Origin of the sequence: Bradyrhizobium sp. (assembly GCF_016219575.1) — a bacterium.
Taxonomy (GTDB): Bacteria; Pseudomonadota; Alphaproteobacteria; order Rhizobiales; family Xanthobacteraceae; genus Bradyrhizobium.
Genome location: NZ_JACRMG010000035.1, coordinates 1 through 57,671 on the forward strand (window position 1 = coordinate 1; position 57,671 = coordinate 57,671).

The following is a 57,671-nucleotide window of genomic DNA, read 5'->3' on the forward strand; positions in this document are numbered from 1 at the left end:
GGGCGCCGGTGCCGAGCAGGTTGCCCGCGGTGGCGCCGTTGATGGTGACGCTCACGCTGGACTTGGCGGAGTAGCCGACGGTGGCCTGCAGCGCCTGGGTGGCGACCGACTTGGCGCTGTCGACCAGCTTCTGCAGCGAGGAGATGCCGGTGTTGGCGGCCTGCAGGACCTGCACGCCGTTGCCGATGCCATCCAGCAGGTTGTTGATGTCGCTGGCGCGGTTATCGAGCGAGGCGGCGGTGAAATAGTTGGTGGGATTGTCGAGAGCCGTGTTGACCTTCTTGCCGGTGGCAAGGCGGTTCTGGGTGGTTGCGAGCAGGTCGGCGGTGGACTGCAGCGAGAGGAGGTTCTGACGAACTGACGCCGAGAGGACGATACCGGACATAACTGATACCCTTCTGGATGAACGTGACGCTACGCCGCTACTTTCCTCGGCGACCCTGCCACACTGTGCTCTCGGCGCTACGACTTGGTTAAAGTGCTCCTCCGTACAAATACCGAGACAGGCGAAAGTTTTGCCACGCCGCGAGGATCACACCCAACGGCGCGCGATCGGGCGATCTCGTCGATAAGGAAATATTTACTGTAATTGCCAGGCGATGCCGGCGTGGCGCGAACGGTTTTCCGCCAGGCACTCATTGATCACCGTCATCAACGCCACCGGCGTGAACGGCTTGCGCAGGCATCGCATCGCGCCGAGTTCGAGCGCCATCCGCAGAAAGTCCGGCGCAGGCGAGTCGGCATTGGCGAAGGCGTAGCCGGACATCGCGATCAGCGGAACGTACGGCGCGCGTTCGTGGAAGATCCTGATCGACTCGAAGCCCCGCATATGCGGCATGAAGATGTCGACGATCATGATGTCGAAGCTCGCACCTTCGAGTGCGCGCAGACCGCTCTCACCACCCTCGGCAATCGTGACAAGGAAGTCGTGTCGGGCGAGACAAACCTCGAGAGCCATGCAGACCAACGGATCGTCATCGACCACCAGGATGCGGGGCATGACGACCTCCTTCGTCGCCTTCGATCACATTCGACGTCGCAGCGATCGCCCTGCAGCCACACCGCGAATCAATGTGCAATCACATTCCGGTCGCAAAGCCGCCTGCCTGTCTGCCATTCGGCGTGCATAGCGACACATATGCGACGAGAGGACCGCCCTTCGCCCTCGCATCGATCTGGCGAGAAGTCCGAAGGCGTCGCTCGGTGGGTGAAATATATACCGCACAGGTTCGAGCGATGTTTGCGTGAACGCAACCGCACTGTTCGGGTGAATCGCTCGCCACCCGGCTTCGCATCGCAACCCGACGTCGTCTGCTCGTTCAGACGATGCGCTGTTTTGTCAGTTTATCCCATACGCCGGATATCGTACATAGCCGAGCGGAGGGAGTTCAGCCGCCACGCTCCCTTCAGGGAGGCACAAGTGACTCCGGCTCCTCGTCCACCCAACGGATTTCTGGCGTCGCTGTCCGAAGACGATTTCGAACTTGTCAGGCCGTATCTGAAGACCGCCGACCTCACCCATGAGCTGGTGCTGGTCGAGGTCGATGAAGTACTGAAGCGAGCCTATCTCCCCCACCGGGGCGTGATATCGCTGGTCGTCAGGCTTGCCAGGGGCGAGCACGTGCACATCGCCATGGTCGGCCGCGACTCCATCTTTGGATCGTTCTCTGCATTCGGCGATCCGACGGCGCTGAACGGCGCGGTCGTGCTCGTACCAGGCTTTGCGTCCACCATCGAGATCGACCGGCTTCGCGCCGCAGCGGATCAGAGTGCAACCTTGCGAGCGGAACTGGCGCGGCACGCGCTTGCCGTCTACGCGCAGGTGCTGCAGACCGCCGGATGCAATGCGGCGCATACGGTGGAGTCGCGGCTAGCGCGCTGCCTGCTGCAGATGCGCGACCTGTCCGGCAGCAACAAGCTGATCCTGACCCAGGAAGCGATGGCGCAGATGATCGGCGCGCGCCGCAACAGCGTTTCCCTGGTGGCCTCGACGCTGCAGCAAGCCAACTACATCCATTACAGCCGCGGACATATCGAAATCACCAGCCTCGAAGGCCTCCGCAAGATCTCATGCGAGTGCTACGCGCAGGTCAAGACGCAGTACGAGCGGCTGATCCGGCCGCGCGTCCTCGCCTGAGGGCGAACGCCGGCAATCGGTCACAGGTATAACTACGGAACCGCCTGAACCGGGACAATCCGCGCGGCGCCGCCCATTAACGCGACGTTCAACGGCCGCTGCTAGTCGTTTACGGGCAGGAGCGGGGCGTCGGTTCAGAAGAGCTTCCTCGAAAGCCTCGAACGGCGCCGGTCAGGATCGCCGGATCGCGAACGGGTTTGGAGAACAGGATTATGAGTTTTGACTTGTCGATGCCGATCCTGGTGGTCGACGATTATTCGACGATGATCCGCATCATCCGCAACCTGCTCAAGCAGATCGGCTTCGAGAATGTCGACGATGCCAGCGACGGATCGAGTGCACTGGTCAAGATGCACGGCAAGAAATACGGTCTCGTGATCTCGGACTGGAACATGGAGCCGATGACCGGCTACGACCTGCTGCGCGAAGTCCGAGCCAATCCGGAGCTTTCGCAAACTCCCTTCATCATGATCACGGCCGAATCCAAGACGGAGAACGTGATCGCGGCAAAGAAGGCGGGGGTCAGCAATTACATCGTCAAGCCGTTCAACGCCGCCACGCTGAAGACCAAGATGGAAGCGGTGTTCGGCGCGTGAGCCGCGGCGACCGTACTTCTACGGTCAGGAATTTTCATACACGACTAACGATAAGGTTCGATAGTGACGCGAGCACAGGAGAGCTCGAATGTTCACATTCGAAACGGCCGACCAGAAGGAAGTTCGGCGTTTCCGCATCGCGCAGTTCAACGGCCGCACTGCCACGTTCAGATCGAGCGGATCGACGGTGACCGGCATGGTGCGCTCGATCGTCGAGAACAAGGCAATCAATCCGTCGGTATGGGTCGTCACCTTGATTCCGAGCCCGCCCAAGGCCAACGCGATGCGCCCTGCGCCTCGCTTCCGTGCCTTCGCCGACTGAAGTACCTCCGCGCCCTGCCGAATTTCTCCGCCCCGCTGCGACCCAGCGCAGGCGCTCGGACGTCTCCTTGCCATCTGTCGCAATGAGGGATGCCGCCTCGCACACGCGAGGCGCCGTCAGGTCGGCTGCAGCGTCAGTGCCTTGCGGACGAGATCCGCGGTGTTCTTCGCCCCCAGCTTGCGCATCGCTTCGGCGCGGTGGCTTTCGAAGGTGCGCGGGCTGATGTTCATGCGCAGCGCACCCTGCTTGTTGGAGCATCCTTCGCTGATGAGAGCGAGAACCTCGCGCTCGCGGCGGGTTAACGGCTTCTGCTCCGGATTCGACGCCAGCATCACGTCGGATGCACGATCACGCGCACGGCCCGCCGGGCCTTCAGCCTCGGCAATGCGATCCGCCGGCTCGGCGGGAGCGGCTTGCCCCTCGGAGAGCTGCTTCACCAGGGCGTAGACACGCTCGGTCTGCTGCAAGGCATTGTCGACGACCTGCTGCAGGTAGATGCGATTGCCGGCCGCCTGCGAGAACTGATGGCTCTGGCGCTTCAGCTCGTTCATGTAGAGCATCAGCGCCGTCAGCGGCCCGTTGAGTTCCCGCGCAATGGCGACTGCGGCTTCTTCCGTCGCCCGGGCGCGCGCTGCCGAGAGCGGAACCACTTCCGGGCTTTCACCGGGAGACGCGCTTGTTTCGGCCCACTTGGCTGGGCGCGAATCGCTGGCCCGATGGTCTTGATGCGGCATGGAACCGAATCTATCGGTTCATGCCTCAATTATGGTTAATTTTTCCGGCCGTAGGATTACGGGGAATTTCCGCATGTGCGAAGAAAACCACCCCCCTGCCGGTCGTTTTCCCACGCAAGCGCACGATTTTCGCCTCCGTAGGGTTGTTTCCGGAGCAGAGCACTACCCGCGGCCCGGCTCGGAATAGGTAGTTTCACGGGTGCCGGAATTTACGTTTGCGGCAAGATTTCGCGGCGGCGCCACCCTCTGAATCCTGCATCTTTCTCGCTTGGCAGGCGGCCTGTGACGTCCTAGGCCAGCAGCGCCTTTCTTGCCTGCACCCTGGCGATCGAGCGCGCGATCGCCCCGGAATCCAGCCCCTCCCGCACGCCCTGCTCGACCGCCCGGGCAATACCGGCCATCTCCATTTCCTGATCGAACAGATTGTTGCCGATGCAGACCATGTCGATCCCGGCCCGCAGCGACTGAAGGCTGGCTGCGCGGGTGCCGAGCGCCTTCTGCAGCCCCTGCATCTGCATGTCATCGGTGATCAGCAGGGCTTCCGGCAGACGGGCGCGCAGCTGGCCGATCGCGGCAGGCGACAGCGTCGCCGGATTGTCGGGATCCCATTGCCTGACGATGGCATGGCTGACCAGCACGGCGTTGCCGAACATTTTCGGCGCCAGCGAATGGAACAGCGCCTCCTGCTCCGGACGCAGCGAGTCCGAAATATCCATGAACTCCTGATGCGAGTCGACATCGGCCCCGCCGATGCCGGGATAGTGCTTGATGCACAGCCCGACGCGCGCCTCGCGTGCAACCTCGCTCATCAGGAGCGCATTGGCTTCGACCTCGGCCAAATCGGCCGAATAGGATCGCTTGATGCGGCCGATATTGGGATTGTCGGGATTGCAATCGACGTCGACGACCGGCGCGAAGTTGAAGCGGATGCCGAGCGCGCGCAGCTCGTGGAGGCTGGCCGCCAGAATCCTTCGCTTGTCCTGCGGCGGAAGCCGATTGAAATCCCTTGCGCTCGGCAAGGGCACAAAGCCTCGCGTGTCCTTCAGCCGCCGCACCAGCCCGCCTTCCTGATCGACGAAAACCAGCGGCGAGGACGGCAGCCGGGCAATCTCGGCACAGAGCGCGCGGACCTGCTCGGGCGTATCGATGTTGTTGTCGTATTGCCGGGTGCGGACCGAATAGTCGAACAGGATGACGCCGCCGAGCCCGAAGCGGGCGGCGAACTCTCCCAGCCAGTCCGGGACGGCCTTGCCGAAAAAGCCGAGGATGAAGAGCTCGCCGATCTGCACCGAAGCTCCTCAGACTGGAGGCTCTGGGTCAATTCCGTGCCGCGCGAAGGATGGCGGAGAGGGAGTCCGTCAAGATATCAGAGAAACGCCTATTTTATCTGTATCGATAGCACACATGCTTTGGCTACATACACTTATACATACACCCTACGCGCCCGGATATTGCGTGCGGACGGATGTTTCATGCCCGTCAACTGCAGACGGCAAGTACGCGAAGCCGGCGCGGAGTCGTGGCATGCGTCGCCGCGACGTCCCTGAGTTTGGACCGATCCGGAGAATATCCGGCCGTGCGAGTGCTTGCACGGGCGTCGGCTTATACGTAAAAGCGGCGGCCATCGCGCCCGCGGCTTTCCACAGCCTTGCGGTCAGCGGAGCAAGCGTTGTCGCAGCCGTTGCCAAGCACATGGATGGTGCAGGCACAGCAGTCCCGGGTTAGGAGCACTGAGCGCCCCCAATCCGCCCTTGTCTGCTTGGAGAGCCCACACCGGGGCGGCGTCAGGCCGTCAAGGCCGAAGCCGCGAGGCGGGGGCGCGACAGCGCCAGCCTTTACGGCCTGAGGCCGGTCCGGTTCACTGGTATCAGCAGCAAACGGACATGCCGCCGGGCGATCTGGAAGGCAGGCAACCAGCGACCTCACCGGACCTCATCGAATTCGCGTTTCGGACGCCACGAGACTGGATCTGCGATCCAACGGTTGATGTCCGATTCGTGCCATCCGGTTCCGTTGACGCTAATCTTGATCTGTGTCGGGAACGTGCCCTCGGCAATCTTGCGGTAGATGGTGGATCGGGACAGCCCGGTCCGGGAAAGGACAGTTTTCAGGCGGATGATACGGTCAGGTTCGCGCATGGCCCCGCGGCCTCCTGCTGGCTGTTTCTGACGACTGCTGGGACCAGACAGGGCAGGCATTCAAAGACACGCAAGAGGATTTCACACGTCACCGCACCGTGGCGTAGAACCGGCAGAAAATAGGATGGATTAAATTCCGAGGCCTCTGCCTCTGCCGATGTCGAGGCCGTGAGTGAACGCCAATTCCTGTCCGAGCCGGCGACCTGATTCGAACGCGATGCCGAGTTCGCGCTTGCGATTGGCGAGCAGGGATTCAAGCTGCGGATCGCGTTGCAGGCTTTTTGCCATGTCACCCATCGCCGAGCGCGTCGCCTTGTAGCCCGACATGTCGCCGGCCTGATACTGACGTTGGCTGGTGTGGCCGAGTTTCTGCCAGCGCTCCACAAACCGGTCGGCGCGGCGACCCGGATCGGTGCGCAGCTCGGTTTCGAGCTGGAGCGCTCGGATGGCTCGGTTGACCTGGCCGCCAGCCGCCTCGCGGACAAGCTCCGGATCCTTCTTGTAGGCGGCTTCGGCGTCGTGCGAGCCGTGGGGACGCACCTCCTCGAAGACCTTGCGGGCCTCCTGCAATTCCTTCACCTGCGCCGGGCTGGCCTTGCCGCCCCGTTCCTGCACATCGAAGATCGCATCCACGGCTCCGGCATGGCGGACCAGCGCCTTGGTGCGGGCCTTACGCAGCGCCGCTTCCGGGTCTTCCGTCGCCTTCCTTTCCGGCGTAACGGGTTCGCGCCGCGCGGCCTCCGCATCGCCCTGTTCCGGCCTCTGCCCGCTATCCGCCGGCCGGCGCAGGCCGTCGAACATCTCGCGGACCTTCTCCGGCACGATTTTGCGCACGATCTCGGCAACGCGGGCACCGAAGGTGATCCCGCGCCGCTCGGCATAGTTTTGGGCCGGATCGGCGCGCTCGTAGTCCGAGGCCATATCCTTGGCCCGGTCGCGCGACAGGGTACGGACCAGCCGGTCCCGACTGGCAAAATCGTCGCGGCCATAATGCAGGTCCATGCCATCGCGGTGCCGCGACAGGGCAACATAGCTGCCATGGGCGTCCAGACCCGGCGTCGCCAGCACATGGGTGCGGTCCACCGTCATGCCCTGCGCCTTGTGGATGGTCGCGGCATAACCATGGTCGATCCGATTGTAGTCCTTGACGTCGAACATGACGTTGCGCCCGTCGTCGGTGCGCACGGACATGGACTGTGTGCTGACTTTCTCGACGGTCCCGAGCGTGCCGTTCTTCACGCCAAGGCTGCGTTCATTTCGCAGGAACATGACCCGGTCCCCGCTCGCAAAGCTGCGCTCGCCCCGTTCGACCGTCAGGCGCACGTCATCGCCGAGATCACCGGTAGCCCGCATCCGTTCGCGTGCCGCCTCGTTGAGCGCACGCACCTCGTCATTGGTGTGGGTGAGGATGATCCGGCTGCGCTCCGGCGCTGCCTGCCGCTCACGGTCCCAGCGGTCAATCAGATCGTCGCGCGCCCCTTCGCGTGATACGGCCTCATGCACCATGCCGTTGGCGTCATAGGCATGGATGGCCGCGCCGGTCCTGCCGGTCGCCAGGTCGCGCGCGGCGTCACGCTGCCAGCCCTCCCGCTGACGGCGCACCTCGCCAATCTCGGCCCCACCATGACGGCCGTGGATCGACCGGAATGCCGCGCCCGCCTCGATGGATTGCAGCTGTTGCGGATCTCCGACCAGCACGACTTTCGCGCCGGCCTCCGCCGCATGGGATAGGACGTGCTCCAACTGGCGCGTGCCGACCATGCCCGCCTCGTCGATGACAAGGACATGGCGCGACGTGAGCAGGTCGCGGCCCTGGCCCCAGCCATGTTCAAGGCTGGCGATGGTGCGGGACGCGATGCCCGATCCCGCTTCCAGATTCTCGGCCGCAATGCCGGACAGCGCCGCGCCCCCGACCTCATAACCGGCCGCTTCCCAGGCCTCCCGAGCCACGCCCAGCATCGCGCTCTTTCCTGTTCCGGCGTGGCCGACCACGACGCCTAGATCGCGCCCATCCGTGACATGCGCCAGCGCGTCCACCTGCTCGCCGGACAGGGCAAGGCCGCGCTGTTCGGCATGGACCACGGCTGCCTGGCGGTGCCTGTCATTCACCTGATGGCGTTCCCGTCCGGCCATCAATTCCGCCGCACGGTGCAGGCGCTGTTCGGCCTCGATCATCTGCCGGGTGGTGTAGCGGTCCTCGCCGCGTCCGTCCGTACCGAGTTCGACCAGATCGGGCGCGCTGCCCATCGCGCCCATCACCTCGTTGAACTGGTCGATCCCTTCACTGTGCCGGTGCGCGAACTTCGCCAGGTCGCGCCGCGTGAAGGTCGATTGCTGATGCGTGATCGCGTCCAGCGCCAGACTGGGATTCGCGATGATTCGCGCGCCATTGCCGCGCGCGATCTCGCGGTGCATCTCCGCGCGGTCAGCGGCTTCGATCCCTTCGCCGTCGATACGCTGCGCAGGCGCACCGATCTGGCTTTGCGGCTCCAGCGCAATGCCCTGCGCTTCCAGACTGCGATGGTCGATGCGCGCGTCGATGTCGAGTTCGGCCAGCCGCTCGTTGGCAAGCTCGGCCCAACGTTCGCGCCAGCGCTCGACGATCTCAGTCCGGTTCCAGTCCCGAACTTTTGGGCCAAAGCCGTTCTCGTCCACTGACCGCATGGTCAGCATGACATGGGCATGGGGTTTGGCGAGGCCGTCTTCGCCGATATCCCGGTGCACGTTGAGATCGGCGATCATTCCCTGATCCACAAACTCCGACTTCACGAAGTCCCGGGCGAGTTCGATGCCCTGTGCCTCGGTCATCTCACGCGGAAGAGAGAATTCGATCTCGCGGGCAAGCTGCGCATCCTTCCTGACCTCGAAGGCTTCGACATCGTTCCACAGCAGCTCGCGGTCGCGCCATTGCTCCGGCGCGTGCTCCGGCAGCATGACTTCGGAATGGACGACGCCGCGCTTGGCGGAAAAATCCTGATCACGGCCGAGCCGCTCGTCGCGCAGCCGCGAGCCCGAACGGTAGGCGGCCGAAGCTACCGCGCTGCTCCCGGACTTGCGGCCAATGACCTTGACGTGAAGATGATAGATCGCCATCGCGACCGGATCATTGACACGGCGGAGCGCACGTCGGAACGACGTATAAGCGCGCCCTCCCTCGAAAAAATCTCGGGAGGGATTACCGCATCCCAGGCCGTCCTGACGAACTTACAGCATTGTGCCGAGTGCCCGGCTATCATTTTTCCATCAACACTGACGGAGACAACGATGCGTAAGCCACGGGACTTTGATGCCGAATTGAAGGCACTTGGGGATAAGGCGCGTGACCTCAAGAACCGCAAAGTGCAGCAGCTTGGCGAGCTCGTTATCGCCACTGGAGCCGACACAGTCAACGCCGACGAATTGGCGGGCGCGCTGATCGTGCTGGCCGAGACAAAAGAGGCCGGAAAGAGGGAGGCATGGGCCAGGCGCGGGACCGCGTTTTTTCAAAGCCGGGCGCGGCGAACTGCACCAACAACTGTCCGCAACACGGACGGCGCTCCTGCGCAACCGAGCGGCGCGCAACCGGCATCAAGCCGCAAGGGCGCGACATGACATGCGCGCCTGGCAGGTCGAGCGCCGCAAGCGCACGCGGCATCTCATCGAACTCGGCGGCCTCGTCCGTCAAATCCGGAGTCGTCGACCTGACCGGCGACGACCGTGCCACGATCTTCGGCGCGCTGCTTTGGATGGCCGACAGGCTTAAAAGCGATCAGGGCGAACATGCGCGAGCGCTTTGGGCCGCAAAGGGGAAGCTAGCGTTCGACATGGACTCGGCAACGCTAATACGTGCAGATAAATGATGCGCGACGATGGCACGTTGGCTGAGCGCGTTGGATGTGCTTCATCTCGTTTGCAAGCGCGAGAACTTTCTGTGCACTAGCTGCGATTACTCAGTGGGGATTGTGCCGTGCGGCTCCGCGCTTCCTGTTTCCGAAGGAGTTCTAAAGCGGGCCGCACAGGCTAAGCGGTCTGCCCCCGCTAACAAGTCATGAATGGGCGGTGCTTATGACCATTGTTTTACCTTCGCAATGGTCTCAAGCATCCCCACAGCGCCCCCGCCAAATGGATTGAGAGCTTCGGCTTTCGCCTTTGCCCACTCGACCCAATCCCTCAACGTTCGGTCTGAAACCGTGACATCACCCTCGGTCGCCAGCCGAGCCTCGACCTCTCCGAGAAACGCCAGCAATCTTTTCCGCTCATCCCAATTGACGGCGTACTCGCGAAACTTGTTCCAGCGCTTCTCGTCGATTTCCCGCAATCGATGGGCTTCGTAACGGCGCGCTTCCTCTTCACGGTAACGCTTCTGCTGCTCTTCGCGTTCGCGCTTCATTTTTTCAAGGGTCGGCCCTGCCGCCATTATCGCGCCGACGATAGTTGGCATGAGTTGACCGATTTTGATCTTTTGCGATTCGACCCACTCAGGCCGCCGACCTTGCAAGTAGGTCGTGATGCTGACTCGCAGAAAGCCTGAAGAATCCAGTCCCGACTTGCAATACTCGGTGAACGCGGTCCATTTGCGCTGTTCCTCCCATTGCTTGAGAGACTGCACCATCTTTTCAGCGATTGAGCACTCGACTTGGTGCCCGTCGATCAAGAACGTTACCTTGCCTGAAGCTGACGATTTCTCGATTGTGCCACCAGCCTTCTCAACTGCACAAAATATCGCGCTGGTGGCTCTGAAACGATACAGATCGCGCTCTGTCAGGTCAGGGATCAAGGGTGACGCCCAACCGATATCCCGACGGCGATTCCTGTTCTCCAGCTCGCGTTCTTTCTGCCGTTTCTTGTGACCGGCGATCCAGGCCTGTACGCGTGGGTGAAGGTTATCGTTGCTCTCAGGTACCGCGACATCACGAATGCGGTCGGCCACCGTCGCGGCGGCTTGTTCCGCTGCAGGGGAAGGCGCGGGCTTCGGCGGCGTAGGGCAGATATCTGTCGCGCTTGGGATCCCGTCCCGCCGAGGTGGAAGCTTAAGGGTGACGACTGGCTTTCCGGCTTCCTTCTTGGCCCAGTGGCCGCGCCGAGGATAGGGCACGTCCAGCCTGTCGCAGACCTTGGCCAGACCGTTCCCGGTAATTCCGAATTCCTCGGCAAGCCGGATCATCGGCTTATCCCAGACCATCTGGTACAGCTCTTCGCGCGTGACGCGCCGCCCACGCAAAGGTATCGGCATTTCCACCGTTGTTCGCTCCTAGCCAGGTGTTAGTCGGGAAAACGCTGGCCCAGCTTGCTCCTGGCGAGACAGGGACTGCAAGCCCGGGAGCTCTGTGAAAGAGCAAGTTTCCGGGCTTTTTTAACTGCGAACCTGGGAAAACCAGTCGACCGATCGGCAGGGCGAACGAGGGGAAGCACTTGCTGGTAGCGACCGATATCTTGGAACGCAAGCCTTCGAGGGGCCTCTGATGGCAACGGGGCTTCTCAGGCCGAACGACGCGGGTCAAGGTGCCATCGTTCTCCTTGAGCCGATCCGAGATTGCCAGCCGGCCGTCGCTACTCAGTAATATCCGATCGTGCTGGAACGTTCCGGGCCATGACATGGGAGTCAGATTCGGCGCGAATTAGACCTCAAACCTTGGTGCTTGGCCTTCGATTGAAATGGCGCGCCGGCAGGATGAAACTGGGACTCAATATACGATTGCTATTTCAGTCTAATTCGGTCACCGAGTAACGGATGGTTGTCCACAAGCGGTACAACAAAGCACGTCATGACGGTTCCATGGGGCGCACGACTTATGTTCATGCGCCGGCAATGGGGGTACAACTTGCACGTTCCGTGAGTCTCCGCCGTATTTTCCCACCGCGATTGCAACAGCAGCCCGAGTCGAATGCAGAAGCAAGCCATTCTCGACCTGTATCTGGACGAAATTGCCAAGGTCAACGCAACTAAGGCGGGCACCAAAGAGACGTCCTACTACCCGGCAGTCTCGACTGCCCTGAATGCCATTGGCAGAAAATTGAAACCAGCGGTGTTTTGCCTGCATCACCCGTCCGGCAAGGAAGGCATTCCTGATTTCGGGCTGTTTGAGCAGGCAAAATTCAAAAAGGTGGAGCACCCGACTTGGCCAGAGGGCGTCCTGCCCGAGCGTGGGGTGGTCGAGGTAAAAGGGGCAAGCCATTCGATCAAGGCCCTGCTTGCAAGCAAGCAGGTGACGGAAAAGTATTTACCGGCGTACGGATTGCTCCTCGCTACGAATTTATGGCAGTGGCGACTTGTGACGCAGCAAGGCGTTCTCGAAACATTTGATATTGGAGATGACGAGAAGGCGTTTTGGAAGCTGGCTTACGGCCCCCGGCCGGAATCTCTTCGCACTCGTTTTAGCGATTTTCTTGATCGATGCCTGCTTACCGCGGCGCCGCTCAAGAAGCCAAGCGATCTGGCCTTTTTTCTAGCATCTTACGCACGCGATGCATTGGCGCGCCTCTCGGATCGCGCCGATCTCCCGGCGCTCGCCGCGCTTCGAAAGGGTATTGAAGAAGCCATTGGCATCCAATTTGACGAGGGCGACGGTGAACATCTGTTCCGCTCTACGCTTGTCCAAACCTTATTTTACGGTCTGTTCTCTGCGTGGATTGTCGAGGTCGGTCAAAAGAAGTTGCCTCCTTTCAATTGGCAATCAGCTCAATGGTCGATGACTGTCCCGGTCGCTCGATTCCTGTTTCAGCAGGTTGCGACACCCGAGCGGTTAGAGCCGCTGGAAATCGTACCACTTCTCGACGCCGCCGCGCGCGCTCTCGACCGCGTGGATCGGGACGCTTTTTTTGCGGAATTCAATGATGCGGAGGCAATTCAGTTTTTCTATGAACCGTTCCTGGAATTCTTTGATCCGGAATTAAGGAAAGAGCTTGGCGTTTGGTATACGCCTCCCGAGATCGTGTCATACATGGTCGAGCGGGTCGACCGGGCGCTACGGACCGAACTGGGACTGGAAGATGGTCTGGCGGACCCCAGCGTGTGGGTGCTCGATCCCTGCTGCGGTACCGGCAGTTTCGTTGTCGCCGTCCTTGAGCGCATTCGCAAAACGCTGGAGGGCAAGGGAATCGGAGTTCTCGTCGGGGACGAGGTGAAGAAAGCTGCAACAACTCGGATTGTTGGCTTCGAAATAATGACTGCTCCTCTCGTGATTGCTCACTGGCAGGTTGGCGAGGCAGTACGACGGTCTGGCACCGCATTTGTGAAGAACGAGCGCGCCGCGATCTATCTAACCAACGCGCTGACAGGCTGGGTAGCCAAGGAAGACGAACCTCCGATTCCGGGTTTCGAGCCCCTGTTCGAAGAGCGAGGAGCGGCGGGATCGGTCAAGAAGACATCGCCGGTTCTCGTGGTACTTGGCAATCCTCCCTATAACGCCTACGCGGGTACGAGTCCCGAAAGCGAAGGCGGATTGGTTGAGCTTTACAAGACCGGCTTGCGCGAGAAGTGGGGTGTAAAGAAGTTTAATCTCGATGAGCTCTACGTGCGGTTTTTTCGTATCGCCGAGCGTCGAATTGCGGACGTGAGCGGGAAAGGCGTCATCGCCTACATCAGCAACTTTTCGTGGCTGGAACGACCTTCTTTCGTCGTGATGCGCGAGCGTCTTCTCCGAGAGTTCGATGCTATTTGGATCGATAATCTCAATGGGGACAGCAGGGAAACTGGCAAGCAAACCCCGGACGGGCTACCCGACCCATCAGTGTTCTCGACTACAATGAATCGAGAGGGCATAAGGGTCGGCACCGCCGTCTCGATGCTCGTCAGAAGACCTGGCGAGCACGGCACGTTGGCCAAAGTATCGTTCAGGGAATTCTGGGGCGCCGAGAAGAGACAAGAACTCAAGGCGACACTAGCCGCGCATTCGCTGAACGAAGGTTATGTTCCTCTGAAGCCTTCTCCGGAAAATCGCTTTCAGTTGCGGCCCGGCGCCGCTATCGCTGACTATGCATCCTGGGCGGCAATACCTGAACTAGCCTCGGTGGCACCGCTTCCCGGACTGTTAGAGAAACGCGGCGGTGCTTTGTTCGATTTTGATCGCAGTGCCCTGGAGCACCGCATGCAGGTCTATCTCGATCCGGATCAGAGCATGGACGCGGTGCGTTCCGTCGCGCCTGGTCTTGCGGCAAAGATGGACCTCAAAGATCCTGATACGATGCGGAAGCGCGTTTTGCATCTAAAGGGGGAGCGCTTCGAGCATTCGAGACTGGTGCAATTTGGTATTCGCCCGTTCGATTACGGGTGGGCGTATATCGTCGCCACGCCTGGGATTTGGAACAGGAACCGTCCCGAGCTCCAGCATGTCTTGCCGGACGCGCACGGGTTCTTCTGCACGCGCGTTCAAAACGTCTCTAAGCCCGAGGGCTTTCCGGCGTACTGGGTCGAGACCATGTACCACGACCGCTTCATTGATGAACACGGCTATGGCGTTCCAGCCGTTGAAAATCTTTCCGGCTTACCCCGACCAAACCTATCCGCTGCCGCGGTAACTTGGTTGAAAGCTCTCGGGCTAACTGCCGACATTGAAACTGCCCAAGCTGTCTGGCATCACGTCCTTGCAATAACCTATAGCCCGGCCTGGTGCTCGGAGAATGCGGGCGGTATTCGGCAAGGATGGGTACGTGTGCCGCTGCCTTCCAAGCCAAAGATATTGCTGGCTTCAGCGGCGCTCGGACGGCAATTGAGTGACCTGTTAAATCCCTCAAAACCGCTCGTTGGCATCACATCTGGTGCCATACGCGCTTGCTTTGCGGTCATCGCAACTCCAAGCGTTGTAGAAGGCGCGAAGGCGGATTGGCGGGTGACTGCCGGATGGGGAAATCGCAGCGAAAAAGGAGTGGTCATGCCGGCGCGCGGCCGTCTGGATGCGCGCCCCTACACGGAGAGTGAGAGAAAAGCTCAAGAGCACGGGAAGACGCTCGGCGAGAAAACCTATGATGTCTGGATCAACTCGCAAACATATTGGAAGAATGTGCCGGACTCAGTTTGGGATTTCCACATAGGCGGCTATCAAACACTGAAGAAATGGCTATCGTATCGCGAAGAGGCGGTGCTTGGCCGAGCTATCACTCCGGAAGAAGTGAAACACTTCACTGAGACTGCTCGTAGGCTCGCTGCAATCCGCATGCTTGGAACGGAATTCGATGCAAACTTCCGAGCTTGCGCCGCCTGTCATACACCGCTGAATGCGGACAATAATCTCGTCGCTGCGGCGACAAACGAATCGGTCGGCTAGTCGAAGAGCCCCGGCTGGTCCGGATCAACATCAGGCGTCCGGCGATCGTCCGCTTCGGGCGCTGGTTCGCCCTTCAGGGAAGCGAGCGCCCGGAAGTATCCTTCGGCAAAGGCTTCGAGCATTTCCATCTTGCGCGCTTCGCCGATGCGGGGAATGTCCCTCGCGTCGACGACGGTCAATGTGCGCGGCAATTTTGGGCTCGGACAGCTAAAATCAAGAATCTCGAAGCGGGCGGCTTCGAGATCCGGATCGTCCATCAGAACTTCATCTACGATGGTGACAAAGAGCGACAGCCGTTCGTTCGCAAGCGGATTCCGGCGCCAGAAGCTGAACCACGGAAAATAGAGTTGTCCACCCACACCGTAAATCATCGGCGGCTCGAAAGGCACCATGAGGCCGCGCCCGACGGAGTAATAGCGCTTGTCGATGGTTTGATAGAAATCCGGGGAGATGCATTCAAAATGATCGCAGATTAGAGGGAGGACGCCCAGAAGATTTTCGCGCACGCTTGCGCGCTTGATGCGCTTGATCCCTTCGACGATTTGATCGTAAGGCACTTTGAGCACGAGAAGGTCGCGCACCGCGCTATAGAGTGGATTATAATTGAAGCGGGGTGGGTTCAGCGCGAGGCGAACCAGGATGCGCGCGATCAATGCCGGATCGTCCCGCCAGTTGCGGGCAAGATGCTGAACCGTCGGGACGCGCAAATCTGACATCGGTTAATCCATTATTGAATTGAGAACGGAAGCGCTGCTTTCGAGTAAAATTCCACGATCTTCCTGTCATCGATCTTCATGCCGGGATTGACCGCGCCTCCGTGATTCCAGACGACATGCCAAGGGCCTCCCTGCGCATGGCTTAATTCGACAAGATCACTGGCTCGCAGTCGGCTGTAGAACTCGGCGATCCTGTGGAGGAGCGAATCGGTTTCCGCGTCGAAATCATACGCGACAACTCGATGTTTTCCATCAACCGGGTCGAGCTGGGTCGCGCGGCCCACAATGGGTGAGCGGTCGTAATCTTTGAATTCTCGGTAAAGATACGGAAGGACGGGGCCGAATTCCCACGCCTCGAATTTATGGCGGAGCAGCGGACGTTTAAGCTCGATCAGAGACCAGACGTGACAGAAGTACACGATCTTCTGTAGCGCGAGATTCGTTACCCTGCGTCCCCGGCTATCACAAAAGTCGAGGACGAAGTTCGCGATTGCTCTGCCATCGTATCCTGGACTCATCGGAATTCCGTTCTTCATCTGTTCTAAGCGATTTGCTCCCCGGCCGCAATCTTGATTGTTCTGTAGGTTATTTTGGCCTTACTAGGGCTATTTTCATATACAAACCCATCCGATTTCTTGACTGCGGAACTAAGAGTGAGTATTATATATGGAAAGTTGGCCCTAGGAGGGCTAAAATCAGATGGAAACCAATCTTCGCACACTTGGCCCCGCGGAATCCAAAGTAGTCCTCTCCCTCCGGGAGCAGGGCCGTTCGATAGTGCGCGCCTCTGACGTATTGGACCTCCTCGGCTCTGAAAACTCGGCACGGAAAGTCATCCGGAATCTTCTCCGCAAGGGATGGCTCGCGCGCGTGGTCGGCGGCCGCTACATGTTGCTGCCTCCCGAACACGGCCCTGAGAATCTCGGCGAGAACAACATTCTCGCGCTCGCGGCGGCGGCGGTCGAGCCCTCTTACGTCGGCTGGTGGTCTGCCGCTGCGTTTCACGGGTTCACCACGCAAAAGCCCATGTCGGTTTTTATCGCCGTTCTAAGGCAAACTCCCTCAAGAACCATCGAAGGCAGCGACGTGCGCTTTGTCAAATTGACTCAACGCAAGTTCTTCGGCCATCGGCCGTACAGCGTTTATGACCGCTCTGTGCCGATCTCGACACCTGAGAAGACGCTTATCGACTGTCTTGACAGGCCAGGCCTCTCGGGCGGGCCATCCGAACTCGCAAGGATTGCCTACAACGCGCTTGATGCGGTCGATCCGCAGGAATTGCTCGCCACTGCCACTGCCATGAAATCAAAGGCCGTGATGCAGCGCCTTGGATTTCTTGCAGATCTGGTCGGCCGGCCGTTGCCCGATGATGTTCGGCATGCGCTCAGGGATGCGATCCCAAAAAGCTACCGGTCGCATTTCGGACGCGAGGAACGCCGTGACGGTGATGTCGGCTATGTCGCCGCGTGGGGCCTTCATGTTAACGCGCGCCGCGACGACCTCCTGACGGAGATACCCCGCATCAAGGCGCGGGAGGAGGTTCACTGATGCTGACATTGAACGAACTGCGCAAGGTCGCCGCCCGCTCGGGAGCACGGGACATCGGGAACGTCGAAATCGACGTGATTCTCACGCTCTTGTTGCAACTGTTCAACGATGCCGGGATTTGCGAGCACGTTGCCTTCAAGGGCGGCACCATGCTTCGCAAAATGGTCTTCGGTCCGCGCGGTCGCCTTTCGACCGATCTCGACTTCACCTGCCGTACAGACATAGACGTAGACGATCTCATGATGATGATTCTGGACGCGCTCGGCAAACCCTATGAGGGGCTGACGTTCCAGCTAAAAGACAAGGATTGGTATCTCACCGACGACGGTTGCGCGGCCAATCCGATTTGCTCCCATGCCGAAAACGCAAAAGGTGTCAACATCAAGCTACAGATCAGCACGCGCGAGCGGCCGATCTTGCCTGTTGTCGCCGTACCGCAGATCGATCAGGAATATTTCAAGCTGCTGGGATTTACACCGTCGGCAATCCCTTCGCTCGCGTTCGAGGAAGCAGTAGCCGAAAAAATTCGCGCCGCGAGCCAGCGTTCTAAAATTCGCGACCTGCACGATCTATCGGAAATCGGAGGGCGGAGGCTCAACCGGGACCTTATACGTCCGCTCGCTGTCTTGAAGATGTGGAACAGCGGCGGCCCGGGATTGGACTATGGACGGTTCAGCCAGCGAGTTAAAGGTGGCGGCGACTATGATGTCGGCGATCTGGCCAATCTCCTCCGCAGGGATCAGAAACCAGATCTTGAGGGGATGATACGGCGCGTGCTGGAAGGTTTTCGTTTTCTTGCCGATCTTACGGCAGCCGAGAAAGCTCTCGCCGCCGATGCATCGCGCAAAAAGACCAAGGAAGCGGAAGCGCTGATCGCCGCGCTGAATGTGGTGCCAGCCTAGCTTTGCAAGCAAGCGTCTGGCCCGCACATGCGAGCGAAGGTCGGCGATACTTCTCTAAGGATTGGAAAATCAGGCCCGCGGGGCTGTCGCTTAAGCCTTCGCGTGAGGGGTCGCAACTCGGCCCTCGATTTATTGCCGCGGCCGCTTCGTCAAGAACGCGCTCACCGCGCATGAAACGCTGACGATAAGCTCCGCCTCGTCGTCGTTTACACTTCTACCTTCCCGCACATGACGGGCGCGGTCGGACGCGAATCCCCATAGCTTCTCCGTCGCAGCGTCGAGAGGCTTCGGCAAATGCAGTTTCGGGATAAGCGCTCCCAGCGTGGCATTCGGCTCGCCGCTAACCTCGCGCGCCGTGCATTCGAGTGCCGCGATTGCGTGCTGGATCGCGCCGGTCCGGTCGGGTTCGGGCCGCCGCGAGATGTCGCGCAGCGCCTCATGTATTTCATTCGCCGCCGTTGTCAGGCCCGCGTCTTCCAATGCCTGCGCGGCATCTCTCGTCGTCGCAGCGAACGTCTCGCCGCCGCGAAAGACGATCCCGTCCGGGTCCTTCAGCTCCCAGCCGATGCCTTTTTCGCGGAAAAACCTGTTTAGCTCATCCGCGAAAAGCTGCTGGTTTTCGTAGTCATTCTCCAGCGAGCGCCAAAGATCCTCAGCTATGTCGTAGACCTTGCACCAATCGCAATCGGCGAGCAGCCCCTCAATCTCCTCACGGATGTTTGAATCCGACCAGTTGTTGCGGTCCGGTGCTATGAAAAGAACGCGGCACGTTATGACCCGAATGGTCTTGAGACTCATACCCGCGGCCCGGGCGATCTCGACGACCCCATAGCGCAGGTCGGCGGGAGCATCCTCGCGCACGGTGATCTCTGCTTCCTGGCTGCCGTAGCCGTAACGGCTCGAAAAATGCCTGCTCATTCACGCATCTTACCATTCTTCCGTTCATACCGCGATCTACGACTTTGCCGAACGAATTTTGAAATTACTCATTTCCTCCGAGGACTTTCCTGGGCCTTCTCCCGCTCGTCCTTTTGATGTGGTCCTCGCGCCTCTCGTCAGCTTCATGGCCGCAAGTGCCTTGCACTCGTCCGCTCCGTTGCAGCCGCAAGCGGTGTAGCGCGACGCGGAAGGCGCGGGTCGTCCCTCCACAAGGCCGCGGCGGTCACGGTCCAATGGAAGAAAAGATGAGAGTGCTTTCACCATCCGAACCGCTGCGCCTGTCCCGCGCCGAACTGATGGTGATCCTGCGCCGGATCGCGAGCGAGCTGACGGCCCCGCCGGAATGCTCGGTCGAGCTTCGCAACGCGCATGTGAACCTGCGCAATATCCGCGCTGCACTGGCGCGGCCGGATTGCATCGTGGACCTGACCGGCGACGACCGCGCTACCATCCAGGGCGCGCTACTCTGGATGGCCGATAAGCTCAAAAGCGATCAGCGCGAACAGGCCCGGGCGCTCTGGGCCGCGAAAGGGAAGCGTTCGAGAGATAGACCTTTACGGTGATGATCTGGAGGTTTTGATGATATTTACATGCTGCAGCGCGCTGTAGCCATCCGTTTGAGTGGCAGTCCGTTCTATCCGGCGGAAGGCGCGTTCAAAATCGGTGTTTCCCGGCCGCTGCAAGCTTCGTTTATGCCTATGGAAATTCGGTGATCAACTTTCAGGGCCTTCCAACAGTGGCAAATCGAGGCTAGGAATTTCAGGAAGTGCTTTTCCTGCGATACCCTGAAGATCGCCGTACATGCCGAATGTCGACTCGAGCACTCCCTGAATCTGAGCCTCACGTTTGGCCCAGCTGCGGTTCATAAACTTTCGCTCCTTCTCGAGGTCCTCCTTCAGTTCCCCAAACTTCTCTACAATCCCCTCCACGCGCAGGCGGAAGCGCGGACCAGTCAGATAGGTGTAGATCCGCTCCATTTTTCCCTGCTGTCCCACTTGGGAGTTGCGAGTCGTCGCCAACTCAATAAGCGCATGACGTAGTGCAATGGAGACAGGAATGGCGCACCGAGGGTGCGCAACCCAGACGCCGTCGATGAGATCAAAACTATCAACGTCCTTTGGCAGGGCTTGCGAGATGATCAGGGCCATATCGGCTTTGGCGGTGCGCTGGTCCTCGCGCAGCTTGCTGAGCCAGCCATCCACCCAATTCTTCGTCTGCTTTAGCTCCCATAGAATAACGCCAGCGGGTGCACCCATCTGGCCGTTGACTTTTTGGACAATATCCCCACCGAACTCGCCTTTGCAAACAGGCTCGATCAAATCGAGTGGAAAGCGGCTCTTTAGCAGGCTCTCGAGCTCCAGTTCGAAGGCTTCTCCCTGTGTCTGTTGCGAACCTTGTTCAGCCTTTCGCCTGAGCTCCTCAATTGTCCGCGCCATAGAAACGATTTGGGCATCCTTCTGTGAGACTTGAGACTTCAATGAGTCTTCGGCTTCCTGCCGAGCTTTCAAGACGATATCTGCTTGGGTTGCTTGGACGCGTTTCTCGATGGTGAGCTCCATCTCACGCTTTTCATCATCCAGCTCCCGCTGTTTGCGCAGAAGCTCAGCCTGCGCCTTCTGTGCCTCAGCCAACTTCATATCGTTTTGTCTAAGAATTTCCTGTAGTTCAGCGAGACGCACCCGAGATGTCTGTAGATCGGCCGCGACAGCCTCTTGTGCCTTTTTTGCTTCAGCGGCCGAGATCCGACTACGTTCGGCCTGTAGGCGCTGCGAAACTTGTTCCTCGATTGTCTCCTTCGCTCGCGTTAGCTCTTCCTGTTGACGACGGAGCTCGTCGGCTTTCCTTTTGAACTCGCCTTCTTTGGCGGCCAACTGTTCACGAAAATCTCTACGGGCCGCCTCGAGCAGAGGGGCTGCGAGCGATTCAGTGAGTGGTATCTCGTAGTTGCACTTAGGACAGACAATCTGCGGTTCAGCCACCTCAGCCCTCTTTAGCTGCACGGATTATTTGCGTTGCTGCTTCAAATCGCTCGCGCGTCGACGCAGCGAGCCTTCCCAACCCGAAGTGCTCCTGCATCCCACGAATGATTTCCTCTTCTTCCTCCAAGCCCCTAGCCCCCAAGATTTCGGCAAGGCCGACGAGTTCGGGCAGTGGGATGTCACCATGGTCACGGCCGCCGGCGCCCCGATAAGCCGTCTTGGAGACGACTTCAGCGTCGGCGGGCCAGATGAGGTGACGGTCGCCGTCCCGGCTGCTCGGGAAGCGCCCCCTTCCCAGCGCTGCCCAAATAGTCCGCTGCACGACTTCACCGGAGCGTTGAAACCCGTGAGCTCTAGCGATGCGCTCGACAAGCACGTCGAAGTAAATCGGGGCTTCCTGCGAGATGACGTGATCGACCATGCGACGCAGATTGCCTCGGTAGGAGGGCTCGTAGAAGCTTTCGCGATCGGGGCGGGCCACATCTTCGGGATTGGCCCTCACATAGGTGGCCGGCGCCACTTCGCGGCCCGGATCGCTCGTTTCGGGCCCCCGGGCGTATCTCCGGAATTCGACCTGGTCGGAGTCGTTGGCCGGCTGTGGCAGCGCTTGCGGCTGATCGTCCGCAGCAGTTGGCGGCTCCGCTGGCAGCGACGGCTCGGCGGCGCCCTCATTCACATCGTCGTTCGTGGGCAAAGCGATCTCAGTGTCGGGTGCTACGGGTGCTGCAGGCGCCGCCGCCGCGCGAGATGCTCGGTCAGCTTCGAGATCGGCACTCAGGCGGGAATGAAGCTTTTCCATCGCAGTGGCGGCATCCATCCACCACTCGGTGCTCCAGATTCGCCTGATCCGCCAGCCAAGGTCCGTCAGTACCATTTCACGCAGCCGGTCCCGATCGCGTGCCGTCGCGGAGCGATGGTACGCGGCACCGTCGCATTCGACACCTGCGAGATATCGCCCTGGAAAGTCCGGATGCACCACTCCAAGATCGATACGGAAGAATGAAACCCCTATCTGAGGGTGGACCATCCAGCCCTTATCCTGAAGAGCACGCATCACCGCATCTTCGAAAGGTGACTCGGTTCCGCGTCCGGTCGGTGAAAATGCCTCCGCAATGGCACGGGCACCATTTTCAGCGAATTCCAGGAAGTGCTTGAAATCGACAACGCCCTTCGCGTTGGTACGCCCTAGGTCGATCTGCTCTGGCCGCAGTGATGCGAATACAAGCAGTTCACGCCGTGCGCGGGTCACGGCGACATTCAGCCGGCGATGTCCGCCTTCGCCGTTCAGCGACGAGATCTGGGCCGTAATGCGGCCCGTCTTGTCGGGTCCGACCGCCACCGAAAAGATGATGATGTCGCGCTCGTCGCCTTGGATATTCTCAATGTTTTTGACGAGAATCGGCTCCCCGGTCTGGTTCCGATCGAAGTGCGGTTCGAGGGATGGATCGCTACGGCGTTCTTGGTCGAGCATATTCTCGATTAGTCGCTGCTGTTCCGAATTGAAAGTGACGACCCCAATCGAGTGCGAGGAGGTTTTTGCGCGCCTGATGATCTCTGCTACGACGGCGGCGGCCTCCTTGCGATTGACCTTGGCGCCGCCACGCTCGTAAACGCCATCTGCGACGTGGATATAGCGCACGGCTGCGTCGCGGGTCACCGGCGACGGAAAAGTCATCAGCTCGCCGCGGTAGTATTTTGCGTTAGAGAACGCGATAAGGCTCTCGTGACGGCTACGATAGTGCCAGCTCAATCGCATGCTCGGTAGATTGGAAGCGAGGCACTCGTCAAGGATGCTCTGCTGGCTCTGGATGGTTGCCCCGTCGTCGTCCTCGTCGTCGACACCACGCTGGCCGACATTGGTCGGCGGCAGCTGTTCGGGGTCGCCCACAATGATGACCTGACTGCCGCGGGCGATGGCGCCAATCGCATCCCAAACTGGGATCTGCGACGCCTCGTCGAAGATCACGACGTCGAAGGGCTTGGCGTCCGCCGGTAGATACTGCGCGATCGACAGCGGGCTCATCATCACACAGGGCGCGAGCTTAGTCATAACGTTTGGAATACGCCCAAACAACTGCCGAAGCGGTATCTGCTTCGCCTTCTTGTTGATTTCGCGCGCGAGCGTCCCCCATTCCGGATCCGCACCGAAGTTCGTCTGTGTCGGAAGCGCAGTGCCGATGCGCGCCTTGACAATTTGGCGAGCAAGTTCGCCGACCTTTTTATCGGCCGCCACGAACCCCTCGATCGTCGCCTCATGCTTTTCGGCAAGGAAGCCGCTCAAGGTATCGTCCTCGTTGACGATCGTTTCAGCGATCCATCGCGCATATGCGAACTCGAATGCAGCCGCTAATTCGTGTCCTGCAATCCGCCCCTGCTCGGCGGCCTCGACCAACGGAGAGAGGCCTGTTTTTCGAGCGCCCTGCGCAACCGCGCGCCAGGTCGCCCATTGCGGGGCTTTGATGATGTTTGCTTTCCAACGGGCGGTCTGCTCGAGCAGCCTGTCGATCCAGCCCGTCTCGACGCTGATAATACTCTCCGGTTCATCGAGGCCAATACAGGCTCCTAGTTGGCGAGCCGCCTCGCGCATCGCGGGGAAGGCCCTGGTCATCGCCTCAAATGCACGCCTCACCTGTCCGCCGTGCTTGAATCTTGCTACGTCACGGTTCAGTTGGTCCGCGATGTAGGCGAGCAGGCGTTCGGGTTCGACATTTTCAAGCCGAAGAGCGTCAACAGCATCGCGCATGCTATCGGCCCACGAAATCAACCCTTCAAACCGAGCCACATCGGTCGCGGTCCCTCGCCAGATGCGCTCGATACCCGCGAATCGCGGTTTAATCATTGCAATTTCATGCAGCAATATCGCAAGTTCTTGCAGCACGACGAGATCTCGGCCGATATCATCCGGCACATCTGCGCCGCAGTAAGGTTCGAGAGCGAGTCGAACCTTTTTCTTTCGGCCTCCACGCATGACCACGTTGGAGGCACAAGCCTCAAACCAGTTGCGCTGCAGTTCCTCCAAGTCGAGATGGGTAGCCTTGAGGTCGTACTCGACCGAAAGCTCCGCTTTTTTTGCGTTGAATCTACGCACCGCATCGGCCAAGTCCGAAAGCGCGCGAACGTGTTCCGGAGCGTCATCGGTCAAAAGCAACACACCATCGGCCGCCTCGGCGTGCAGCATCGTGGAGACCAGCTTCACCAACTGAGGCAACATTCCGTCGTCGGTGGCGACCTGCTCGAGCCCAACCGATTTAGCGAGGCCTTCGGCTGCCGTCTTTACTTCGATCAAAGCCGCCTGCAGGCGATCGACATGCTGCTGCAGCGCCTGGACCCAAGCGGGATTCCATCTGGTTTGCTCGATGCCTTGAAGCGGATGCGTAGCCGGGTTGCCGATCGCTTCGAGAGCGGTTCGAATATCGGCGCAGGTCTCCCGCATCCGGGCAAGTTCTGCAGGCGAATGCACTGTTCCGACCGGCCAGCTCAGTTCGACGTCAAGGAGGCGGCCTCGATCAGCGACTACCCTGCCGAAAGCCTCATAGGCGGTCATGCCGTTTGCTCGTCGCCGATGCAGCGCGGAAACTAACCTATTTAGCTGGTCGCGCTTTGCCTTCAGGTCCCCGGCGGCGGTCGACCAATGCTCCTCGGTCACCTCGTCCCGTTCGCGCCATGCAGTCGCTAGCTGCTCTAGGACGCTCGATTTCTGCGCCTTGGTGGAATGAACCTCGAGGCAATAGCTACCTAGCCCGATGGAATTCATGCGCTGCCGGACAACCTCTAAGGCCGCGGTCTTCTGGGAGACGAACAGGACGGTCTTCTCGTGAGCCAAGCAATTGGTGATCATGTTCGCGATCGTCTGGCTCTTGCCGGTTCCCGGTGGCCCAAACAGCACGAAGTCGCCGCCGCGCTGGGCGGCAACGACAGCAGCGATCTGCGAAGAGTCGGCCGACAAAGGCGCAAACAGGTCGGCTGGATCGATGACCTGGTCGATAGTGTTGGCGGCTATAAAGGCGCCTCCCGAGCCGCCGGCATAAGTGTGCGTCGGCGTGTCAATCAGATGCCGAACCACCGGATTCCGCTTAAGGATGTCGGTGCGATCGATGAGATCCTTCCACATCAGGTATTTTGTGAAGGAGAGGGTCGCCAACACAACTTGTTCGGTCACCTCCCAGCCCTTGATATTCTTTACGTGCCGGCGGACCGACCGCCAGATTTCCGCGACGTCTATGCCCGCGCCGTCTTCTGGCAGCTCACCTTCGAACTCCGGCAGCGCCAGATCGAAATCCTGCTTGAGCATCTGCAGCAGCGTCGGATTGAAGCGCGTTTCGTCTTCATGGAGTGTGAGCCTGAAGCCGGAGCGGACGCTCTTGCGCTCGAGCTGAACCGGCACGAGTACCAGCGGCGCTCGATACGGTCCGGCACCGTCAGAGGGGGTCCATTTCAGGAAACCCAAACAAAGGTAGAGGACATTGGCCCCGCCTTCCTCGAACGCAAGTTTCGAAGCCCGGTAGAGGTCGGTTAGGCGGCCGTCGAGTTCACTCTCGAGAACCGTAGTATGAAGATCGCCGCGACCCAATGCATCTAGAAGGAAGTCTCTTCGGGCGTCGTCGTCACGTCGTTCCGCCAAGAGTGTCGTATCGCGGCCATCGCTTCCATCAAGAATAGCCGTTCTACCGAGCAGCTTGAATTTATTTCCACCGGCCAGTTGGTCCTCGAGCCTTGATGCGTCAGGACACTCGATGGCGATAGTGGACTTCGTGTCCTTGAAATTGAGCAGCTTGTTCCGCAGGGAGAGGTCCAGGAGGTTTCGCTTCCAAGTTTCAAGCCGATCGAGCGGTTTTCCTGGCGTGGCCTCGCGGTGCTTGTCCAGTTCCTCCTCAAACGGTGGTATTTCGCCGACCTCCTGGGCGACTGGCGCGGCCGTAGCGGGCCTGACCGTCGGTTCGTTGGAACCCGAGAGATCGAGCGAGCGAATCTTCGCGCTCCTCGCCCGCCGCACGTCGATCGCAAGCTCGAACGACGCGGTTGCCGCTTCGGCGACCAGCTTCTTACCGGCCTCCACGGCTTGCTTGAACCGCCCGGGGTTGGAGCCCGTTAGTAATGTCGTTTCAACTAAGACCATCTCGTCGAGCTGAACTCGCTTTCGCAGCAGCTGCGGATCGTCGATCACGAGGGTCGAGAAGTCCTCATCCAATAGCCAGACACCCACGAACGCATGCCCCTCCGTCAATACTAAGACGGGGTTCAGGCCGGCCTGTTCGAGGCAAGAGGCGTAGAGCAGCGTCAGATCGAGGCAGGTACCGACCTTCCGGGACAGGATGTCGCTCGGACCGCGGACTTGCTGCCCCGAACGCTCAAAGCTCATGGGCGGAAGCACATAAGCGATGGCGTGAGAAACAAGTGCGGCCCAGATAGCGTCCGCGATTTCCCAGGCGCGCGCCTTGGTACCCTTTCGGTAACCGTCCATTGCGTCGCTGCGGCCGGCTGCGGCAAGCTTTCCAGATGCCTCCCGAAGAATAACATCGACGCTCGGATCGGTCGGCCGGACGAAAGCAGCAAGGAGTTCGGGTGCCGAATTGATGCCGCCCCAGTGAGACGGCGGAAGGAGATTGATGTCCAAGGCATGCTCGGCAACGGTCTCCCCTGCGGCCTGAACGCGAATCCGCAGCTCGCCCCGACGGGAGGCGTTAATCCCGGCCAAAAACGTAGGGTCTAGTTTAAAATCGAAGCTGCGAATGTGATGTGTCGCGCCATCCGAGATGCGTTCGACACGCCACACACCCGGGTTGAGAAACGCCGGCTCGGCTGAAAGGTGGACAGAAACGTCCGCCAGGTCGCGGCCCAAGCTATTTTCCAACGCTAATTCGCGGACTATCGGAATAGCGTTCTGATAGAAGGCAATATTGACTTGGTCTGCAGCGACGCAAGTAATCTTCACCGTACCGCTGGCCGATCCGTCGCCTTCGTTGCTCTCTGGCATATTCTTTCACCTACCCGACCGGCACGCCTACCGCGAATTCGCATGTTCTCCGAGGGGCGACAAACGGCAAAGCGGCCCATCCGTGGCTTGCTAAGTATTTCCCCAAAGACCCCTTCGCTCGCTTTAGGCGACTATTAGCGAATTTGCTCGCGCATTTCGAGCGTATTTAGCTTCTTTCTCTTGGATCGGGGAAGCATATTAGCTTGCAGCGCAACATGCCGCATATAAGCGCCGTCCCTTCGATTCCCTCGTGCCGCGCATCTGCTAGCATTGCGCGATTTCAATTTCGATCGCCTCACTACCAATGAATCGACTGGATCAGATCACCCCACTCTAGGGCCAGCGAGTTCGTACGAAGGTCGCTCTCTCGATTGCAAGGTATTTCGCACAGCTAGCATGATGCTGTGCATAAGGTCTCTCACTCGGCAGAACCGACGAGTGGCAACTGTTCGCAATCTCCGGTGCCCGGATCGGGCGCGACGGAGAGGTCGAATGCGAGCGCTTTTGCAGCGGCGACCGGCAGCTGTATGCGCTCCGCTGCCTTTTCCGTGAAGGATTCGTCGGTTCGATAGTCGGCGCCCATCAATACCTGAAACCAACGCTCCCGATCCATGACCACGCGAAACTGCTTTTCGTCCTGCGTGCCGCCCACGTAAGGAAGGAAAACCTCAATAGGTTTTTTGACGGTTTCGGCTATGGCGCCGATCCGATCGACGCGGCCCGTGCGCTGCTCAAGGGTACTCGGATTCCAGCTTAAATCATGATGGATCACATGCCGGCAGCTCAGATGGAGATCGACCCCCTCTGCCAGCACGCTTGAGGCGACTAGAACTTCCGGGAAGAACGGGGTATTAAAGGCGAGCATCAGCCGTTGGCGCGTCTCCTGCTTCACAAGTCCGTTCGCGAGCCGGATGTTGGGCATTACGCTGATCCCCTTCATCTGGCTCAAATCATCGTCATTCTCCCGCAGGGTTTCCCCACGAATCCCTGGCTGCATCCGGCTGAGGGCTTCGAGGTAGTCCTTGCGCTCAGCGGGCGTGCACCGCCGGGCAATGAATTTCAAGAAGGAATCGATCTTCTCCCCGAGGGAGATTCCCGACAAGTCGCGGGTGCCGAACGCCTCCTGCAAAGCAGCTTCGCCCGATCGTGCGCGAACATTAAAATAGCGGGCGACGAAAAGCGGCGTTCGGACGAAACGTCGAACGACGTCGTGTATCCGATCTCGCTCATCGCTGTTCAATTCAACGTAAGGCGCAAGGCGCCGGTTTAATTCGTCGTCCAAGGGCTGACGCATGCCTCCATCCGTGTCGAAGCGTGCCCCAAAACCGGCCACGACTTTTCGAACGGCTTCGTGCTCAAGCCCAAATCTTTGCGTAGCGTCGCTCCAAAGCTGTCGCTCCAGCGCCGCCGAGAGGTGTCTTACGATGGCTCGCCCGGTCTCACGGTAATGGCAGAAAACCACGACCTTCTCACGGTGTCGCCAAAGGTCGAGAACCCGTGCTATCAGTGGAGCAATCTTCGGGTGCTGGGCATAAGCAGCCTCATCGGGAAGCGCCGTTGTCAGCTTCTCAATGTAACGGTCGATGAGCTGGCCGGACAGGGTCGCCTTAAGTTCCTGCTCCTCATCTTCGTGAGACGATCCGTTGCGCCGCGTCTCAAGGAAAGCTTCGTAACTCGACGCCAAACCTTCTGCAAATGTAGCTCGTCCAGCTTTTATGCCCTCGTGCACAACGACGGCTTGCGCACGGGCCGCGAGCAAAAACGGAAGCAAAGCCTCGTCGCCTACAGGCAGACCGCCATCGCCTTCGAGCGACAAGGAAAGCGCGCGGCCCGAATGTCGCGAGCGCCGCGGCACCTGGGCGCCGGGAAGCATCGGATCGCGCAGATGCCTGACAACCCATTTACGCAGCGGCGCCTCGGCTTCTTTCATTGCGGCTTGGGCCTGCTGAAACGATCGCATGACCATTTGGATGCGTTCCGGGAGAAACTGGGGATCCGCGGCGGCGCCTTGCCACCAATCGTCGATCGACACCTCCTGGCCGTTGGCGCCGACGAGATCGCCTTGACGGAGGGAAGCCCATCGCTTGTCGAGTTCGGCCGCGCGGTGTTGTGCGCGGTCCAGTGTCTTGCCGAGCGCCTCCAGCTCCGTTTCAAACTGCTCCTTTGTGCAGCGGGGCAGCGTTTTCCAGGCGACGCCGCGGAATCGGCCGATCACACTCAGCAATTCATGATGCCCGAGCTGGAATGGCGTCGCCGTCAAGAACATCATCCGCTCGAACGATCCCTCCAGGGCTCCCGTGATGGTGCCGGCGTCCTCCCGTGCTTCATCCGTCACAAAGAGGGACGCCAGGCGGGTCGCCGGATTTTTCAGGTGATGGGCTTCGTCAAGGATCAGAAGGGGAGAGCGAAATCTCGCTTTCGCCTGGGTCGATGGCCACATCGTCCGTAGCGCATCGTTGATCGCACGGCGTGCGCGCTCCAGCCGCTCGTTAATGAAAGCTGATTCCCGGGCCGGCAATTCGCGCAAGCAATCGCGTAATTCGGCGACATCGATATCGCTCGATTCGAGCACTTTCTGGATTGCCTCGGGAATGGGCGCCTCAGAGAGTTGAAGCTCGGGGCGGGCCCGGTAATGCTCATTGATGACGTGGCGCCATTCCCGGTTGGAGATGCGCAGCAGCTTGGCGAAGAGCTCCGGGTCATTGTAGGAGGACTTGGTTCGCAGCAGGTCCGCGGCGAACCGTGGCAACGCATTCCGCTTTTCGCCGAGATGTATGCCGCTGATCGCACGCTTGATCAGTGCGAGGCGTACCCACTGATCGATGTTCTGCACATGGAAGGCTCCATGCTTGAGAAAAATGATCTGCGGACGGTTGCTGGCTTCGCTATCGATAAGCCGGAAAAATTCGAGCGCCGACGCGACAGGTTCGGCGCGGAGCGTCTTGTCATCGGAGCGCTTGATCGCGCGATCGACGAATACCTTAAAATCGCGGGGCCATTTCTCGTGGAGCGATGAAGGCACCATGATGACGACGGGCCGTTTCCCGCGGTCGGCGAGGGCCGCCTTCATGGCGACGCCGAGCGCGACAAATGTTTTTCCCATGCCGACTTCATCGGCCAGCACGATGCCCGGCTGATTGCCGAGCCGGCGCAGAATTTCCGCGATCGTGCGCTGTTGCCGAAACGCATCTTCGGTGCTGACGCGATCGTTTCTGAGATCGAGACGCTCGCCCAGATCACCCGTGTCAACAGGCCAAGTCACGATAGCAGCTCCTCAAAAGAGGCCGCGACATAGGCGGCAAGGCTGGGCGGAGCGGCTGCTTGGTGGGCAAGCTCCTGCAAGGATCGGGTGATCTCACTGACTTCGAGGCCAATGGCATGTTTGTTGAGCGTGCCCAAAGGCCTCCACGCGACGCTGCGCAGGGTGGCGGCGACCTCGGCGATCATGAACGCTGCCCCTTCCGGGTCTTCGGCCGCGAGCCGCTTAGCCAGGGCAAAAGGCCCGATCGGCCCGCGCAGGCGCCAGCGAAGGGCGTCGAGGGAGCTCACCGGCTGCTGCATGCGCTCACGCATACCCTCCAGCGCCTGGGCAACGCGCCGCATGCGGCGCAGGAGAAATTGGCTTGTGTCGACTCTTTTGTGCGGATCAACCTCGATAGCTTTTCCTGGCTGTTTCTGGCTTTCCCGGCGCTGAAGGATACGAAGGACCACCTCGTGCAGCGGGCGCGCGGAAGTAAGAATCTCGATGAGTTCCGCAAGTGAAAGGCTTCCGAGCTCGTCGGGTGGCGGCAGGGCCGACGGATCAGCAACATTCACGACCCACGGCGCGCTCCATTCGCGCTGCGCATCGTCATGCCAGCGAACGTCGAGTGAGCTGGGAGGCCGCTTCGTGTCCCAAGGAAGAACGACGGTAGGCGGGCTTCCGCTGTCTGCCCAGCCCTGATTGTTCATAAGCCATCCGTGTTCCTTGGATAGGATCTCAAAGACCGGCGGGGCGCCAGCGCCGATCTCAAGTTCAAGACGCGCGCCATGCTTGTCGAGGCAGAACAGCGCCAGCCCGAAAGCGGCAGGCAAGGGTGGAGCGTCCAAATTATCGGCCGAGTCAGGTGATCCGCCGAGAAACTGGACGCCCTCGATGTCGTCGAGTTCGTTCTCCTGCGGCCATGACTGCGCGCAGAGCTTTCCAAAACGCGACCCGCGATCACGGATGATGTAGGCGAGGTTCAGTTCGATATTGTGCCGGGGGTGAAGGCCAAGCCCCGCGGCCGTGAAATTGCTCGACCCAAGCATATAGAGCGCGCGGTCGTCGCGCTGCAGCCAGATGGATTTCGCGTGAAGCGGCCGATCCTCCTGTTTGCCTTCGATCTCGATGCGCTGTTCGACGATCGAAAACGCATGCTGAAGCGATGGATGCGGAGATTGCTTGAGCACTGCCGGCGCATCGATCTGTACCGTCCCGTCCGGCAGGGTGCGGCCAGGCCCGGCAAAGCTTAGCCAGCGTTCACCGCGCGTCGTGAGAAGTGCGGCAAAAGTTTCTGCCGTGGCGCCGGCACGAGTCTCCTCGTCAAAAAACGGGCTCAATATCCATGCGTGGTCCGGCCGTGTCCCAACCCATCTGGCGTCGAGTTGTTGGATAACCGTATCACCGCCGGGAACGAGAGGAATCAGCACGCATTCGGCATCGTCGCGATCCGCAGGCGGCAAAGAGCGAGCCCGCCGCTCGACCGATGACAGAAAGTCCGTCAAAGCGGCTTGTGGCCCGCTGTCGGTGCGATCGATGCCAGGTGCGTACCCTCGCACGCGATGGAGGAAGGCGATGCATTCGCGCAGCAGTTCGGGCGCAGCATTGCCCTTGGGATCGAATTCGAGCACGGCCATGACTTCTTGATTTCGGCGGTAGGCTGGTTCCGTCAGATTGGCCGACCCAATCAGAACCCGGATAAAGTTCTCCCACACCAAAAGAGTGAGCTTGGCGTGCAAAATGCCGCCGCCCGGCAACCGAACCGGCAACATATGCCAACGCAGGCTGCGATCGGCGTCGGTATGCGTGCTATCGACCAGGACACAGGCAAAGCTTTGCGCGAGCTTTTCTTCACGTTCGATAAGATAGGCTTTGGCGGTTTCGTTGGGATGACTCTGAATCGACAAGAAGCGCGCCAGGCATTGTTCCTCGAAAAACTCGGCGTCGAACGTAAAGCTTGTCGCCACGCAGCCGAGCGGGCGGCCAAAAGCCTCGTCGCTGGACCAAAGATCGAGCAGGCGCGCTCGTGTTTGGTCGGACGCCGACGAACGCCGGCCGCTCATTGAAGGACTCCCAGGTCGGAGAGGAATCCGGAAAAGGTCGGAATGCGATATTCGTGAACATAGCCGCCCTTACCGGTCGGCGGTTCAGATAGCGTATAGCCGGCACGCAGGGCCACCAGCCCGCGCGAGCCACGCTCGAACCAGGTGCGTTTCCCATGTGGGGGCTTCTCGCGCTGAACCTGGTCGTGATGATGGAGAATGGCCTCAAAGAACTCGGTGGTGGTTCGAACCTCTTCGAACCGATCGATGGCTTGGGCAATGCCTTTCTCTTTGCTTTCCCATTCGAGCAGCGTTGGGTGAGAGCGAATACGCGCGAGGCTTGGTGCCAGGATTTCGAGCGCTGACCTGGCAGTCTTTGTCGCAGAGAAAATCTTAGCGTCTACAGGCAAGCCACCGTTGCTCGATGCGCAATAGCGCAAACCATCGAACGCGTCGGTGATCACGCGCCCAAAAGTTTCATACGCATCGATCGCGGTGAGGAGCTCTTGAAGCCCGGCGGGAGCCCTGCGGCTGAGCTTGCGGAGAAACGCCGCCTCGTGGCTACGTCCGCTCACGCCACCTTGGGCAACCAGAGCGTCTTTGAGGTGCGCGATCATATCAATGTCGCCGGCACGCGACAAAATGCGCTCGGTCAGGACGGCTTTCTCGCGGCGCCCCGGTGCTTTTGGATCGAGGCGGCTCGCGAGCTCACGCCAGAACTCGCCGGACTGGTATGTGGTGTGTCCCTTGTCCATACCTTGAGCAACCGCACGCCGAAGCCGCTCGCGAAAGGCGTGCCCGGCTCCGCCTGACCCGTCGAGGAAGCCGTCGAGCCCTTGATCCTTTGCCCATTCGGAAACCAGTTCGTAGCCACCGTCGTCGAGCGCGCCATCGTCGGCAATAATTCCAATTCTGCGGGCAAGTCGTCGAAACACGCCGGTGAAGCCAAACGCATTCGGAGTCTTGAGATAGGCCGTCGCACAGACCGGCCGCTGGTTGCGCAGGGCGCGCCGAACTTTCTGAATGCCGGGAACGCCGGACGTCCCGGAGGGTGAATTCTCCGTGCGCACAAACGCCTCGACGACAAACCATTCCCACACGAGCCATGGGGGCGTTATGCCGTCAGCGGCTACCGCATCCTCGTCCCAATCCTCCAAAAGGCGCGCGCCGATTGCTATAGCCGTGACAAATCGCGGATGGCCCATCCGCACTGTGACCGCCGGCAGCAGGCGGTCGGCGAGGCGCTCGTAGCCGGGTAACAATCCCAGGGGATCGGTACTGCCTTCGCTTTCCTCGGAAGGATCAAACTCGGAACTGAACGGTGCTCTCAACATGGCTTTCTACTCAAATAGGGATGGGTTTAAGGCTGGCTCTGCGCGATTGACTCGGCATGAGCAAACAGGTTCAGGCGGCGAAGGTCGTTGATCTTCGTCCACGCGCCTTCGAGCAGCTGGGCGCCATGAACTACAAGGGCCAGACACTGCGCGCGGCTCACGGCGACGTTGAAGCGGTTTGGATTGAAGAGGAATTCGGTGCCGCGCGGCGCCTCGGTGCCTTTGGATGTCGTCATCGAGACGATCACGACCGCGGCTTCCTGCCCCTGAAACTTGTCCACCGTGCCGACATGAGAGCCCGGCGGCAAAACTTGCTTGAGAAGATTCACTTGCAGGTTATAGGGAGCGACGACAAGAATATCGTCAAGGGTGAGGGGCGACGCGCTGCCATCCCGAATGATTTCTTGCACCAACAGCGCCTGGACGAGTTCGGCAATCGCCTCGGCCTCGGCGCGGCTTGACTGCGTGCAGCCATCATGTGCAACCGGCACAAAGGACAATCCCGCCGGCCGAAGGGCGCCAGGTGCACCGGGCCGAAGACGCAGGTATCGGGCCTCCGTCGATGGGTGCGAGCCGAGGCGACCATCATAGATCGCGTCGGAAATAAACCGGCAGAGGGCAGGATGCAGCCGGCGGCTCTCGTTCAGAAGAATGCCGCGGTCCTCGGGCACCGTGGCCCGGTCTTCCAGAAGGTACTCAAGACTTGAGAGGCCGGTCTCGCCCGGATGCACGCCCTGGACCGGTTGGGGAAGCTGCATTTGATCGCCGACCAGCACGATGTTGGCCGCGGCGGCCCCCATCGCGACGAGATTGCCAAGCGATACCTGTCCAGCCTCGTCGACAAACAGGTAGTCATACTCGTTGCGCTGATCGTCGCGACAGAAATGAAAAACGGTCCCGCCGACCAGGCGGTGCTGCGGCAGCACATCCTCCGATTTAACGACCGTCACGATGTTGGTGCTGTCGTATTCCGTCTCGGGTTTGCCGTCATTGCCCTTCTTGGCGCCCTTGAAGCGGAACTGCGCTTCGGCGGCGCGCGCATCAACCTCTGCAAGCAGCTTGTTGATCGCCTTGTGCGAGTTCGAGGAAACGCCGACACGCTTGCCGGCCTTGAGCAGCGCGACGATCGCCAGCGCGGCCGTATAGGTCTTGCCCGTTCCGGGCGGTCCTTGGATGAACAGATAGCTATGGTCGAGGTCGGCGATGGCGCGGATTACGGCGTCGGTCAACGGCTCGTCCGGCTGGCGTATCGGCGATCCGGCCGTCCGACCTTTCAAGCGCGGGATGCTGCGCATCAGAAGATTGAGGAGCGCCTGATCTTCGCCGCTCGCCCCGCTCACGAAGCGATCGGCGAACGCCAGCACGGCGTCTGGGACGCCTTGCAAGTTGATCGGCGCTGGAACCAGGCTGAAACGGTCCGGCATGGCGGGCGCCTTCGCGCCGCGCCGAAGCACAACACGGCCATCCTCCGCCGAGATCTCGACGATGGTGCCGGCATTGCCGATCGTCTCGGCAATGCGTGGCGTGTCGCCAACCTTGAGCTTGGTGTCCTGCGGCGGAAAGACGAATGTCGTGTCGAATGACCGCTTGACCGGCACCGGCGCTTTCGAGGTGTCGTGTTGAAGCCCGCCGAGGCTTTCGGCGTCGTCCACCAGCTCGTCTTCGGACCAGGCCTGCCGCTCGAAGAGAGCCCACCAGCCGGGCTTCTGCGAGCGCTGGTGGAACCACAACAGCTCGGCGATAAGGTCGCGCACGCGCGCATCGCTATGGGGAGAGGCCCGTACGGCCGCCGCAAGAGTCTGCTTACGGGCCTCAAGCCGAGCGCGCTCGGCCGACTGCTCGCGCTTCTCGCCGGCAGTATCATCGACAATCTCAAGATTGATGCCGGGGGGACGCAGCTTCTCAAGCCAGGCGTGCAGCTGTGCCGTCGAAACACAGTCATCCTTGTTGTAGGCGGCAATCGAATCGAGGATGGCGTTGTCCTTGGTCAAGCACCAGCGCTCATATTCGACGATGCTGTCGGACGCCGTGCGCACCTCGCCGCTGCGCTCGCGCCAATAAAGGGCTTCAAGATCCTTGATCGAATAGCTTTCGGTCGATGCGCGCAGCGCTTGTACCACGACCCGGTAGAGATCGACGAAACGGCGCTCGCGCAGGAGCTGGTCGAGTTCCGCTTCCATCGTTGCGTAACGCATGGCGAGCCGCTTGAGAGCCGTCGTCTCGTAGGCGGCGTAGTGGTAAATGTGCGCGTTGGGATGGCGCCGCACCTGCTCGATCAAAAGGCGCATAAGCTTTTCAAACGCCAGCTTCTCTTCGGCGGGGTTGTGGGCCCAGATCGGCTGGAAGGCCTGCTCGCGATCGCCGTTCAAGCGGCCATAGACGCCAAAGAGATATTCGAGCCCTTCGCCAGCCAGGGGATCGCCCTCCATGTCGAAGTAGAGATCGCCATCGTCGGGCGCAGGCAGCATCGCAAAGCCGCGCCCGCGCGCATAGAGCAGGAGCTCGAAGCTGTGCTCGCCGCTTGTCCGTGCAGCACTCTGGAGGCGGGCTTGCGCCGACAGCTTCGCCAGCGTTTCTGCGCCCATGCCATCGACTTTGGCATTGGCCGGCAATGCCGCCAGCTGTGCGAGGGTGGTGACCCCGGCAGCCGCGAGCTTTGCGACTTGCGCTCCGCTGACGCCCGCCACGAAAAACGGGCTGTCCGCGTCGCGCCATTCGGATTCGCAGCGCGCCTTGTAGTCGCATTGCTGGCAGGCGGCGCAGGGTTGCGACTTGGTGGCGCGTTTTTCATCGGCGACGAAGCGCTCGAAATCACGCATCAGCCGCCGGAGAATAAAGCGCGTGCGCCGCAGATCGAAAGGCTCCGATTCGCCGGCCGCGACATGGATGACGCCGCCTTGCACGGGGATGCCGAACAGCTCTTCCAGCAATTCGGCATAGATGCCGAGTTGCAAGACATATTCGCCTTTGGCCGACCGCGCGAGCTTCGCGTCTTCGGGCTCAAAGGTGGTCGCGCCGTCATCGCCGTTTCGCAGCAGGAAGTCGGGATAGCCAAGCCACGCATCCTTGATGAGCGCGCCCTGATAGATCAATTTCGCGCCGCGTGCGATGGCCTCCCGCGTCAGGCGGGTGCGATCGGCGACACTGCCGTCCGAAGGGATGCGTTCGGCCGGACCGAAGCGCTCTTCGAGCTGCGCCAGCACGGCCGCCTCATGTTCGAAGCCCTTGTCGCGGATCAGTTGCAGGGTCGCGTCTGCATCCTCGGCCGGCTTGATGCCGGCGAGCCAGAGCGCCGCCTGGTGCGGACAGCCGAGATAATCATTGAGGCGAGAAGCTGAAAGCGAAGGCATGATGCGAGAAAATGAAAGTTGGGTGCGACAGAATTGGACGTAGGTCTCCGGCTAGGATGCTTTCTTCGGGTCAACGACGTAGGTGAAACGCAAGGGTTCTTCGTGATGCGCCAGTGCGGCGCGCAATTCGGTGGTGATCTGCTGGCGCAGGGACAGGGGCTCGACGATCTCCACCTTGTTGCCCCAGGTGAAGAGATGCCAGGCCAGCTCCAGCATGCCGCTGGCGCGAAAGCGCACGATGAGGCCGCCACCGGGGTGCGCTTCGACGGTCTGGGTTGAATGAAACCGGTGGTTCTTGAAATCCTCCAAGCCGCCCGGGAGGATATGCAAAACCACATCCTCCTGTTCGCCTTCGAAATAGGCAAAGGCAGTGTTGGCGAACGCAGCGAGGTCGAAGTCCGTGGGTGGCGAGGCAGTCTCGTTGAGGCATTCGAGCCGTTCAATCCGGTCGAGCCGCCAATGCTTCGGCTTTATGGTGCCGGCATCGGCCCCGATCAGATAATTCATGCGGCCGAAGATGATGCCGTAAGGGACGACGTCGCGCGAAGCCCCCGGCCTTGAGCCGCCATGATAGATGAAGCGCAACAGTTTCATCTCCAGCAGCGCACGGCGAAGGATCATGAGGACGGCCGGGTCTTCCGTCGGCCGCGGTCCCGCTTGCACCGCGATGCGTTCGGCGCGCAGCAAAGCCTCGACGTCGGTCTCAGTGGCCCGGCGGCGCCCGTGCCGCATGGCCGCGCGGATTTTCTTCTCAAGCCCGGCGAGCGACGCAGCGCGCGCGATAGCTCCGGATTCGTTGAACTCGGCAACGACGACGCCAAGGTCGCTCAACTCTTCGGCCGTCGGATCTTGGAAGAAGCCGTCGAGCCCCTTCGGGATATGGAACCGCTTCTTCGGATGATCGGGGATTTCTTCCATTTGCGGGAACACCGTGCGGATGGTGTCACGCATGCGCTCGACGGTGCGCCGTTCGCATCCCGTCACCTCGCACATCTCGTCCAGCGTCAGGCCCTCGGCGCTGCTTGCCAGCGCTCGGGCCAATTCCAAGATGTTCCGTGTCTTGTCGTAACGCATCCCGTGTACGTCCAAATCTGACGCAGCACGGTAGCAAAGTACAGGCTCGCGGTCACCTCGATCGAAAAGTTACGTCAAAACAGATAGATGCGGAGAATTCAATGAATAGCGAAAACGATTCCCAGCCACACGGCGGAGGCGAAGAGCCACATCGCCACCACCACGAGGCGGAGCATCACCACCATTGCGAGCACGAGCACAATCATCATCCGCATCATGAAGTGTGGAAGCTGAATGTTCAGGGTGTCACCATCGAGTCCCCGAAGCCCGAGATTGTGGTGCGCGAGGCGATCCAGCAAGCCGGCTTCAGTCCCGATACGCCCTGGATCATCGTGCTCAAGCTAGTGGGCGAGCCGAAGCGGGAGGTCGGTCTCTCCTTTGTCATCGACCTGCGCCACAAGGGCATCGAAAAACTTCGCCTTACCCCGCGGCAGATCAACAACGGGGAGGTCTGCCGGCAGGACCGCTGCGCTTTCGCGATGCTGCCGCAGGACGAAGCGCTCCTCGACCGCCTCGGCTTCGACTGGGAAACCCTGGTCGATGCCGGCCGCCGCTGGCTGATCATTCGCAACTATCCGCTTCCGGCGGGCTATCGGGTTGCGACAGCAACCATCGGCATCGAAGTGCCGGTGAGCTATCCGGGCGCCCAGCTCGATATGTTCTACTGCCATCCGCCGCTGGCGCTGTCCTCGGGTGGTGTGATCCCGCAGACCCAGCAGATCGAGACGGTCATCGGTTTACCGTTTCAGCGCTGGTCGCGCCACCGCCAGTGGGATTCGGCACGCGACACGTTGGCGACGCACCTCGCTCTCGTCGATGAATCTTTGCAACGCGAGGTCGGCCAATGAAGCGAGGTCACACTTTGGTGTTGCCCGCGAAGCTGGCGGACGAACTTCGGGCCCATCTCTTTCCCGGTGATGGTCTCGAAGCCGCTGCGCTTTTGCTCTGCACGGTGACCGGCCAACGACGCCAGAAATGGCTCGGGCGCGAAGTTATTTACGTTCCTCACGCGCATTGCACGCGACGGCCCGATTTTATCACCTGGCCGGGCGAATATGTGGAGGCGGCGATCGACCGGGCGTCGGCACGCGGCGACGCGGTGATCGCCGTTCACGCGCATCCCGGCGGGCTGTTTGCTTTCTCCGACATCGACGATGAAAGCGACCGCGTGCTGATGCCCGCCATCCAAGCCGGCACAGAGCGCATGGCGGGCTCGGCCATCATGATACCGAGCGGTGTGATGCGGGCGCGCTTGTATCAAGAAGACTGCGCCATGCCGGTCGATCTCGTGATGAAAGCCGGCAACGACATCGGAACTTGGTGGAACGACGGGGCAACAACCTCAGGCCCGTTGAAGCCGACGATGGCTTTCACGGGCGATATGCGGGCGTCGCTCGCGCGCCTCAGCATCTGCGTGATCGGCGTGTCGGGGACCGGGTCGATTGTCGCCGAGCAGCTCGCCCGCCTCGGTGTCGGGGAGATCATTCTCATCGATTTCGACAAGATCGAGGAGCGTAACCTCAACCGCATCCTGAACGCGACGATCGCCGACATCGGCTCCCTCAAGGTCGAAGTGTTTGCCGCCGCCATCCGCCGCTATCGCTCCGATGGCGAGGTAGTCAGCGTGCCAAGCTCCGTCGCGACACGGGAAGCCGTCCTGGTGGCGTGCGAGGCCGATATTCTCGTCTCTTGCGTTGACTCCGCGGAAGGTCGTCATATCGCTGACCGGCTCAGCGCTTGTTTTGCCATTCCGCTGTTCGATGTCGGCGTTGCGATCCCGACCGAGCCGTTGCCAGGCGGCAAACGCCGCATCGCAGAAGTTTACGGCCGGGTTGATTATGTCTATCCCGGCGGCTCAAGCCTAATGGATCGCGGTGTCTACGACGCGGCCCTTCTGGAGGCCGAATACCTCGCGCGAACGGCCCCACAAGCGTTCGCCAAGAAAATCGCAGACGGCTATTTGAAGGGTATGCCAGAGGAGGCGCCTGGCGTCATCACTGTCAACATGCGCGCGGCGTCGGCCTGTGTCGTCGAACTTATCGCGCGGCTGTTTCCCTTCCGCGAGTTCGCGAACGAAACGCGGGCGCGCACTATATTCATGCTCGCCGAGGGCGACGAAGACTGGTTTGCTGAAAGCCAGTTCCAAAAGGGGCACCGCTTTCCGGTCGCCGTAGGCGCGGCCGAGCCACTCCTTGGACTGCCTGCGCTCGCGGTGCAGCGGAGGGTCGCATGACTAGGAAGCCGCTTTGGTGGCGCCGGTTCGTCGCTGCTCTCACGCCCCGCCGCAAGCTCAAAATCGTCGATGGCGACATGCTTCCGAAAAAGCTGCCGCCGTGGACGCTCGTCATCGCCCGCGACGACGGCGAGGATTGGTCGGTCGGCATGCGGTGCCCCTGCGGGTGCGGGCAGCGTCTGGAGATGGTGGTGCTCAAGGAAGTGAAGCCGCGCTGGGACGTGTCCACCGACACTCATGGCCACGTGACGCTGCATCCCTCGGTATGGCTGCGCGAAGGGTGCCGGTCTCATTTCTGGATAAGATCCGGAAAGGTTATATGGTGCGACTAGTGCTGGACGGTCGGGCGCAATAGTCGGCCCAGTCCTCCATCATCCGCTTGCGCAGGTCGAAGAAGGTGGTGCGCCGATAAGCCGCGACCACCTCGTCACTCACCTTGTGCGCGAGCGCAGCTTCGGCGACGGGATCGTCATAGCTGTGCTCTGCCGCCCAATCGCGGAACGATGACCGAAAGCCGTGCGGCACGATTTCGCGGCCGAGCTTCGGATCGATCCAGCGCCGCTCCAGCTCGTTTATCCTGTTGATGACCGCAGCCATCGAGGCGTCGCTCAGGGGCTTGCCCTTGCTGCTGGGGAAGATGTACTCGCTGCCATCCTTCGTAACTTCCATGCGATCAAGCACGGCGAGCGCGGCCTTGCTCAATGGCACTTTGTGTTCGGCATCGCTCTTCATGAGTGCCGCCGGAATGATCCACACTGATATCTGCCGATCGATCTGGTCCCATTTTGCCGCTACTGCGTTGCCGGGCCTCACGGCCGTCAGGATTTGAAACTCAAGAGCTGCCGCCGCGGCACCATGACGCTCGCGGAGCTTGCCCATGAAGTTGGGCAATTGCCGATAAGGCAGCGCCGGATGATTGCGGACCTTGCGAACCTTCGACGTGGCCGGGAGCAGGTTATCGAGATGCCCCTTCCAGCGTGCAGGGTTTTCGCCCTTGAACTCGCCCTTCGCCTTGGCGGCATCGATCACCTGCTCAATGCGACTGCGAATGCGGCTGGCCGTTTCGGTCTTGCTCGCCCAGATCGGCTCGATGATGCGCAGGACCAGCGTCGTATCGATCGAGCCGATGGGAAGATCACGGATGGCCCTGCAGTAGTCGTTCTTGGTCGGCTTCCCCTTCTTGTCGATGCCGAGCAACGTCATTAGCCATTGGTCGGCGTGCTTGGCATTTTTCCAGCCCGTCCGATTAGCCTTAATGAAGCGTTTGGCAGCCGCCCCGAACGTGATCGCCTTGGCGGCCTCGATGCGGGCCGCGGCTTCCGCCTCGCGCTTGGCTTGGATCGGGTCAGCGCCATTGCGCCGGACCTTGCGAGCTTCAGTGGCTTTCTCGCGCGCCTCTTCGAGGCTCACGTCGCGCAGCGACCCGAGGCCGTGCCAGCGGGTGCGTCCATAAAGCTTGTATCGAAACAACCAGCTCTTGGAGCCGCCCTTCGCGACCTGGAGATACAGGCCGCCGCCATCAGCATGCATGCCGCGCGTTGCCAGATGTTCGACCTTCTTGGCCGTCAGTTTTCCGAATCCTCGCGCCATAACCGGCACTCCGGCTACATACACCTTTACATACACTTGGGCGTGAGATTTGGCGGGATGAGATGGAATTGACTGGAACGCCAAACTCAGCGCAAGGCACTGATATTACATGCGTTCGTGTCAAAAATTGGGGCTGGGTGAAATTCGCTGAAACGGGCTCCTGGCGGAGAGGGAGGGATTCGAACCCCCGATAGGCTTGCACCTATGCCGCATTTCGAGTGCGGTGCATTCAACCACTCTGCCACCTCTCCAGGCGCCAAACCGGGCGATTCACGCCCATCCTGGTCGGGCCGTGTTCTAGGCGAGGACGGCGGGACGGGCAAGGCGCAGGCGGAATAAAATGCGGCCGGCGCCACGGAAAATGGGAGCAGAATCAATGGAGCATCTCAGGGTTCAGGCCAACGGCGCGGCGTTTCATCTGGCGCGGACCGGACAGGGGCGTCCGCTGCTGCTGCACGGCTGGCCGGAATTCTGGCTCACCTGGGAGCCGGTCATGACGCGGCTCGCCTCCCGCTTCGCGCTGTACGCGCCCGACCTGCGCGGCTTCGGCGACAGCGACAAGCCGCATGGTCCGTTCGGCCCGGACCAGCAGGCCGCCGACATGCTGGCGCTGATGGATGCGCTCGGCCTGAAACAGGCCGGCATCGTCGGCCATGATGTCGGCGGCGCGCTGATGCAGCCGCTCGTCCGCAAGGCGCCGGAGCGCATCAGCGGGCTGTTCTTCTTCGACTTCGTCTATCCCGGCATCGGGCCGCGAATGGCGGAGCCGGACCGGCTCAACAACATCTGGTATCAATCCTTTCACCAGATGGAGATGGCCCCTGCCCTCGTCGGAGCGACGCGCGAGAGTTGCCGCACCTACATCTCGCACTTCTTGCGCAACTGGTCGCATCGCAAGGATGCGTTCGACGACGTGATCGAGGCCTTCACCGACAACTTCCTCAAGCAAGGCAACCTCGCCGGCGGCTTTGCGCATTACCGCGCGGCGCACGAGGGGCGGGTGCGGATGATGAAGGGCGAGGCGCCAAAACTTCCGCCCATCGACGTGCCCGCCTGCGTGCGCTGGGCCGAGCACGATCCGCTGTTTCCCTATCAATGGACCGACCGGCTCGGCGAGACTTTTTCCAATCTCGATCTGGCGAGGTTTTCGGGCGTCGGCCACTTCCCGCACCGCGAGGACCCGGACCGCGCGGCAAGCGAGATTGCGGATTTCTTTGCGCGCATCGGCTGGAGCTGAAAGGTGGGGCCGCCGGACGCGACAAAACACCGGCGGCCCCGTGCCGCTTCATTGCAATCTGGCCAGGAAGTGCGGCTTCGCCGACCAGCGAGAGCGACGCAATCACCGTAGCGACGAGCCGCGGCGAGGCGCAACGCGATCCCGTTCTTAACCTAACCGGTCAAGGTTACCTGATGCACGAAAACGTTAGTCTTTGCTGTCCTTGCTCTTTTTCGCTTTCTTCTCGTCCTTGTCCTTGCTGTCTTCCTTCTTCGCATCCTTGCCGTTGCGCCGGTTGGTGAAGCGCGCGTTGCCAAGCCCGGTGCCGATGGTGAGCACGCCCCAGCGTTCGACGTCCTGCATGAAGGGAACCTCCGCAAGCCCCTGCGCCACGCCGTCATTGTGCATCACGACCGCGGTATCGTGATCGCCGATCGAGGGAATCCCCTCGATCAGGCTTGCCGGCAGATTGAACTTGCTGCTCTCCCAGTTGCCTGGGAGATTCTGCGCACCTTTCTCGATGGAACCGTCCTCGTTGATCACGCCGGGACAGGAGACGCCGATGAACGGTGCGAGCCTGAAACCTTCCTCTTCGGCTTCTGCGATCAACCCCTTCAGCATCTTCACCAGCCGCTTCACCGCGCCTTCGCGCGTCGGCTCGTCGTCGGCGTGACGCCACAGTTCGGACTTCCACACCGCAGCCTTCGACAGGTCGTTTGCCTTTTTCCAGTTGGTCTCGACCACGCCGCAGCGGATATTGGTGCCGCCGATGTCGACGGCGAGAATGCTGTCATGCGCCTCGAATATCCACGACGGCGCCAGATGCAGCGTGCCGATCAGCCCGGCATCGTCGGGGTGGAAACGGATCGGCACCATATCGACCTTGAAGTCCTCCGACTTCAGCATGATCTCGGTGCGCGCGATCGCGAGTTCGCCGAGCCGGCTTTCGCGAAAACCGCCGCCGACCACGATGCGCTCGGTCTTCGCCCACGCCTTGGTCCTGAGGAAGCGCCGCGTCACATAAGCGAGTTCCCGGGCAAATTCCTCGATCGCGCTGTGGACGATGGCGGAGGCCTCCACGTCCTCGCCGACCAGTATTTCATCGAGCACCTTCTTGCTGATCTCATCGGAGGGCTCGTCGCCAAACGGGTCTTCGCCGGACTTACTCAGCGGCTTGCGCCAGCGATCGAGGATTTCGCGGAAGGCGCCCTTGCTGGCGCGGTCGCCCAAAAAGCCATCGTCGTCCTTCAATTCGATATTGAAACTGTCGATGTCGACCGACGGCAGCCGGCTGGCCCCGTGACCGGCGATCCCGGTGGTCGTAATGAGATCCTCAGCCATGACTTCCTCGGCCCCTGATGGATGCGAGGGGACAACGGCAGGGGAACCCGTTGGTTTCATGGGGGCGAGTGGCCGCCCGTCGCGGGTCCGGCGGAGCCGAAATGTCGCCAAATCCCTCATATCCGGCGGTTTTTCGGGCCCGTTTGCCTTGACTCCGGGCTCTTTCCCGCTATAAAGCCCGCCATCCGGCGCGGGATTTCCTGCGCCGCTCGTTTTTGCGCGGAAAGCCAAGGGGTTAACCCGGGATCGCGCGGAACACGTACCCATAACCGACTGAACAAGAAGCCGGCCCGGGCGAAGTCTCGAGGACGGGATCGAACACGAAGGAATCAAACGATGTTCGCAGTCATCAAAACCGGCGGCCGGCAATACCGCGTCGTTCCGAATGATGTACTCGAGATAGGCAAGATCGAAGGCCAGGTCGGCACGATCGTGCAGCTTGGCGAAGTTCTGGTGGTCGGCGGCGACACGCCGGTGCTGGGCACGCCCACGGTGGCAGGCGCCACCGTTGCGGCCGAAGTGCTGGACCACAAGCGCGGACCGAAGGTGATCGCCTTCAAGAAGCGCCGCCGCAAGAATTCGCGCCGCAAGCGCGGATATCGCGACGAGATCACGGTGCTGCGCATCACCGAGATCCTGACCGACAACGCCAAGCCGACCGTCGGCCCGCGTCCGAAGAAGGAAAAGGTCGCCGCTCCCGCCACTGAAGGCGACGATGAGGCGCCGAAGGCGGCCAGGAAGAAGGCCCCTGCCAAGAAGCCGGCAGCCAAGGCAGCGGCCAAGCCCGCCGCCAAAAAGGCTCCGGCCAAGAAGGCGGCGGCCAAGAAGACCGGGAAGTGATCGCTTCGATTTGAAGCGTGACAAAATTTGAAATGATTCCGTCAAGGAATTGATCTAAGAGATACGAGAAGTTGGAGACGGTGCATGGCTCACAAAAAAGCAGGCGGTTCATCGCGAAACGGACGTGATTCGGCGGGCAAGCGGCTCGGAATCAAGGCGTTCGGCGGCGAGCACGTCGTTCCCGGCAACATCATCGCGCGTCAGCGCGGCACCACCTGGCATCCCGGCCTTAATGTCGGCATGGGCACCGACCATACTCTGTTTGCCAAGGTCGAAGGCCGCGTCGAGTTCCGCGCCAAAGCCAATGGCCGCACCTTCGTGTCGGTACTTCCGATGACCGAGGCGGCCGAATAGACGGTGGATCAAATTTGAGTCCGCCGGGTCCTGACGAACCGGCGGAGTCCTTAACAAGGCTCCAGAAGGGGAGGCGGGAAACCGGCCTCCCCTTTTTATTTTCGACTTCGCGTTTGTCGCGTTGCCTCACAGGAGCCGGACGATGCTGCAGGAATTTCCGACCCAGACGCTGCGCGAGGGGTGTCCTTGCGTCCTCGAGACCGAACGGCTGAGCCTGCGCCGGCCGACGCTCGCGGACGTAAAAGCGATTGCGCGTCTCGCCAACGACCGCCGCATCGCCGAGAATACGCGCCGCCTTCCGCATCCCTATTCGCAGGAACACGCCGTCGAGTTCGTCCGCTTCACCGCAGCTGAGCCGCACGAGATCGCGTTCCTGATCGAGAACAATTTCGCGCCGGTCGGCATGGTCGGCATCAACATGGCCGAGCGCGACGCGCCCGAGCTCGGCTACTGGCTCGGCGTCGAGCATTGGGGCCAGGGTTTTGGCACCGAGGCCGCGCGCGCGGCGATCGACTATTTCTTCGAGGAGTCTTCCGGCGAGCATTTGTTCGCCGGCGCGCGGGTGACCAACCCCGCCTCGCGCAACATCCTGGAGAAGTGCGGCTTCCAGTGGAGCGGCGTCGAGCTGCACCGCTTCGAGGCGCTCGGCTGCTCGACCCCGGTCGACAGGTTCCGCCTGTCGCGCAGCGTGTGGTCGTCGCTGAAGCACTGGAGCAGCTCGGTGCGGCGGGAGAGGTGAGCGCGCCCGCCCTCCGCATTCACGACCGTCGTCCCGGCGAAAGCCGGGACCCATAACCACAGAGCGTAGTTGTTTGACTCGCTGCGGCTCCGGTCTTCGCAAAACAACCTGCTGTGGTTATGGGTCCCGGGTCGCGTCGCCTTGCTCGCTTGCCCGGGACGACAGCGAGTCTATTGCGCGCACATGCTCTCGTTCTCACGGCGCGATTTTCGCCTGAGCTTTGCATCTCGTTGGCCCTCTCTCTGACTGAGGGCGCAGGGAAAGCCGGGTGCCGGCGGCACCCGCATCACCGTGTGCGAAGAGTGCTACAAAAAATGCACACGGGTTTGACAGGTACAGCCGAGACATCCCGGCTTTCCCCGCGCAATGGCTTTACGGCTTATACGTACTCTCCCCGGGGAACGGCCTTTCTTGCCCCCGTTGCCTCGCCAGCACAGGCCGGCGGGGATAGACGCCAGGGTCGCGGCGCCAGGACCACACGATTTCGCCGTACGCTGCGGCGTTTTCGTCAGGTGACAAACACCCGACTGCCGCCCACACTCCGCTGTCGCCCCGGCGCAGGCCGGGGCCCAGAACCACAGGGAGTGGTTGTTGAGGGAAAGCCGGCTGCCGTCTCACCAAGACAATTTCCGCCGCGGCGTATGGGTTCCGGCCTCGGGACGACAGGGTATCATGTAGCCCAGCGCCCTCACCCAGCAACCGGCTTGCGGTAGACGTCCTTTCTCGCGAGCTTGCCGTTCTCGAACGTGTAGCGCTCGATACCCGCCTGCTCGCGCTGCTCGCCGGTGTCGCGGACGGTCTCGCTGACGCGGAAGGTCATGAAGGAGATTTCGGGTAGGTGGTGATAGACGACGTCATGGAAGCGGCTCGACGAGAAGAACGCCTTGCGTTCCTCGATATGTTTGCCGATGGCGTCGCGACCGGTCAGCACGCGCTCGGGCGACAGGCCGTCGTGATAGAGCCAGACGAAGTTTTCCGTGACGACCCCATAGAGTGAGTCCATGTCGTTCTTGAACAGGGCACGGGCAAAGCCCTGGAACAGGGCGTCGCGTTCGGTGGCGGTGGGAGTCATGAGGATGAACCTCGCGGAGCTCGTAGGGCGGGTTAGCGAAGCGTAACCCGCCGACCGGTATACGCCAACGGCGGGTTACGCCTTCCACCTCTCATGCCGACCTATCTCGATTGTGATCCGGCTAACCCGCCCTACGCAACTACGTTTTCACGCCGGCGGATTTACCGCGGGTTCCTCGCGGCCGAGCGCCTGCTCGCGCAGGAAGATGTAGATGCCGGCGGCGATGATGATGGCGGCGCCGATGATGGTGGCAAGCGACGGCACGTCGCCGAACACGACATAGCCGAACATCACGGCCCATACGATCATCGAGTACTGGTAGGGCACGACGACGGAAGCCGGCGCGAGTTTCAGCGAGCGGTTGACGCACATCAGCGCGCTCACGGAGATGGCGCCTGCCAGCACGAACAGGCCGAGGCTGGAAAGGCTCGGCGCCACCCAGCCGAACGGCGCCATCAGCGCGCCCAGCGTGAAGGTGCCGATGAACTGCGTGGAGGCCAGCACGATATCGGGCGTTGCCCGCAGCGAACGGGTGATCAGCATCAGGAAGGCGAACGAAGTGGAGCCCGCGAGCGCGATCAGCGCCGGCCAGCTCACGCTTTCGGCCGACGGCCGCAGCGCAATCAGCACGCCGCAAAAGCCGATCAGCACCGCGCTCCAGCGCCGCCAGCCGATCTTCTCGCGCAGCACGATGCCCGACAAGGCCGTGACGAAGATCGGGCACGCCAGGTAATAGGTGATGACGTCAGCGAGCGGCAGATAGACGGTGGCGAGGAAGAAGGCCGCAACCTCGATGGTGGACAGCGTCACCCGCAGCAATTGCAGCCAGGGTCGCTCAAGGCTGAGAAAGGCGGCGCGCTGCTGCCAGATCAGCGGAAACAGCAGCACCAGCGCGGCACAGGCGCGCAGCCATAGCAGCTGCCCGACCGAATAGGTGGCGACCAGGAATTTGCCGAGCGCATCGCCGAACGAGAACATGAAGATGCCAAGCAGCATCAGGCCGATGCCGGCCAGGCGTGCGGAGCGTTCGTCGAGAGTGGATGTTCTTGCGAAGAGGGGCATGCGGGCGGGGTTTGTTTCTCGTCTTGCGTCATGGCCGGGCATAGCCGTTCGAAGAACGGCGTCGCTTCGCTCCGCCTATGTCCCGGCCATCCACGTCTTTGTTGAACACCGTTTTAAAGACGTGGATGCCCGGGACAAGCCCGGGCACGACGATTTGAACCATTTGCCGCAGCCGGAACGCTGCGATACTACGCGCCTATCAAGCATCGCAGGAAACGCCATGACCGAGTTCGACCCCGCCAACCACCGCATGGTGCCCGCGCAGCGCTGGTTCGAGGATTTCGTGCTCGGCGAGCGCTTCGTACTGCCCGGCCGGACGCAGACCGTCGCGATCTTCGCGGCGTTCCAGGCCGCAAGCGGCGATACTCACCCGATCCATTACGACGTCGAATATTGCCGCGCCAAGGGCATGCCGCATCTCTTGGCGCACGGTTTCCAGACGCTGGTGCACACCGCGCCGGGCGCCGGCCTGTTTCCCTTCGTCACCGAGGAGTCGCTGGTCGGCTTCCTCGAACAGTCCAGCAAGTTCCTGAAGCCGGTCTATGCCGACGACACCATCTATCCTGCGCTGGAAGTGATCGAGCTCGTGCCGGGCCGCTCTACCGGCGTGGTGACGCTGCGCTCGACCGTCCATAACCAGCGCCGCGAGCTGGTGCTGGAGGGAACGCAGAAATTTCTGATCCGGAAGCGGCCGGGCTGAAAGTTAGGGCTTTTCGCCCATTTCGGCCATTTGCAGGGTTGCCGCAGCAGCCTTGCTGCCTTACCTAGAGCCTCGGTAGAACCCAGGCTCTAGCCTTTTGGCTGACGCGTTTTCTTCACGCGAACCGGTCTCCACTTCGCTCGAAAACGCTATGGTACACCCATGAAATTCCTTGACGAGGCAAAGGTCTATGTCCGCTCCGGCGACGGCGGCAATGGCTGCGTGGCGTTTCGCCGCGAGAAATTCATCGAGTTCGGCGGACCCAGCGGCGGAAATGGCGGACGCGGCGGCGATGTCGTGCTCGAATGCGTGGACGGGCTGAACACGCTGATCGACTACCGCTACCAGCAGCACTTCAAGGCGCAGAAGGGCACCAATGGCATGGGCAAGGACCGCCACGGCGCCAATGGCAAGCCTATCGTGCTGAAGGTGCCCGTGGGCACGCAGGTGTTCGACGAGGACCGCGAGACGCTGATCCACGATTTCACGAAACTCGGCGAAAAATTCGTGCTCGCCGAGGGCGGCAATGGCGGCTTCGGCAACGCGCATTTCAAGTCGTCGACCAACCGCGCGCCGCGCAACGCCAATCCCGGCGCGCCCGGCGAGGAACGCTGGATCTGGCTGCGACTGAAACTCATTGCAGACGCCGGGTTGGTCGGCCTGCCGAATGCGGGAAAGTCCACCTTCCTGTCGGTGGTGAGCGCGGCCAAGCCGAAGATCGCCGACTATCCCTTCACCACACTGCATCCGCAGCTCGGCGTGGTGAATGCCGACGGGCGCGAATTCGTTCTCGCCGATATCCCTGGGCTGATCGAGGGTGCGCATGAGGGCGCCGGCCTCGGCGATCGCTTCCTCGGCCATGTCGAGCGATGTCGCGTGCTGCTGCACCTGGTCGACGCCACCACCGAACATGCCGGCAAGGCCTACAAGACGGTGCGCACCGAACTGGAGGCCTATGAAGGCCAGCTTGCGGACAAGATCGAGATCGTCGCGCTGAACAAGATCGACGCGGTGACGCCGGACGAGTTGAAGAAGCAGAAGGACCGGCTGAAGCGCGCGGCGAAAAAGACGCCGCTGCTGCTGTCGGCGGCGACCGGCCAGGGCGTCAGGGAAGCCCTGCATGCGCTGGTCGAGGTGATCGGCGAGGCGCCGGTCTCCAGCAAGGCCAGGGCCACCGCCGAAATGGAGCCGTGGACGGCGTGAGCCGCTTGTCATCCACTGCCCGATATCGCAGCATCGCCGCGACCTCATCGGAAGAGAAGACTCAAGTGGCGCGCGCGAAGAACGTTCTCTGGATCATGTGCGACCAGCTTCGCCATGATTATCTCGGCTGTACCGGCCATCCCACGCTGAAGACCCCTAACATCGACGCCATGGCGAAGCGCGGCGTGCGCTTCTCCAGGGCCTACGTGCAGTCGCCGATCTGCGGCCCGTCGCGGATGTGCTTCTACACCGGCCGCTACATGCGCTCGCACGGCTCGCACTGGAACGGCTGGCCGCTACGCGTCGGCGAGCCGACGCTCGGCGATCACCTGAAGAAAATCGGCGTGCGCAACGTGCTGGTCGGCAAGACCCACATGGCGCCGGATATCGAAGGGCTGAAGATGCTCGGCATCGCGCCGGACTCCATCATCGGCGTGCATGTTTCGGAGTGCGGATTCGAACCGTATGAGCGCGACGACGGGCTGCATCCGTCGAACCGGCCGCGGCCGCGCTACGATTCCTGGCTGCGCGAGCAGGGATACGATGCGCCCAATCCGTGGGAGCACTGGGCCAATTCCGGCGCCGACGCCGATGGCGAGTTGCAGAACGGCTGGCTGCTGGTGCACGCCGACAAGGCCGCGCGCATCCCGGAAGAGCTTTCCGAGACGCCCTACATGACGCGCCGTGCGATGGACTTCATCACGGAAGCGGAAGGCGACGGCCGGCCGTGGTGCCTGCACCTGTCCTATATCAAGCCCCACTGGCCCTACATCGCGCCGGAGCCCTATGCCAGCATGTACGGCGAAAAGGACGTCAAGCCGGCGATCCGCTCGGAGAAGGAGCGCCAGGAGGCGCATCCGGTATTCGCCGCCTACATGGACATGCGCTACTCCCGCAACATGTCGCGCGACGAGGCGCGCGAGAAAGTGATCCCGGCCTATATGGGACTGATCACCCAAATCGACGACCAGATGGGCGTCCTGATGAAGTTTCTCGAAGCGCGCGGCCTGCTCGACGACACCATGATCGTGTTCACCAGCGATCACGGCGATTATCTCGGCGATCACTGGATGGGCGAGAAGGACCTGTTCCACGACCAGTCGGCCAGGATTCCGCTGATCGTGATCGATCCCTCGCGCGAAGCCGATTCCACGCGCGGCACGGTTTGCGACGCGCTGGTGGAAGGCATCGACCTTGCGCCGACCTTCATCGACTATTTCGGCGGCACGCCGCCCGACCACATCCTTGAAGGCCGCTCGCTGATGCCGCTGCTGCGCGGCGAGACACCCGCTTGGCGCAAGGTGTTGTTCTCCGAGTACGATTATTCGATGCAGGACGTTCGGATGAAGCTGAACCAGCCGATCGAGCAGTGCCGGCTATTCATGGTTTTTGACGGCCGCTGGAAATACATCCACGCCTCTGGCTTCCGGCCGATGCTCTACGACATCCAGAGCGATCCCGACGAATTCGCCGACCGCGGCGAGGATCCCGCCTGCGCCGATGTGATCGCCCGCCTGCAGGCGGCGCTGTTCGACTGGGCGCTGCATCCGAGAATGCACATCACCACGCCGAACGCGAAAATCGCCGCCTACGCTGAAAAGCAGATGCAGGTCAAAGGCGGCATCCTGATCGGCATCTGGGACGAGCAGGAGCTCGCCGCGATCCGCGCGCGGATTGCGGCGCAATCGGCATGATCCGCCTCGCCGGACGCATCCTTACGGCGCTGCTTCTGATGCTGGCGGCCGCCCTGCCCGCCTTCGCCCAGGTCGCACCGACCGAAGCCGAACTGCGCGCCTATGACGGCCTGCATGCCGCGGCCGCCCGGGGCGACGTTGCCGAGATCGAGAAGCGCATTGCGGCGGGTGAGGACAAGGAAGCGCGCGACGGCCGCCAGCGTACGCCGCTGCATGTCGCAGCCTACCGGAAGCAGCACGATGCCGCCCGTGCCCTGATCCGGCTCGGCGCCGACCCGAACCGGCTCGAGATCGACCGCTACGACATCATCACCATCGCCGCGGTCGCCAACGATCTGCCGATGCTCAGACTGGCGATCGAAGGCGGTGGCAACCCGAAAGCGGTCACCAGCCGCTACGACGGCACCGCCCTGATTGCCGCCGCGCATCTCGGCCATGTCGAGGTGGTGCGGACGCTGATCGCGGCGAAAGCGCCGCTCGATCACGTCAATAATCTCAGGTGGACCGCGCTGATCGAATCCATCGTGCTCGGCGATGGCGGCAAGAACCACACCGAGACGCTGCGCGCGCTGGTCGAGGCCGGCGCCGACGTCAATATTCCCGACGGCAGCGGATCCACGCCGCTGGCCCTGGCGCGAAACCGCGACTATCGGGAGATGATCGCGATCCTGGAAAAGGCCGGGGCAAAGTAACGCCCGCACCGCGGAAGGGTTCGGCACGCCGCCGCGTCAACCTGAACTGGAGAACGATTGGCACGGCAATCCGGCCGGTCTAGAATCCATCTTGTCCGGCAGATCGGCGACGCATCCCCTTCACCAAGAGGAGACCAGCCAATGAAGACCGCCAAGAAGAAGCCAAAGAAGCCCAAGAAGAAGCTTCCCCAAAAGCCGATCCTGAAAAAGAAGAAGGCCGTCACCAAGAAGCAGAATTCGCAATCGAAGCAGGTCGACCAGATCTTCGAGAAATGGAACACGCCGGATTCGCCGGGATTTGCCATCGCCGTACGCCACAATGGCGCCATCGTCTACCGCCGCGGCTTCGGCACGGCGGATCTCGATCATGGCATTCCGATCCTGCCCGACACGGTCTTCCATGCCGCTTCGCTGACCAAGCAGTTCACGGCGATGGCGATCATGCTGCTGATCAACAATCCGAAGCTCGCCAATCCTGCGATCTCGCTCAACACCGAAGTGCACGCACTGATTCCGCAGCTCAGCGGCATCGACAAGAACATCACGATCGGCCAGTTGCTGCATCACACCAGCGGGGTCCGGGACCAGTGGGTGCTGGCCACGATGGCCGGCTGGCGACTGTCGGACGACGTGATCACCCGCAAGGACGTGATGGACCGCTTCGTGGCGCTGTCGGAAAGCCTCAACTTCGATCCCGGCAACAAATTTTCCTACAGCAACACCAACTACACGATCGCCGGCGACATCGTGAAAAAGGTCTCCGGCATGAAGCTGTCGGCGTTCTGCGACAAGTATATCTTCAAGCCGCTCAACATGTCGCGAACGCGGATCATCGATACCCATGGCGAGATCGTGCAGCATCGCGCCTACGGCTACAGGCCCACCTCCGCGGGCTGGGAGGTGCGGATGCCGAACTACGATCTCACCGGCCCGACCAACCTGCAAACCACGGTCGACGACCTCATGCGCTGGGACGGCAACTTCGATTCCATGAGCGTCGGCGGCGCCGCCGCGCTCACCGCCATGCAAACGCCCGCGCCGCCGGCCGCCCCGATCTACGGACTCGGCCTGTTCATCGACGAGGACAACGGCCGTCGCATCGTCGAGCACGACGGGCGCGACGCCGGATACCGGTCGCATTTGATCCGCTTCCCGGACCAGAAGCTTTCGGTGGCGCTGTTGTGCAATATCGCGCTCGACGACCCCTTGCCGTCGACGGGGACGCTGGTGCGGCAAGTGGCGGCGATCTACCTCGGCTCGGGCTTCGTGACGATGGGGACGATGCCCGTGCTTCCTCCGGTCGCGGCGGCGCCGCTCGATCCCGCACAGTATGTCGGCAAATACTACAGCAAGGAAATCGATGCGACCTACACGGTCGTCCTCAAGGGAACGTCGCTGCAGGTCACGCGCGAAAAGTATCCGCCGACGACGCTGCTCCCGGCGGGACCGAACGGTTTCTTCATGATGAAAGACTTCAGCATCGTGCTGCCGCAGGTGTTGGTGCAGTTCAATATTGCGCAGGGAGCAGTCATAGGGTTCCGCATGGACGATTCGACGCTGGCGGGACGGCTTGGCAATTTTCACTTCAAAAAGGTGTAACGAATTGACCGGCTCGATGGGCGCGCCTCCGGCCTCGGGCCTGGCCGGAGCGCGGGCCGTTTTCGCACACCACTCTGTTTTCGCAAGCAAAGGCATCAGATGAAAAAACGCGTCGTTCGCGCGCTGGTCACCGGCGCAGGCACGGGATCGAGCGCCAACCTGATCCGCGCGCTGCGGGCCATGTCGCCGAAACCCTATGTGGTCGGCGTGCATCACGACCGGTTTGTCCTGAAGCTGTCGATCGCAGATGCCAATTACATCTGTCCGGATGCCGACGGCAGCGCGTTCACCGAGACGCTGCTTGATATCATCAGGCGCGAGCGGATCAACGTCGTGATGGCGACCAACGACAATGTCGTCAAGGCGCTGTCCGACCACCGCCGCCGCTACCAGATCGACCTGCTGCTGCCGCGGCGCGAGACGATCGACCTGTGTCAGGACAAGTATGCGCTGACCGAGTTTCTGCGGCGGCGGGACGTGCCGGTGCCGCGCACCTACGAGGTCAAGTCGCTGCGCAGCCTGGAGCGGATCTTTGCCGCCTTCTCGCGCGAAGGCCTGCTGTGGTGCCGGGCGCGGCGCGGCTCGCGCTCGCTGGGCGCCATGCCCGTCGCCAATATCGAGCAGGCACGGTCCTGGATCACGCAGTGGCGGGACCTGCAGGGGGTGAAGGTGTCGGACTTCACGCTCGCCGAATATTTGCCCGGACGGCATCTCGTGGTGCACAGCCTGTGGCACAACGGCACCATGCTGCGGACACAGGCGGTCGAGCTGCTCAGCTATTTCGCAGCCGGCAACAATCCGAGCGGCATCTTCTCGATGTCCTCGCTGGCCAAGACCGTCGCGGCGTCCGCGGCCGTCGAGGTCACCCTGAACGCGGTCAGGGCGCTGGAGAAAGCGCCCTCGGGCGCATTCTTCGTCGAGCTGAAGGAGACGGCGGGCGGAATCCCCGCGATTACCGAGATCAATGCCGGGCGCTTCCCTTCGGGCGTGACGGCGCTGCTGGCGGTCGGGAAGGACAACATGGTGGCGGCCTTCGCATCGGCGGCGAGCGGCGGGAAAGTCACTGTCGCCGCCGAGCCGTTCGGATCGGCCGACGAATACTACATGGTGCGCGATATCGACGCGATTCCGGCAGTGTTTCCCGCAAGCGACCTGCTAAGAGGCCTGCGCGGGGCAGCGCCGCCATCACGCTGAGGTCAGGCTTGTTGCTTTCCCGATTTGGTGTAGGATCGCCGTCATACGACCAGTATTTGAACCCCAATCTACAGCCTCGGAAAATCATCGATGAGTGGTGGATATATCAAGCCGCAGAAGGAAGGCGATCATCAGATCGTGGTCTTCACCTTTATCGGTCCGATCGAAGCCAAGAAGGTCGACCAGTGGAACAAGGCGCTTCTTGAGCTCAAGAAGCTGTTTGGCGCCAGCTTGACGGGCATCACCATCAAGGGCGATCCGACGCCGCCATCGATCCTGGCGCTCGCCCGCAAGGGCAAGAAGAAGAAGAAAAAATGAGCGCGAAGGGGAAGCGGCTTTCGCCGGGCCGTACGGCCAGGGCCGGAGCCGCCAAATCCGCTTCCGCCAAATCTGGACGCGCCAAATCGGGGTCTGGCAAATCAACATCCCCCAGGTCGGGGCCTGCCAAATCCGTGTCAGCCAGTTCCGCTGCGCCGCTTGAGCTGCAGGTCGCCCTGAAGGGGGACAAGCAGCTTGCGGAGAACGTGATCGTCGAGGTGCTCGCGGCGGCCCGACGTCTCGGGATCAAGCCACCCAAGGTGCAGGTGTTGCGCAAGGCCAGGATCGGTCCGAAGCGGGCCGCGGCCCGCAAATCCCGTTAGCCCAAGCGGCGATGGGAAGCGGCGATAACAAGCAGCAATAGCAAGCAGCAATAGCAAGCCTTGGACCCGACCGGCCGGAGGCCCGTTCGCGCGTCACGACGGCGTCGTGAACCAGACCTTCATGCCGAGCTGGTCGAGCAGCTTCTCGCCGCGGTCCTGCCAGATGCCGGCCTCCACCTGCAGGGTCCCCCGCCGGTACAGATCGGCGCGGGTGAGATGGCAATGCGCCAATAGCGGCAGCAATTCGAGCTCGCCGGCGATCGTTGCGGCCGTCTCGATCATCGCCTCGCCGGCCGCAAGCTCGACGCCGCGCGCTGCATGGATCGCGGCGGCGAGCCAGCAGGCGTGCGCCTCGGCCCCGCGCTCGCCGAGGCTCCTCGTGCGCTGCAAGAGATCGGTCACCGCCGTCAGCGCCTTGTCGAATTCGTCCGCCAGCACCAGCGCCTCGACATAGGCGATCAGCGTCAGCGACCGAGTGATCTGTGGCTCGGCGAGTTCGTCGAGCGCAACGGCTTTCTCCAGCAGGCCAAGCCCCTCCCGGACCTGGCCGAGCCGGGCCATGGTCCGGCCGAGGCCCGCCATCATCCGAGAGGCATAGGCGTCGAGATCGTGGGTCGTGCAGACGTCGAGCAGGCGATCGAACACCAGCACGGCGGCGCCCGAGTCTCCCTTGTTGAGGGCGACCGATCCGATGCTCCAATAGGCCCACATGATCGAATCCGGCTGCCCGACGGCGTCGGCCCGGCGCGCCGCCTCGGACGCATAGGCCTCTGCCTCGGCGAATTCGCCGACCACGGCAAGACAGATCGCGAGGCTGGAGCGGATGAAGGCCGCCGGCAGCACGGGCAGGCCGTGAAAGTCGTCCGACGGCTTCTGTTCGACCATCGCCAGGATTTCCTCGAACGATGCGATGGCTTGCCGAAACTCGCCGCGGGCCTGTCTGGCGCGCGCCATGTACATCCTGGTCGCCAGCTGCAGACGGCCGTCGTCGCCGGCAAGACTCAAGGCGCGCTCGCCTGTCGAAAGCGCTTCCGCATAGCGCGCCTTCAGGACGAGGCAATTGGCCGTAAAGGAGTAGATGCGCGCGAGTCTTGCGCTGTCTCCCAGCGTCGCCGCAGCCTGCTCGGCGACCTTGAGATGATCGAGCGTTTCCTGAACGCGCCCGAGCGGCGTCAGGGCATGCCGCAGGTCGGTGCGCAGATCGATCGCCAGCGTCGCGCGCTCGTCGGGCGG

44 protein-coding genes, 1 tRNA gene and 2 pseudogenes (1 of these 47 running past the window's edge) are annotated in these 57,671 nt (G+C 61.4%); 24 read left to right on the forward strand and 23 right to left on the reverse strand.

The features are described from left to right. Together HZB49_RS26030 and HZB49_RS26035 are read right to left on the reverse strand one after the other, a co-directional pair. Positions 1-385: pseudogene (locus HZB49_RS26030) on the reverse strand (flagellar protein); the annotation flags it as partial. Between the two features lie 195 nt (positions 386-580). Beyond that, positions 581-1,000 carry a response regulator gene (locus HZB49_RS26035; protein WP_291616632.1) on the reverse strand — a complete coding sequence of 140 codons (420 nt, stop codon included), beginning with the start codon at positions 998-1,000 and terminating at the stop codon, positions 581-583. Between the two features lie 420 nt (positions 1,001-1,420). On the opposite strand from HZB49_RS26035, the gene HZB49_RS26040 reads away from it, so the two are divergent. The 3 genes from HZB49_RS26040 to HZB49_RS26050 all read left to right on the forward strand — a co-directional run bounded on the left by HZB49_RS26040 (position 1,421) and on the right by HZB49_RS26050 (position 3,055). Beyond that, positions 1,421-2,137: a Crp/Fnr family transcriptional regulator gene (locus tag HZB49_RS26040; protein WP_291616634.1), complete on the forward strand. Its 717-nt coding sequence runs from the start codon at positions 1,421-1,423 to the stop codon at positions 2,135-2,137. Between the two features lie 212 nt (positions 2,138-2,349). Beyond that, positions 2,350-2,733, forward strand: coding sequence for a response regulator (locus tag HZB49_RS26045; protein WP_291616636.1), 384 nt, complete (start codon positions 2,350-2,352; stop codon positions 2,731-2,733). An 88-nt stretch (positions 2,734-2,821) separates the two neighbouring features. Next, entirely contained in the window at positions 2,822-3,055 is a 234-nt protein-coding gene (locus HZB49_RS26050) for a hypothetical protein (RefSeq protein ID WP_291616638.1), read from the forward strand. A gap of 116 nt (positions 3,056-3,171) precedes the next feature. Here HZB49_RS26050 and HZB49_RS26055 read toward each other — a convergent pair whose 3' ends face one another. From HZB49_RS26055 to traA, 4 genes are all read right to left on the reverse strand, one after another. Further along, positions 3,172-3,789 (reverse strand): LuxR family transcriptional regulator, encoded by a 618-nt coding sequence (locus HZB49_RS26055; protein WP_291616640.1) that lies wholly within the window; start codon positions 3,787-3,789, stop codon positions 3,172-3,174. A 290-nt stretch (positions 3,790-4,079) separates the two neighbouring features. Next, positions 4,080-5,078: a glycoside hydrolase family 3 N-terminal domain-containing protein gene (locus HZB49_RS26060; protein WP_291616642.1), complete on the reverse strand. Its 999-nt coding sequence runs from the start codon at positions 5,076-5,078 to the stop codon at positions 4,080-4,082. A 633-nt stretch (positions 5,079-5,711) separates the two neighbouring features. After that, complete coding sequence (locus HZB49_RS26065) at positions 5,712-5,927, reverse strand: AlpA family transcriptional regulator (RefSeq protein ID WP_291616644.1); 216 nt, start codon at positions 5,925-5,927, stop codon at positions 5,712-5,714. A gap of 129 nt (positions 5,928-6,056) precedes the next feature. Further along, complete coding sequence (gene traA, locus HZB49_RS26070; RefSeq protein WP_291616646.1) at positions 6,057-9,020, reverse strand: Ti-type conjugative transfer relaxase TraA; 2,964 nt, start codon at positions 9,018-9,020, stop codon at positions 6,057-6,059. A gap of 171 nt (positions 9,021-9,191) precedes the next feature. Here traA and HZB49_RS26075 point away from each other — a divergent pair, with 171 nt between their 5' ends. Further along, positions 9,192-9,518: a conjugal transfer protein TraD gene (locus HZB49_RS26075; RefSeq protein WP_291616648.1), complete on the forward strand. Its 327-nt coding sequence runs from the start codon at positions 9,192-9,194 to the stop codon at positions 9,516-9,518. Position 9,519: 1 nt separating this feature from the next. Next, positions 9,520-9,766: pseudogene (locus HZB49_RS26080) on the forward strand (conjugal transfer protein TraD). 203 nt (positions 9,767-9,969) lie between these two features. On the opposite strand, the gene HZB49_RS26085 reads toward HZB49_RS26080, so the two are convergent. Then, a complete protein-coding gene (locus tag HZB49_RS26085; protein WP_291616924.1) occupies positions 9,970-11,139 on the reverse strand; it encodes a hypothetical protein in 1,170 nt (389 codons plus the stop codon). A gap of 652 nt (positions 11,140-11,791) precedes the next feature. Between HZB49_RS26085 and HZB49_RS26090 the strand changes: the two genes are divergently transcribed. Further along, entirely contained in the window at positions 11,792-15,169 is a 3,378-nt protein-coding gene (locus HZB49_RS26090) for a type ISP restriction/modification enzyme (protein WP_291616650.1), read from the forward strand. Here HZB49_RS26090 and HZB49_RS26095 read toward each other — a convergent pair. Both HZB49_RS26095 and HZB49_RS26100 read right to left on the reverse strand, forming a co-directional pair. Further along, on the reverse strand, positions 15,166-15,885 hold the full coding sequence (locus tag HZB49_RS26095) for a hypothetical protein (protein WP_291616651.1): 720 nt from the start codon (positions 15,883-15,885) through the stop codon (positions 15,166-15,168). The genes HZB49_RS26090 and HZB49_RS26095 overlap by 4 nt on opposite strands. 11 nt (positions 15,886-15,896) lie before the next feature. After that, positions 15,897-16,403, reverse strand: a complete 507-nt coding sequence (locus HZB49_RS26100; protein ID WP_291616653.1) for a type II toxin-antitoxin system antitoxin SocA domain-containing protein — start codon at positions 16,401-16,403, stop codon at positions 15,897-15,899. A 181-nt stretch (positions 16,404-16,584) separates the two neighbouring features. Between HZB49_RS26100 and HZB49_RS26105 the strand changes: the two genes are divergently transcribed. Together HZB49_RS26105 and HZB49_RS26110 are read left to right on the forward strand one after the other, a co-directional pair. Continuing rightward, positions 16,585-17,433 (forward strand): type IV toxin-antitoxin system AbiEi family antitoxin, encoded by an 849-nt coding sequence (locus tag HZB49_RS26105; RefSeq protein WP_291616655.1) that lies wholly within the window; start codon positions 16,585-16,587, stop codon positions 17,431-17,433. Next, on the forward strand, positions 17,433-18,335 hold the full coding sequence (locus tag HZB49_RS26110; RefSeq protein WP_291616658.1) for a nucleotidyl transferase AbiEii/AbiGii toxin family protein: 903 nt from the start codon (positions 17,433-17,435) through the stop codon (positions 18,333-18,335). The genes HZB49_RS26105 and HZB49_RS26110 overlap by 1 nt, the downstream gene beginning before the upstream one ends. Before the next feature lie 129 nt (positions 18,336-18,464). Here the strand turns inward: HZB49_RS26110 and HZB49_RS26115 are convergent, their stop codons facing one another. Continuing rightward, positions 18,465-19,253 carry an AbiJ-NTD4 domain-containing protein gene (locus HZB49_RS26115; protein WP_291616659.1) on the reverse strand — a complete coding sequence of 263 codons (789 nt, stop codon included), beginning with the start codon at positions 19,251-19,253 and terminating at the stop codon, positions 18,465-18,467. 392 nt (positions 19,254-19,645) lie between these two features. Between HZB49_RS26115 and HZB49_RS26120 the strand changes: the two genes are divergently transcribed. Continuing rightward, positions 19,646-19,837: a conjugal transfer protein TraD gene (locus HZB49_RS26120; RefSeq protein ID WP_291616926.1), complete on the forward strand. Its 192-nt coding sequence runs from the start codon at positions 19,646-19,648 to the stop codon at positions 19,835-19,837. 150 nt (positions 19,838-19,987) lie between these two features. Here the strand turns inward: HZB49_RS26120 and HZB49_RS26125 are convergent, their stop codons facing one another. From HZB49_RS26125 to HZB49_RS26155, 7 genes are all read right to left on the reverse strand, one after another. After that, entirely contained in the window at positions 19,988-21,253 is a 1,266-nt protein-coding gene (locus HZB49_RS26125; RefSeq protein WP_291616661.1) for a DUF2130 domain-containing protein, read from the reverse strand. A gap of 1 nt (position 21,254) precedes the next feature. Further along, entirely contained in the window at positions 21,255-27,227 is a 5,973-nt protein-coding gene (locus HZB49_RS26130) for a DUF3320 domain-containing protein (protein WP_291616663.1), read from the reverse strand. Between the two features lie 418 nt (positions 27,228-27,645). Next, on the reverse strand, positions 27,646-30,489 hold the full coding sequence (locus tag HZB49_RS26135; protein ID WP_291616665.1) for a DEAD/DEAH box helicase: 2,844 nt from the start codon (positions 30,487-30,489) through the stop codon (positions 27,646-27,648). Continuing rightward, complete coding sequence (locus HZB49_RS26140; protein WP_291616667.1) at positions 30,486-32,531, reverse strand: hypothetical protein; 2,046 nt, start codon at positions 32,529-32,531, stop codon at positions 30,486-30,488. The genes HZB49_RS26135 and HZB49_RS26140 overlap by 4 nt, the downstream gene beginning before the upstream one ends. Next, positions 32,528-33,844 (reverse strand): hypothetical protein, encoded by a 1,317-nt coding sequence (locus HZB49_RS26145; protein WP_291616669.1) that lies wholly within the window; start codon positions 33,842-33,844, stop codon positions 32,528-32,530. Before HZB49_RS26145 ends, HZB49_RS26140 begins: the two co-directional genes overlap by 4 nt. Positions 33,845-33,870: 26 nt before the next feature. Further along, a complete protein-coding gene (locus HZB49_RS26150) occupies positions 33,871-37,194 on the reverse strand; it encodes a TM0106 family RecB-like putative nuclease (protein WP_291616671.1) in 3,324 nt (1,107 codons plus the stop codon). Positions 37,195-37,245: 51 nt separating this feature from the next. Continuing rightward, complete coding sequence (locus HZB49_RS26155; protein ID WP_291616672.1) at positions 37,246-38,268, reverse strand: WYL domain-containing protein; 1,023 nt, start codon at positions 38,266-38,268, stop codon at positions 37,246-37,248. 101 nt (positions 38,269-38,369) lie between these two features. Between HZB49_RS26155 and HZB49_RS26160 the strand changes: the two genes are divergently transcribed. Genes HZB49_RS26160 through HZB49_RS26170 form a run of 3 tightly spaced genes read left to right on the forward strand, consistent with a single transcriptional unit; the run spans position 38,370 to position 40,833 of the window. Next, entirely contained in the window at positions 38,370-39,116 is a 747-nt protein-coding gene (locus tag HZB49_RS26160) for an E2/UBC family protein (RefSeq protein ID WP_291616673.1), read from the forward strand. Beyond that, positions 39,113-40,501: a ThiF family adenylyltransferase gene (locus HZB49_RS26165; protein ID WP_291616675.1), complete on the forward strand. Its 1,389-nt coding sequence runs from the start codon at positions 39,113-39,115 to the stop codon at positions 40,499-40,501. The genes HZB49_RS26160 and HZB49_RS26165 overlap by 4 nt, the downstream gene beginning before the upstream one ends. Then, a complete protein-coding gene (locus tag HZB49_RS26170) occupies positions 40,498-40,833 on the forward strand; it encodes a DUF6527 family protein (RefSeq protein ID WP_291616677.1) in 336 nt (111 codons plus the stop codon). The genes HZB49_RS26165 and HZB49_RS26170 overlap by 4 nt, the downstream gene beginning before the upstream one ends. Here the strand turns inward: HZB49_RS26170 and HZB49_RS26175 are convergent. Then, positions 40,817-42,091: a tyrosine-type recombinase/integrase gene (locus tag HZB49_RS26175; protein WP_291616679.1), complete on the reverse strand. Its 1,275-nt coding sequence runs from the start codon at positions 42,089-42,091 to the stop codon at positions 40,817-40,819. The two genes, HZB49_RS26170 and HZB49_RS26175, sit on opposite strands and share 17 nt — an antisense overlap. A 161-nt stretch (positions 42,092-42,252) precedes the next feature. Then, positions 42,253-42,342, reverse strand: a tRNA-Ser gene (locus HZB49_RS26180). Between the two features lie 125 nt (positions 42,343-42,467). On the opposite strand from HZB49_RS26180, the gene HZB49_RS26185 reads away from it, so the two are divergent. Then, positions 42,468-43,328: an alpha/beta hydrolase gene (locus HZB49_RS26185; RefSeq protein ID WP_291616680.1), complete on the forward strand. Its 861-nt coding sequence runs from the start codon at positions 42,468-42,470 to the stop codon at positions 43,326-43,328. A 186-nt stretch (positions 43,329-43,514) separates the two neighbouring features. On the opposite strand, the gene HZB49_RS26190 is transcribed toward HZB49_RS26185, so the two are convergent. Further along, positions 43,515-44,648, reverse strand: coding sequence for an ROK family protein (locus HZB49_RS26190; RefSeq protein ID WP_291616682.1), 1,134 nt, complete (start codon positions 44,646-44,648; stop codon positions 43,515-43,517). A gap of 336 nt (positions 44,649-44,984) precedes the next feature. On the opposite strand from HZB49_RS26190, the gene rplU reads away from it, so the two are divergent. From rplU to HZB49_RS26205, 3 genes are all read left to right on the forward strand, one after another. After that, on the forward strand, positions 44,985-45,488 hold the full coding sequence (gene rplU, locus HZB49_RS26195) for a 50S ribosomal protein L21 (RefSeq protein WP_291616684.1): 504 nt from the start codon (positions 44,985-44,987) through the stop codon (positions 45,486-45,488). Positions 45,489-45,572: 84 nt separating this feature from the next. Further along, the gene (gene rpmA, locus HZB49_RS26200; RefSeq protein WP_291616686.1) at positions 45,573-45,842 is read left to right on the forward strand and encodes a 50S ribosomal protein L27; all 270 of its coding nucleotides are present in this window, start codon (positions 45,573-45,575) and stop codon (positions 45,840-45,842) included. Positions 45,843-45,984: 142 nt separating this feature from the next. After that, positions 45,985-46,581, forward strand: coding sequence for a GNAT family N-acetyltransferase (locus tag HZB49_RS26205; RefSeq protein WP_291616688.1), 597 nt, complete (start codon positions 45,985-45,987; stop codon positions 46,579-46,581). Positions 46,582-47,269: 688 nt separating this feature from the next. Here the strand turns inward: HZB49_RS26205 and HZB49_RS26210 are convergent. Both HZB49_RS26210 and HZB49_RS26215 read right to left on the reverse strand, forming a co-directional pair. Then, positions 47,270-47,653 (reverse strand): nuclear transport factor 2 family protein, encoded by a 384-nt coding sequence (locus tag HZB49_RS26210; protein ID WP_291616690.1) that lies wholly within the window; start codon positions 47,651-47,653, stop codon positions 47,270-47,272. Between the two features lie 147 nt (positions 47,654-47,800). After that, positions 47,801-48,715, reverse strand: coding sequence for a DMT family transporter (locus HZB49_RS26215; RefSeq protein ID WP_291616692.1), 915 nt, complete (start codon positions 48,713-48,715; stop codon positions 47,801-47,803). A 220-nt stretch (positions 48,716-48,935) separates the two neighbouring features. On the opposite strand from HZB49_RS26215, the gene HZB49_RS26220 reads away from it, so the two are divergent. From HZB49_RS26220 to HZB49_RS26255, 8 genes are all read left to right on the forward strand, one after another. After that, entirely contained in the window at positions 48,936-49,415 is a 480-nt protein-coding gene (locus HZB49_RS26220) for a MaoC family dehydratase (protein WP_291616694.1), read from the forward strand. Positions 49,416-49,577: 162 nt separating this feature from the next. After that, positions 49,578-50,618, forward strand: a complete 1,041-nt coding sequence (gene obgE, locus HZB49_RS26225) for a GTPase ObgE (RefSeq protein ID WP_291616696.1) — start codon at positions 49,578-49,580, stop codon at positions 50,616-50,618. A gap of 65 nt (positions 50,619-50,683) precedes the next feature. Further along, positions 50,684-52,312 carry an alkaline phosphatase family protein gene (locus HZB49_RS26230; protein WP_291616698.1) on the forward strand — a complete coding sequence of 543 codons (1,629 nt, stop codon included), beginning with the start codon at positions 50,684-50,686 and terminating at the stop codon, positions 52,310-52,312. Further along, complete coding sequence (locus HZB49_RS26235; protein ID WP_291616700.1) at positions 52,309-53,004, forward strand: ankyrin repeat domain-containing protein; 696 nt, start codon at positions 52,309-52,311, stop codon at positions 53,002-53,004. Before HZB49_RS26230 ends, HZB49_RS26235 begins: the two co-directional genes overlap by 4 nt. Positions 53,005-53,145: 141 nt before the next feature. After that, on the forward strand, positions 53,146-54,603 hold the full coding sequence (locus HZB49_RS26240; RefSeq protein ID WP_291616701.1) for a serine hydrolase domain-containing protein: 1,458 nt from the start codon (positions 53,146-53,148) through the stop codon (positions 54,601-54,603). Positions 54,604-54,702: 99 nt separating this feature from the next. After that, positions 54,703-55,797, forward strand: coding sequence for a hypothetical protein (locus HZB49_RS26245; protein ID WP_291616704.1), 1,095 nt, complete (start codon positions 54,703-54,705; stop codon positions 55,795-55,797). Between the two features lie 90 nt (positions 55,798-55,887). Continuing rightward, a complete protein-coding gene (locus tag HZB49_RS26250; RefSeq protein WP_291616706.1) occupies positions 55,888-56,115 on the forward strand; it encodes a hypothetical protein in 228 nt (75 codons plus the stop codon). A gap of 134 nt (positions 56,116-56,249) precedes the next feature. Next, complete coding sequence (locus tag HZB49_RS26255) at positions 56,250-56,438, forward strand: hypothetical protein (RefSeq protein ID WP_291616708.1); 189 nt, start codon at positions 56,250-56,252, stop codon at positions 56,436-56,438. 93 nt (positions 56,439-56,531) lie between these two features. On the opposite strand, the gene HZB49_RS26260 is transcribed toward HZB49_RS26255, so the two are convergent. Beyond that, positions 56,532-57,671: the final stretch of an adenylate/guanylate cyclase domain-containing protein gene (locus HZB49_RS26260; protein WP_291616710.1), read on the reverse strand. It continues 2,199 nt past the right edge of the window; the window shows 1,140 of its 3,339 coding nt (coding positions 2,200-3,339); its start codon lies beyond the right edge, outside the window; its stop codon occupies positions 56,532-56,534.

Excerpts from the sequence above, each read along its gene's own strand:
- HZB49_RS26035 (WP_291616632.1), bottom strand. The coding sequence starts at position 1,000 with ATGCCCCGCATCCTGGTGGTCGATGACGATCCGTTGGTCTGCATGGCT.
- HZB49_RS26045 (WP_291616636.1), top strand. The coding sequence starts at position 2,350 with ATGAGTTTTGACTTGTCGATGCCGATCCTGGTGGTCGACGATTATTCG.
- HZB49_RS26050 (WP_291616638.1), top strand. The coding sequence starts at position 2,822 with ATGTTCACATTCGAAACGGCCGACCAGAAGGAAGTTCGGCGTTTCCGC.
- HZB49_RS26055 (WP_291616640.1), bottom strand. The coding sequence starts at position 3,789 with ATGCCGCATCAAGACCATCGGGCCAGCGATTCGCGCCCAGCCAAGTGG.
- HZB49_RS26065 (WP_291616644.1), bottom strand. The coding sequence starts at position 5,927 with ATGCGCGAACCTGACCGTATCATCCGCCTGAAAACTGTCCTTTCCCGG.
- traA (WP_291616646.1), bottom strand. The coding sequence starts at position 9,020 with ATGGCGATCTATCATCTTCACGTCAAGGTCATTGGCCGCAAGTCCGGG.
- HZB49_RS26075 (WP_291616648.1), top strand. The coding sequence starts at position 9,192 with ATGCGTAAGCCACGGGACTTTGATGCCGAATTGAAGGCACTTGGGGAT.
- HZB49_RS26085 (WP_291616924.1), bottom strand. The coding sequence starts at position 11,139 with ATGCCGATACCTTTGCGTGGGCGGCGCGTCACGCGCGAAGAGCTGTAC.
- HZB49_RS26090 (WP_291616650.1), top strand. The coding sequence starts at position 11,792 with ATGCAGAAGCAAGCCATTCTCGACCTGTATCTGGACGAAATTGCCAAG.
- HZB49_RS26095 (WP_291616651.1), bottom strand. The coding sequence starts at position 15,885 with ATGTCAGATTTGCGCGTCCCGACGGTTCAGCATCTTGCCCGCAACTGG.
- HZB49_RS26100 (WP_291616653.1), bottom strand. The coding sequence starts at position 16,403 with ATGAGTCCAGGATACGATGGCAGAGCAATCGCGAACTTCGTCCTCGAC.
- HZB49_RS26105 (WP_291616655.1), top strand. The coding sequence starts at position 16,585 with ATGGAAACCAATCTTCGCACACTTGGCCCCGCGGAATCCAAAGTAGTC.
- HZB49_RS26110 (WP_291616658.1), top strand. The coding sequence starts at position 17,433 with ATGCTGACATTGAACGAACTGCGCAAGGTCGCCGCCCGCTCGGGAGCA.
- HZB49_RS26115 (WP_291616659.1), bottom strand. The coding sequence starts at position 19,253 with ATGAGCAGGCATTTTTCGAGCCGTTACGGCTACGGCAGCCAGGAAGCA.
- HZB49_RS26130 (WP_291616663.1), bottom strand. The coding sequence starts at position 27,227 with ATGCCAGAGAGCAACGAAGGCGACGGATCGGCCAGCGGTACGGTGAAG.
- HZB49_RS26140 (WP_291616667.1), bottom strand. The coding sequence starts at position 32,531 with ATGAGCGGCCGGCGTTCGTCGGCGTCCGACCAAACACGAGCGCGCCTG.
- HZB49_RS26145 (WP_291616669.1), bottom strand. The coding sequence starts at position 33,844 with ATGTTGAGAGCACCGTTCAGTTCCGAGTTTGATCCTTCCGAGGAAAGC.
- HZB49_RS26150 (WP_291616671.1), bottom strand. The coding sequence starts at position 37,194 with ATGCCTTCGCTTTCAGCTTCTCGCCTCAATGATTATCTCGGCTGTCCG.
- HZB49_RS26155 (WP_291616672.1), bottom strand. The coding sequence starts at position 38,268 with ATGCGTTACGACAAGACACGGAACATCTTGGAATTGGCCCGAGCGCTG.
- HZB49_RS26160 (WP_291616673.1), top strand. The coding sequence starts at position 38,370 with ATGAATAGCGAAAACGATTCCCAGCCACACGGCGGAGGCGAAGAGCCA.
- HZB49_RS26165 (WP_291616675.1), top strand. The coding sequence starts at position 39,113 with ATGAAGCGAGGTCACACTTTGGTGTTGCCCGCGAAGCTGGCGGACGAA.
- HZB49_RS26170 (WP_291616677.1), top strand. The coding sequence starts at position 40,498 with ATGACTAGGAAGCCGCTTTGGTGGCGCCGGTTCGTCGCTGCTCTCACG.
- HZB49_RS26175 (WP_291616679.1), bottom strand. The coding sequence starts at position 42,091 with ATGGCGCGAGGATTCGGAAAACTGACGGCCAAGAAGGTCGAACATCTG.
- HZB49_RS26185 (WP_291616680.1), top strand. The coding sequence starts at position 42,468 with ATGGAGCATCTCAGGGTTCAGGCCAACGGCGCGGCGTTTCATCTGGCG.
- HZB49_RS26190 (WP_291616682.1), bottom strand. The coding sequence starts at position 44,648 with ATGGCTGAGGATCTCATTACGACCACCGGGATCGCCGGTCACGGGGCC.
- rplU (WP_291616684.1), top strand. The coding sequence starts at position 44,985 with ATGTTCGCAGTCATCAAAACCGGCGGCCGGCAATACCGCGTCGTTCCG.
- rpmA (WP_291616686.1), top strand. The coding sequence starts at position 45,573 with ATGGCTCACAAAAAAGCAGGCGGTTCATCGCGAAACGGACGTGATTCG.
- HZB49_RS26205 (WP_291616688.1), top strand. The coding sequence starts at position 45,985 with ATGCTGCAGGAATTTCCGACCCAGACGCTGCGCGAGGGGTGTCCTTGC.
- HZB49_RS26210 (WP_291616690.1), bottom strand. The coding sequence starts at position 47,653 with ATGACTCCCACCGCCACCGAACGCGACGCCCTGTTCCAGGGCTTTGCC.
- HZB49_RS26215 (WP_291616692.1), bottom strand. The coding sequence starts at position 48,715 with ATGCCCCTCTTCGCAAGAACATCCACTCTCGACGAACGCTCCGCACGC.
- HZB49_RS26220 (WP_291616694.1), top strand. The coding sequence starts at position 48,936 with ATGACCGAGTTCGACCCCGCCAACCACCGCATGGTGCCCGCGCAGCGC.
- obgE (WP_291616696.1), top strand. The coding sequence starts at position 49,578 with ATGAAATTCCTTGACGAGGCAAAGGTCTATGTCCGCTCCGGCGACGGC.
- HZB49_RS26235 (WP_291616700.1), top strand. The coding sequence starts at position 52,309 with ATGATCCGCCTCGCCGGACGCATCCTTACGGCGCTGCTTCTGATGCTG.
- HZB49_RS26240 (WP_291616701.1), top strand. The coding sequence starts at position 53,146 with ATGAAGACCGCCAAGAAGAAGCCAAAGAAGCCCAAGAAGAAGCTTCCC.
- HZB49_RS26245 (WP_291616704.1), top strand. The coding sequence starts at position 54,703 with ATGAAAAAACGCGTCGTTCGCGCGCTGGTCACCGGCGCAGGCACGGGA.
- HZB49_RS26250 (WP_291616706.1), top strand. The coding sequence starts at position 55,888 with ATGAGTGGTGGATATATCAAGCCGCAGAAGGAAGGCGATCATCAGATC.